Here is a 57,671-nt window from a genome sequence, read left to right as displayed (position 1 = left end):
GCGGTCTCGAGGCTCAGGTCCATCCCTTCCAGCCGGGCGCGGATCGGCAGATAGGCGAAGGGCGTGCAGAAGGCCGCGTGGGCGATGATCAGATAGCCCAGACCCTGATAGCCTGTCGCCACCTTGATCGAGGAGAAGAAGATCAGCAGTGCCACGGCGGTCACGATTTCGGGCACCATCAGCGGCTGGTTGATCATCAGGTAGACGAAGCTTTGCCCGCGCGTCTGACGCCTGCGTGTCGTGCCGAGGGCGGCCATGGTCGCGACCGTGGTCGCGATGATCGCGGCACAGGTGGCGATCTGCAGGGACCGGACGGTGGCCTGTTTCACCGCCTCGTTCTGCCAGGCCTCCGGGTACCAGCGCAGCGAGAAGCCTTCCCAGATCGCGGCGTTGTCGCCGGCGTTGAAGGAAAAGATCACGAGCATGGCGATGGGCAGATACAGCATCACGAAGATCGTGACCGCGATGGTGGCGAAGCCGGGCAGGCGGGCGATGTCAAACGTGCGGTCAGCCATGGGATTTGTCGCCGCCTCCCGTGGCAAAGCGGGTATAGACGATCAGGGCAGCACTCACGATGACCAGCAGCACCACCGACAACGCGGCCCCCAGCGGCCAGTTGCGGCCCTGTCCGAACTGCAGTTCGATGAAGTTGCCGATCATCATGTTGCGCCCGCCGCCCAGGATGCGCGGCGTGACGTAGGCGCCCAGGGCCGGGATGAACACGAGGATCGAGCCCGAGATGATGCCCGGCTTCACCACCGGCACGATGACATGCCGCAGCAACTGCCACCGGCTGGCATAAAGGTCGTAGCCCGCCTGCAGCAACCGCATGTCGAACCGGTCGATGGCCGCAAACAGCGGCAGCACCATCAGTGGCAGATAGACATAGGTCATGCCGACGAAAACCGCGAAATCGGTGTAAAGCATGACGATGGGCGTATCGATGATGCCGGCCCACAAAAGGAAGGTGTTCAGGAACCCCTCGTTGCGGATGATCTGGTTGATCGCGAAGGTGCGGATCAGCAGGTTCGTCCAGAACGGGATCGTGATCAGGAACAGCAACGCCGTGCGCAGCCCCGGACTGCGGGTCGCAATGAACCATGCGGTCGGAAACCCGGTGACAAAGGCGAAAAGCGTCGTCAGCAGCGCGAGCTTTGCCGATCGCCAGAAAATCGACAGATGCGCATCGGCAAAGGTCAGGGTGCCGTCGAAGATGTCGCGCTGCATGATGACGTTGAACCACGCCTTGAACGACAGCACCCATTCGACATTGCCGTATTGCCCCGGCTCCAGGAACGAATAGACCAGCATGATCAGCAGCGGACCCGTGGCCCCCACCGCCAGCAGGATCAGCGCTGGCGCCGACAGCCACCAGCCACGCCGGGCGGCCGCGTCCGCTTGTGGATCGGCGCTCATGCGGCCTCCGGCAGGATGATCAGGGCGCCGGGTTCGAATTTCAGCGTGACTTCGGACCCCGGATGCAGACCCACATCGCCAGAGGCGGGGCTTTGCAGGCGGACGGTGATCTCGGTGCCGTCCTTCAGGGCGACGCGACAATGGGTGTCCGTGCCGAAATAGACGGTCTGCGTGACCGTGGCGGGGATTCCATCGCCAAGGCTGGCACTGGTGATGCGGATCTGCTCGGGCCGGATCGCGGCGGTGACCTTGCCGGACGCGGGCGCGGCGTCGCAGGGTGCGACCTCCATCCGGGGGCCTGCATCCAGCGTAAAGGTGCGACCCTCGACCGTGCCGGTCAGGAAATTGGATTCTCCGATAAACGACGCAACGAACCGGTTGGCAGGGCGCGTGTATATCGTGCGCGGGTCGCCGACCTGCAACAGGTGGCCCGCCTGCATCACGCCGATCCGGTCGGACATGGTCAGCGCCTCTTCCTGATCGTGGGTGACGAAGACGAAGGTGATGCCGGTTTCGACCTGAAGCCGTTTCAGTTCGATCTGCATCTCCTTGCGCAACTGCAGGTCCAGCGCCGACAGCGGCTCGTCCAGCAGCAGCACCTTGGGGGCCGGGGCCAGTGCGCGGGCCAGCGCCACGCGCTGTTGCTGCCCGCCAGAGAGTTGCCCCGGCTTGCGGTCCGCCATCCGGTCGAGCCGCACCAGCGCCAGCATCCGGGTCACGGTCTCGGCGATCTCGGCCGTGGGGCGGCCCTGCATCTTGAGGCCAAAGCCGATGTTGTCGGCCACGCTCAGGTGCGGGAACAGGGCGTAGGACTGGAACACCGTGTTCACCGGGCGCAGGTTCGGCGGATCGAAGGTGATATCGCTGCCGTGCAGCAGGATCTGTCCCGTCGTCGGGCTTTCGAATCCCGCGATCAGTTTCAGCAAGGTCGTCTTGCCGCAGCCTGACGGACCCAGCAGCGTAAAGAATTCCGACTTGTGGATCTTCAACGAGACACCGTCCAGCGCCGTGACGGCCCCGACGCCCTGACCGTAAACCTTGCGGGCGTCACGAACCTCTACGGCAGTCTCTTCGGTCATGCGCATCCTCCGGCTTTGATCGCAACAGAGCCAAAGACCAGACCGATTGCAAGTCACGCGAGGGCGGAACCTGCTCTTTCGGGTGGCAAACGATGAAACCATGGGCGGGCACGTTCCAGATCGGCGCAAAGGGCCATCAGCATCTCGTCCGCACCGAAGCGCGCGGCGAGGTGGATGCCGATCGGCAGGCCGTCCGCCCAAAAGAGCGGGACCGACGCGGCGGGCTGGCCGCTGGCATTGAAAGCGGCGGCATAGGGCGAATAGGGAAAGACCCGGTCCATGCGGTAGCCGACGTAATCCATCGTGTCGTGGGACAGCCTGCCGATCGCTGCGGGCGGTTCGGCCAGCGTCGGTGTCAGCAGGATGTCGTAGTCCTGAAAGAAGGCGGCCATCTGCCGGCCGTAAAGGTGGATGGTGTCGATGCAGGCGATGTAATCCGCGCCGCTGATCGTGGCGGCATGGGCGATGGCGCCGCGCGTCACACCCTCGACATCGTCGTCGGCCAGCGGACGGCCCAGCTTGCGCAGTTTCGTCTGTACGGATTCGGCGGTGCCGCAGGCGACGATATCCGTCCAGGCCTGCATCATCGCGACCGTGTCCGCCTGCATGGGGCGCGCCGGTGTCACATGGTGTCCCATATCGGCCAGCAGGCGGGCCGCGTCATGCACCGCATCGCGACAGGTGGCGCTGATCGCCTCTCCGGTCAGGGTCGTGTCGCAGAGTGCGATGCGCAGCGGTCTGACCGGCTGCTGGATCGCCTGCACGAATGTCCCCGACAGCGGCGGGGCGACGTAGGGCGCGCCAAGGTCCGGCCCGGCGCAGATGTCGGTCAGAAGTGCTGTGTCGCGGACGCTGCGGGTCAGGAATCCTTCGATCGCCATGCCGGCCCAGCCTTCGCCCGCGTAAGGCCCGTCGGGCAGCCGCGCGCGGGTCGCCTTGAACCCGAAGAGGCCGCAGTTCGATGCAGGCACCCGCACCGATCCGCCGCCGTCGGACCCGTGTGCGGCTGGCACGATCCCTGCAGCCACTGCCGCCGCCGCCCCGCCGGATGACCCCCCCGGCGTGCGGTCCAGATCCCAGGGGTTGCGGGTCGGACCGCCGTAGACCACCGCCTCGGTCGCCGTCCCGATGCCCATTTCGGGCGCCGCGGTCCGGGCAAAGGGCACCAGACCCGCGCCCGCCAGCCGGTCGAACATGGCAGAGTTCCGCGCGTATGTCGTCCCCCTGAACAGGCGCGAGCCGACGTCGCAGGGGTAATCCACCGCCTCGCAGCCCAGATCCTTCAGCAGGAACGGCACGCCGCGCAATGGTCCGTCCGGCAGGCCCGCAGCGATGCGCGCGCGGGCCGCGTCTTCGGCCATGTTGACGACGGCATTGATCGCGCCGTTCACCGCCGCTGTGCGGGCGAGGGCGGTATCCAGCAGTTCTGTCGGCGTGACGTCGCCGCTGGCCACAAGGGCGGCAAGCCCGGTGGCATCGAAGGTGTCATAGGCGTCGATCATGCGATCTCCTGTCGGGTGGCTTGGGGCGTCAGGCCTGATACCGGCGCAGCAGGCGTTCAAGGGCCGCATCTGAAAACGGCTTTTCCAGCCGCTCGGTGATCAGGGCATGACCGCCCTCGGGCATGTCGGCATAGCCGGTGGCCAGAATGATCGGCATGTCAGGATGGGTCTGCCGGATATAGCGGGCCAGATCCACGCCGGTCATCTTGGGCATCGCCTGATCGGTCAGCACCAGATCGACGTCGGGGCGCTTTTCAAGGATCTCCAGCGCCGCGGCGCCGGAATGGGCGGACAGGACCTCGTGACCCAGATCTTCCAGTACGCCGACGGTCCCCATCGACACCAGAATGTCGTCATCGACCGCGATGATCACAAGCCTCGGTTTGCGCAGCGTGGCGTCGGCGGGGGCCAGCGGCAGGCTGTCCGGCAGCTTGACAGCCGCGCTGGCCGCCGCCGCCGGCAGATAAAGCGTCGCCGTCGTGCCGACGCCGACCCGGCTGTCGAGGGTGAAGGTGCCGCCGGACTGGATGGCCAGCCCGTGCACCATGGACAAGCCAAGGCCGGTGCCCTTGCCGACGCCCTTGGTGGTAAAGAAAGGCTCTGCCGCGCGGGCCAGTGTGGCGTCATCCATGCCGCAGCCGGTATCGGCCACCGCCACGCGCACGTAAGGGCCGGGTGCCAGATCGGGCCGGTCGCGCACCTCTGTGGCATCGACGGTAATCGTCAGGTGTCCTGCACCTTCCATCGCATCGCGCCCGTTGACGGCGAGGTTCAGCAGCGCCATCTCGAACTGGTTAAGGTCGATGTCGGCAGGGGGCAGATCGGGGGCAATCGAAATCGCGACCTCGATCTGCGGACCGATGGTGCGGCGGATCAGATCTGTCATGCCCGGAATGGCCGCGGCCATGTCGACGGCCACTGAATGCAGATCCTGCTTGCGCGCAAACGCCAGCATGCGCTGGGTCAAAGCCGCACCCCGTTCGATGGCATGGGTTGCGTTCCCGATCAGCGCCAGCGTCCGCTCGTCTGCCTCTCCCAGATGGCGGCGCAGCAGGTCGAGGCTGGCGCGCGTCGCCATCAGCAGGTTGTTGAAGTCATGGGCCACTCCCCCGGTCAGCTGGCCGATCATCTCGAGCTTCTGGCTTTGGCGCAGGGCGGCTTCGGTCGTGGCCAGCCGTTCGGCGCGGGCGATCCGTTCGGTCACGTCGCGGCCCACGGCATAGACCTGACCGTCCTGCGCCGAGGCGGTCCAGGCAAACCAGCGGTAGCTGCCGTCGCTGTGGCGCAACCGGAACTCGAACGGATCGGTCAGTGGCGCATCGAACACTGTGGTAAAGGTGGCTGCGGTGCGCGCCACGTCGTCGGGGTGGGTCAGCGTCAGGAAATCGCGTCCCAGCGTCTCGGCCACCGGCCAGCCTAGGATGCGGGTCCAGGCGCTGTTCAACCGATCAAGCGTCGCATCGGCATTCACGACGGCGATCAGGTCGATCGTCATGTCCCAGGCGACGTCGCGCTGCCGTGTCAGGTCGGTCACCGTCGCCTCGCGGGCGCGCACCTCGTCGTCGATATCGGTGCAGGTGCCATACCAGCGCTGAATCGCGCCGTCGGGGGCGCGCACCGGCTGCGCCCGACCCAGCACCCAGCGATAATCGCCCGAGTGATGCCGCAGGCGATACTCGATCTCGTAGCTCTCGCCGGTGGCGAGCGACTCCTCCCAGACCGCCCAGGCGTGCTCCTGATCGTCGGGATGGAACATGCCGTTCCACGCCTCGCCGTCCGTCGATCCTTCGGGCATGCCGGTGAATTCGTACCAGCGGCGGTTGTAATAGTCGTGAAAGCCGTCGGGCCGGGTCGACCAGATCATCTGGTCGACCGAATCGGCGATGGCGTGAAACTTCGCCTCGCTGTCGCGCAGTTGTGCCTCTCTCTGGCGCAGGGCAACGAGTTGCGTGCGGGCCTGGTGCTGTCGCTTGCGGGCGATCAGCGCCGCGCGCACGGCGCGGGTCAGATCGTCCGGGCAGGGCGGATGGGGCAGGCGTAGGGCGGTCGCCAGACGGCCGGTGTCCAATCCGGCATGGGCGGGTCCGGTGCCCCGGGCCAGCAGGATCACGGGGATGTCGGACCACGCGGGCTGCTGGTCGAGCGCTTTCAGAAGGGCGGCGCCGTGATCCTCAGCCAGCGCATCCTCCAGCACCAGCACCGCGTCTGTCCTGTCGTCCAGCGCCTGCGCCAGCGCCGCGACAGAGGCATGGCAAACGGTTGCAATACCCGGGTCCGCCAGCATGCGGCCAAGCACATCAGCGTCCTGCGGTAAAAGCGACAGTATCGCGACCGTCGGCCGGTCCGGTGAAGGATCAGAAGCGGTGAACGTCTTGATGTCGGTCAAGGGCTGTCTTTCAGGTGGCCGCAGGGCGGATTGTTGCATTCCATGGCCAACATAGCGCGGCGCGCGGCGGTCCGTAAGACGCAGAAATGATGACGGCGACGGGATGTTCACGCGGACCATCTGCGGTCGGAACGTCGTCGGAGGGGTTGGGGCGTCACGTCACCTTTTTTGCAGTCCCGAAGGAGGGCGCAGGAGGTTGCCGCGGGCCGTCGGGCCATTTGGCGTGGGGTCAGTGAAATGCCCTCCTGCCGCTTTGAAAGGGAACGGGTGGGGGCTGGCACGGCATCAACGGCTCTGGCGACAGGGCAGAACCACGGCTACGCTGATCCGGGACACCCTTCGGATCATGGTTGGATCCGTGCGTTGTCGCGGCATTTGAGGTGAGGATTGAGTGTATGGAACTGAAGGACGAGCGGGAGATTGCGGCGGCGCCGGAGGTGGTGTGGGCGGCTTTGCTGGATGCTGATGTGCTGCGGCGGTGCGTGCCGGGCTGCACGCAGATGGAGGGATCGCCGGAGGCGGGCTTTACCGCGACGGTGGTGCAGAAGGTGGGTCCTGTGAAGGCCACGTTTCTGGGCGAGGTGACGCTGTCGGCGATGACGCCGCCGCAGAGCCTGACGATCACGGGGGCGGGCAAGGGCGGGCCTGCGGGCTTTGCGTCGGGCGGGGCGGATGTGGTGCTGACGCCGAACGGGGCGGGCACGACGCTGGCCTACGTGGTGAACGCCAAGGTCGGCGGCAAGATGGCGCAGCTGGGCAGCCGGATCATCGACGGCTTCGCGCGCAAGATGGCGGACCAGTTCTTTGACGACTTCAAGGCGGTGGTCGAGGGCGTCGATGCGGCCGATGCGCCGGCACCGGATGCGCCTGAGGCGGAGAAGAAGGGCTGGGTCAAGCGGCTGATCGGCTCGAAGGACTGACGGGAATGCAAGGGAGGACGACGATGAAAGTTTCGATGAGAGTGAACGGGCGTGCGGTGTCTGGTGATGTTGAGGGCCGGACGTTGCTGGTGGATTTCCTGCGTCAGGATCTGCATCTGACGGGGACGCATGTGGGGTGCGACACGTCGCAGTGCGGGGCGTGCACGGTGCATGTGGACGGGTTGCAGGTGAAGGCCTGCAGCATGTTCGCGGTGGAGGCGGACGGGGCGGAGGTGGCCACGATCGAGGGGGTGGCTGCGGCTGACGGGACGCTGTCTGCGATCCAGCAGGCGTTCCAGGATCACCACGGGCTGCAGTGCGGGTTCTGCACGCCGGGGATGGTGATGGCGGCGGCAAGCCTGCTGAAGGAGAACCCCAGGCCCAGCGAGGCGGAGGTGCGGCACCACCTGGAGGGCAACATCTGCCGCTGCACGGGCTACCATAACATCGTGAAGGCGATCATGGCGGCGTCGGGGCAGGAGATGCCGGCGCTGGCGGCGGAGTGAGTTTGCGGGGGTGAGGGTGGCCGGGGGGCATCGTCCATTGTTCTTGAACCAATGGCGAACAATGACGATCCCCGGCTTCGCCTCCCCCCGAAGTATTTCAAACCAGAAGAAGCAGGGGGAGGGGCGCATGCGTCCGACCTGCAGGGAGAGGACCAGATCATGCCCAAGGACAGCGGAATCGGTGCCAGCAGCAAGCGGCGCGAGGATGTGCGGTTCCTGACCGGAACCGGCAATTATACGGACGACATCAACATCTATGGCCAGTTGCACGTGCATTTTTTGCGCGCGGATGTGGCCCATGCGGTGCTGAACGGTGTGGACACGGCTGCGGCCGCGGCGATGCCTGGGGTGCACCGGATCTTTACGGGTGCCGACTTCGAGGCGGTGGGCGGTCTGCCGTGCGGCTGGCTGATCACCGACCGGCATGGTGCGCCGATGCAGGAGCCGCGGCACCCGGTGCTGGCGCAGGGCAAGATCCGCCACGTGGGCGAGCCCATCTGTGCGGTGGTGGCCGACACGCTGGCGCAGGCGCGCGACGCGGCGGAGGCGATCGTGCTGGACTACGACACGCTGCCGGCGGTCATCGACATGAAGGAGGCGGTGAAGGCGGATGCGCCGAAGGTGCACGACGATCTGACCGGCAACCTGTGCTATGACTGGGGCTTCGTGGAAGACAACCGGCAGGCCGTCGACGACGCGATCAAGGGGGCCGCGCATGTCACCACGCTGGAGCTGGTGAACAACCGCCTCGTCGCCAACCCGATGGAGCCGCGGGTCGCCGTGGGCGAGTACAACCGCGCCGACGACATGCACACGCTGCACACGACGTCGCAGAACCCGCATGTGATCCGGCTGCTGATGGGTGCCTTCGTGCTGGGCATCCCGGAACACAAGCTGCGGGTCGTGGCCCCCGACGTGGGCGGCGGGTTTGGGACCAAGATCTTTCACTACGCGGAGGAGGCCTTCTGCACCTTCGCGGCCAAGGCGCTGAACCGGCCGGTCAAGTGGACGAGCACGCGGTCCGAGGCCTTCATGTCCGACGCGCACGGGCGCGATCACGTGACCAAGATCGAGCTGGCGCTGGACAAGGACAACAACTTTGTCGCGGTCCGGACCGAGACCTATGCCAACATGGGGGCGTATCTGTCGACCTTCGCGTCCTGCACGCCGACCTGGCTGCACGGCACGCTGATGGCGGGCAACTACAAGACGCCGCATATCTACGTGAACGTGAAGGCGGTGTTCACCAATACCGTGCCCGTCGATGCCTATCGCGGTGCCGGCCGCCCGGAAGCCACGTTCCAGCTGGAGCGGGTGATCGACATGGCGGCGCGCGAGCTGGGCGTCGATCCGATCGCGCTGCGACGTCAGAACTTCATCACCCAGTTCCCCTATGCGACGCCCGTGGCGGTGGAATACGACACCGGCGACTACCATGCGACGATGGACAAGCTGATCGACATCGCGGACTTTGCGGGGTTCGACGCGCGGCGCAAGGCGAGCGAGGCGAAGGGCAAGCTGCGCGGTCTGGGCGTGAACTGCTACATCGAGGCCTGCGGCATCGCCCCCAGCAACTCGGTGGGACAGCTTGGCGCGCGGGCGGGTCTTTATGACGCGGCCACGGTGCGGGTGAACGCGACGGGGAGCATCAGCGTCATGGTCGGCGCGCACAGCCACGGGCAGGGGCACGAGACGTCCTTCCCGCAGGTGATCTCGGAGATGATCGGCATCCCCGAGGACCAGATCGACATCGTGCACGGCGACACCTCCAAGATCCCCTTCGGGATGGGCACCTACGGGTCGCGGTCGCTGGCCGTCTGCGGGTCCGCGATGGTGCGGGCCGCCGAGAAGGTGATCAACAAGGCCAAGAAGATCGCGGCCCACCTGATGGAAGCCTCTGAGGGCGACATCGAGCTGAAGGACGGCCGGTTCAGCGTGGCGGGCACGGACAAATCCGTGGCCTGGGGCGACGTGACGCTGGCGGCCTATGTGCCGCACAACTATCCGCTGACGGATATCGAGCCGGGGCTGGAGGAGACGGCGTTCTACGACCCGGCGAACTTCACCTATCCCTCTGGCGCCTATGCCTGCGAGGTGGAGCTGGATCCGGAGACGGGGCATGTGAAGATCGAGCGCTTCTCGGCGGCGGATGACTTCGGCAACATCATCAACCCGATGATCGTGTCGGGGCAGGTGCACGGCGGGATCGCGCAAGGCATCGGTCAGGCGATGCTGGAAGGCTGCGTCTATGACAGCGACGGGCAGCTCTTGAGCGCGTCCTACATGGACTACGCGATGCCGCGGGCCGAGGACGTGCCGTTCTACACGGTGGACCATTCCTGCCAGACGCCCTGCACCCACAACCCGCTGGGCGTGAAGGGCTGCGGCGAGGCGGGGGCGATCGGCAGCCCGCCGAGCCTGGTCAATGCGGTGCTGGACGCGATCAACTCGGGGGGCGGCAAAACCGTGGCGCATATCAACATGCCGCTGACGCCGAGCCGCGTCTGGGCGGCGATGCAATAGGGTGAGGGGGTGTTCCGGGGCGCTGCCCCGGACCCCGAAGTATTTCTGACCAGAAGAAGGGGGGACCCTGCGCGTCTGGTCACAGGACAAGGATAAAACATCATGTATGCATTCGAATTGGAGCGGCCCACGACGCTTGCCGACGCGGTGGCGGCGATTGGTGCGGGCGGGCAGGCGCTGTCGGGCGGGCAGACGCTGATCCCGACGCTGAAGGCGCGGCTGGCGGACCCGGGGCGGCTGGTCAGCCTGCACAGCATTCCGGAGCTGAAGGGGGTCTGCACCGACGACGCGGGCCGCATCTGCATCGGCGGGGCCACGACCCATGCGCAGGTGGCGCGCGAGGCGGCGGCGGGCTATCCGGCGCTGGCCGCACTCGCGGCGCGGATCGGTGATCCGGCGGTGCGCAACCGGGGCACGATCGGCGGGAGCACGGCGAACAACGACCCCTCGGCCTGCTATCCGGCGGCGGCGCTGGGGTCCGGTGCGGTGATCGTGACCAACACGCGCGAGATCGCGGCGGACGATTATTTCGGGGCCTGTTCGCGACAGCGCTGGAGGAGGGCGAGATCGTGACGGAGGTGAAGTTCCCGGTGCCCGTGGCTGCGGCCTACGAAAAGTTCATCCAGCCCGCGTCGCGGTTCCCGCTGGTGGCGGTCTTCGTGGCGCGGTTTGGCGACGGCGTGCGGGTGGCGATCACCGGCGCGTCCGAAGGCGGCGTGTTCCGCTGGACGCAGGCCGAAGAGGCGCTGAGCGCCCGCTTCGACCCCGCAGCCCTGGACGGCATCGCGATGGACCCCGATCCCATGATCGCCGACCTGCACGGCGACAAACCCTACCGCGCACACCTCTGCAACGTCATGACCAAACGCGCGGTCATGGCCGCCACGTGAGGGTCCTGCCGCACTGACGAAAGCCCCCGTCGCAGGACTGCGGTGGGGGCCGTGGCATACTGACAGCAGGTTGCCGTGACAGGCGGTCGGGTTGGGTTGTGTGGTGCAGGGCGGGGCGCGCGGACTGTAGCGTGATCCGTAACAGGCGAAATGCTGTCGGCCGTGCGGTGGGGGTGTGCTGCCGGTCGTCGACTGTGAGAATGCCGAGGCCAGAAGTGGCAATGGCGCGTCCCTGTCAACGTCTTTTGCCAAAGATGGGTGGTCGATTCACGCATGCTCTGGGCCGCGCAAGGCGCGGTCGTCATCGATGTTGGTATGGAACTGATTGAAAGCGGGGTGAGGCCCGTGCGGCGGTGATGACGTAGGCTGCCAAGCCCCGGCAGACGCCATTGCAGGTCAGGGTCTGGCCAAGGACGAGGACGTTTCCTTCCCGGCCCTGATTGAGACGGTCATAATCGCCATGAGCGCGGGAGTCATGCCATCGCAGGATGTCCATGCGGTTCACAGCGGTTGCACGGCCGGATCGCAGCGGCGCGGGGTCACGCGCAGCGTCGCACGGCCCATATCCACAGGATCAGCGTCTTCGGCGCGGGGACGGGCAGGGCGTGGTTCTTGTTCAGCTGTGGCGGCTGATCGCGGCGGAAAAGTCCGTTCTTGCGGACCAGCATCGCGCGTCTTCAGTCGCGGGAGGCGCGATTTGGCGGCAGGCATGGCCCGGGGTCATCACGGAGCGACAAGCTGGCAGGGTATTGAAAGCATGTGTCGTCCCGGCTTGTCCTGATGTTCGTGATCCCGTCCTGTTTGCGAGAGACGTGGTGCAATTGGCACGGCGATCCCTACGGTCGTAAAAAGGCGCCGTAGCATCACGGACCTCATCCATTTCAGGCAAGGGCTCTATGGGTGCGAAACCTCCTTTTGCGGCAGGTGCATTAGCCGGTCTAGATGGTATGCGACCTTTTGCTGGCCGCCGCGGTGGCAGCGTCAGTCGCAAGACAGGCGAAACCTATAGCGGGTAGAACCGGCGATGGTCACGATCCAGATCACCGGGCCAAGCGCGATTGGGCGACAGAGACGCACGACCCGCAGCAGCCTGCCGGGCGGACCACGCCGCGTAATGCCACGATGAGAGGCTGCCCCTGATCCCACCTGCCTGCATGCTGCGGCGGACGGGGCGAATGCGATGAATGCGCGACACGGCGCTGGCCCGGACCGGGCATCCGCGTGAGCCGCGCACGGAGAATACGGCGGGTTGTCGTGTCGGTCTGGCTGTTGCGGGCCTCCTTGGCAAAAGCGCATTCTGGCAAGTCCTTGGCCGGGCGCGTATCAAAGCGGTCGGGGGTGACTTGGGTTGCGCTCAGGAGGATAGCTGTGCGGCGACCTGCATATTCATGGTCCGGCCGCGGATCGAAGACCCGCCGGAAGGCGGTGCGCGGGATGATTGCGGTGTATTGAGTTTCGGCTCCCGGCGATACGGAAAGGTCCGCATCACGCGGGTCCGAGAGGACGATCGGTGCATTGCAGGACATCTGTCGCCTGTCCATGACGATACGGTTCAGGTCCGGCATGACGCCGGCGCTGATCGGCGCATGCCGACAGCCGGTCGGTCAGACACAACAGAGGCCGTGGCATGGCGGGGCCAGAGCACCGACGTCGCGGGGACGCGGCGTTGACGGTGCCTGTGGCAGGCCTCAGGGTGGCGGCGGAGGGGACGGCATTGCATCCAAGGCTGACATCGACGGCGATCACGGTCGCGTCGCTTCTGGCGCTGATCGCGCTGTGGGGCGTGGCCGCCTGGGGGATCGACACGCCGCGCACCTTTCCCGCACCCGGCCGCGTGGCCGCGATCATGTGGGCCGAGGCGGCGGATGGCACGCTGCTGCATCATCTGGTGGCCACGCTGGTCCGGGTGGCGCTGGCTTTCGGAATCTCGATGGCCTTGGGCGTGGTGCTGGGGGTGATGCTGGGGACCATGCCGCGGCTGAACCGCTGGCTGGACCCCTGGGTCGTCGTGGCGCTGAACGTGCCCGCGCTTGTGGTGATCGTGATGTGCTACCTCTGGATCGGGCTGAACGAGACGGCGGCCATCGTCGCCGTCAGCTTCAACAAGACCGCGACGGTGATCGTGACCGTGCGCGAGGGCGCACGCGCACTGGACCGCCCGTTGAAGGAGATGGCGCAGGTCTTTGGCCTGTCGCGGCTGGACCGGCTGCGGCACGTCGTGATCCCGCAACTGGCGCCCTATCTGTCGGCGGCGGCGCGCAACGGCCTTGCGATCATCTGGAAGCTGGTGCTGGTGGTCGAATTCCTCGGGCGGCCCGACGGGATCGGGTTCCAGATCCACCTGTACTTTCAGCTGTTCGAGGTGCCCTTCGTGATGGCCTATGCGCTGTCGTTCATCATCGTGATGCTGGGGATCGAATACGGCATCATGCAGCGGATCGAAGACCGCGCGACCCGCTGGCGCCGCGCCGTGGCCGGGGACCGCACCGTCGCCTGAATGGGTTTGGGCCGCCCGTGACCGTCCCGTCCCGGGGTCGTGTCGCAGTTCAATGACTGACGACTACGACCGCGGCAAGTGCCAGACTGATGCCCAGTGCCTCTCGCAGACCGAACGCCTCTTTGAACACGAAGACCCCGAGGCCTGCCATCATCAGGATCGTCGCGGTGGAATAGAACACGCCGATTGCCGAAAGGGAGTGGCTTCTCATCAGGTGGAACCAACCGACCGCAGGCAAAGCGTAGAGAATGGCGCCAAGGACAAAGGAAGGGGTGGTCAGGCCGGACGGCTTTTGTGACGCCACCTTGATCAGGTAGTCGCCGATCAGCGTCACCAGAATGATAGTGGACAAGATCAGCGCCGTTTTCATCGCGCCTGCCGCAAGTCGGCTGGGTGATCCGAAGCGTCCGTGGCCCTGGCCGGAAACGACCAGACTTTGACGATGGAATCGCCGCAGGTGATTTCATCGCCGATGGCAATGTCGCTTGCGGCAAAACAGCCCGGGCCGTGAACCAGGCTGGGTGCGATGTCATGTGGGATGAGGGGCATCGTTGGCCTCTTGCAGAAATTCAGTCTTGGATCATGCGGCATGGCGAAAGCGGCGCTTGAACATAACGCGCGCCGTAAGGGCAAGGCTGTGGCCTTCGGGGATACCCGTCAAGTCTGTTGTGTCCGCTGCGCGCTGGTCGGATGGGCAGACGCGTCCTGTCGCAAGGACATCAAATCGCGTGGGCAAAGGCCGCGGCGTATTGGGACAGGGTCAGGCCGTACCGGCGCTGAAATGCGCGGCGCATGCGCTGGACATCACCGAACCCGCTGTGCCGCGCCACCAGCTTCAGCGGCACCGCGTCCTCCAGCAGGCCGCGCGCATGATCGACGCGCACCCGCTCCACGAACTGGGCGGGGGGTAACGACAGGTGCCGCCGGAACGCGCGCGACAGGGTGCGCGGGTTCATCCCCGCCTCGCGCGCCAGATCGTCGATGGTCCAGGGCCTGCGGGGATCGGCTGTCACGACCTCGATCAGGCGGCCAAGACCGCCCTCGGCGGTGAACTGACCTGCCAGATGCATGGCATACTGGCTTTGCCCGCCCGTGCGCCGTAACTGCACGACCAACTCTCGCGCGACCGTCAGGGCGGCCGTGCTGCCGCAGTCGCCGCGAATGATCGCAAGGGCCAGGTCGATGCCGGTCGTCACCCCGGCCGAGGTAAAGAGGCGGTCTGACGCGACATAGATGCGATCCAGATCCCAGCTGACGGCCGCAAACCGGGCAGCATCGCGCGCGCGTGACCAGTGGGTCGTGGCGATATGCCCGTCAAGCACGCCGGCCGCCGCGAGGATCAGCGCGCCAGAGCAGACCGACATCAGCCGACTGTCACCGCCCTGCGCCGCGCGGGCCTGCACGACGCGGCGCAGGGTCGGGTCCAGCATCATCGCGTCCACGCCCGCACCGCCCGGGATCAACAGGTCGCTGCTGTCATCCGCCGACAGGCAACCGTCAGGCATCAGGGTTAGTCCGCAAGACGCCCGGACCGGGGCACCGTCCACCGTCACATAGCGCAGAACATAAGCGCGCCGGTCGCCCCAACGCGCGTGATCGAAGGCCTGCGACGGTCCGCTGACATCGATGGCATTGACGCCGTCGTACAGCAGGACGTCGATGGTGCGCGGTCGCAGGACGGTGTCCATATCTGACGCCTGATTGACATTCGGGACATCAAGTCTGGCTGCTAGACCCTGATCTGTCAATCTCAACCGAAGGCAGATCCCATGACCACAACACCAGACCGCAGCGGCGGCACCTTTGCGGCCCTGCTGGCGGCGAACACGATTCTGAGCGCCGCCATGCCGATGCTGATCCTGCTGGGCGGTCTGGCGGGACTGATGCTGGCCCCGTCGCCCGCACTGGCCACGGTGCCGCCGTCGGTGCAGGCGCTGGCGGGGCTGATCGCGACCGGACCGCTGTCCGTGCTGATGGGACGGCGCGGGCGGCGCACCGGTTTCATGCTGGGCGGGGGACTGGCCATCGCCGGTGGTCTTGCGGGCACGGTCGCGCTGTTTGCCGGCAGCTTCATTCTGTTGTGTGCGGCCCATGCGCTGCTGGGTGCGGCACTGGCCAGCTACCTTTATTTCCGCTTTGCCGCGGCAGAGGCGGTGCCAGACCGCTGGCAGCCGATGGCCATTTCCCTCGTGCTGACGTCTGGCCTCGTGGCCGCTGTCGTGGGGCCGCAGATCTTCATCGCCGCCAAGGATGCCTTTGCACCCGTGCCGCTGGCCGGTGCCTATGCGGCCGTCGCGGTCGTCACGCTGCTGGGTCTGGTGCCGCTGGCCTTCGTCCGCATGCCGCCGCCCGCGCCGCGCGGCGACCGTCCGGGCGCCGGCATCGTGCAGATTCTTGCGATCCTCGGGCGCGGACCGGTCCTGACGGCGGTCATCGTGGGGGCCGTGTCCCAAGGTGTCATGGTGCTTTTGATGGCACCGACACCGCTGGCGATGACCGGCCTTGGTCATACGGCGGCGCTGGCAGGGGATGTCGTGCGCTGGCACGTGGTTGCCATGTTCGCACCCAGTTTCGCGACCGGCTTCGTCATCACGCGGTGCGGCACACGCCCCGTCATGGCTGCGGGACTGGTCCTGCTGATCGCAGCGGCCCTGACCGCCGCCAGTGGCGCCAGCCCGCATCATTTCCACGTCGCCCTGATCCTTCTGGGGATCGGATGGAACTTTGGCTACATCGGTGCGACGACCCTGTTGGCCAGTGCCGTGTCCGCGGAGGAACGGCCCGTCGTGCAGGGCGTCAACGACACCTTGATCGCGCTTGCCGCGACGGTCTGCGTGGCAGCGTCCGGTGCGGTCGTCACCACCTGGGGCTGGACGGCGCTGGCGATCGCGGCGCTGCCGGTCCTTGCGGTGGCCTTGGTCTGGATCGTGCTGTCCCGCGCCATGTCCGCATCCGTGGCGGGTGGTCAAGCATGAGACCGCGCTGCGGCATCAGCAGGTCCGGTAGCCCATCGCGATCAGATCTCGCCCCGAGATCTGCGTCACGGTCGTGATGCTGTAGCGGGCCTGCGTCATGAACCACTGCTGCAGTTGCGGGCTGTAATACTGCGCCATGATGCGGGACCACTTGTCGAACTGGTCGGCGGGCAGGGGGCGTCCGCTGCGGCTGGGACCGTGAAACCCGAAAGAGGTGCGCGGATCGACGCAGACGTTGCCCGCACCCAGATACATCGTGCAGGAGGAATAGCAGACGCTGCCGCGGATCTCGACCCGCTGGCCTGCGCGCTTCAGCCGCTCGATCAGCTGGGCGCGCTGGCCGACCAGACCACCGCGATCGTTGCCGATGACAAGGGTCTGCTGGGCGGTGGCCGGTGCGGCGACGACGGCGGTGGCAAGGCTGGCGGCAAGGACGAGGTGGCGCAGGGCGGTCTTGGCGAAAGGCATGGCGTATCTCCTGATCAAAGGTGAGATCAGAAGTGGCCGTGCCCCTTAAGTAGCGGCTAAAGCATGGATTTAGGACAGTTTTTCAAGAAATCCGACACACAGGCAAGGCATGGAAAACACGCGTGATCCGCAGGATCCACACGGAAAGCGTGAAGGATTGCACTGATTTTCCGACGACGGTGTTGCAGGATTGAAGGCTGCAACGGCGCCCGGCTGGCAGGATGCGTTAATCAGGGGCGCCGCGATTCGCGCGCAGCGCCCGTTGTTCACTCCGCCGTCCGGGCCCGCCTGCGCCGGCGCCCGTCCGCATCCACACTCCCGCCACCGCCAAGGTTGAAGCTGACCTGCGGCAGCGTCACGACGCTGGACAGATGCGGGAAGGGATCGGTCGCGTGGGGGATCGCGTTGGCGTTGACGAAATGCTCCTGGAACTTCGGGGCAATGGCGGTTTCGACCTTGGTGATCTGGCGGACCGTGACGGCGATGGCGCGCCGGGCCGCGACCGAGCACAGTGCGATCCGCGCGCCGGTGCCGGCGGCGTTTCCGGCAGAGGTCACCTTGTCGAGCGGCGCATCGGGGATCATCCCCAGCACCATCGCGTGTTTCGGGCTGATATGCGCGCCAAAGGCCCCGGCCAGCGTGATCCGGTCCACGTGGTCCACCCCCATCTCGTCCATCAGCAGCCGTGCACCGGCATAAAGCGCGGATTTCGCAAGTTGGATCGCACGGATGTCGCCCTGCGTGACCGAAATCAGCGGCCCGCCCGTCGCGGTGCCGTCGTACAGGACATAGGCATGGGTGCGGCCCGTCTCGACGCAGCGGGGCGTGCCGGTCTGGTCAGCGGACCCGATCAGGCCCTTCGGGTCAACGATCCCGGCCATCCGCATCTCGGCCACCGCTTCGATGATGCCGGACCCGCAGATGCCGGTGATCTGTGGCGTCCCGAAATCGTCATCGGTGGACCACAGGTCGCTGCCGATGATCTTGAAGCGCGGCTCTTTGGTCACCGGGTCGATCTCGACCCGCTCGATCGCACCGGGGGCAGCGCGCTGGCCGGAGCTGATTTGTGCGCCCTCGAACGCGGGGCCAGTGGGCGACGAACACGCCAGAACCCGCGTCTTGTCACCCAGCAGGATTTCCGCATTGGTGCCGACATCGACGATCAGCACGAGGTCTTCGGATTTCCCCGGTTCCTCTGACAGGGCCACGGCAGCGGCATCGGCCCCCACATGGCCCGCGATGCAGGGCAGGATAAAGACCTGTGCGGCCGCGTTCATCGCCGTCAGGTCCATGTCGCGCGCGGCCAGCGCCATCGCGTCGGAAGTCGCCAGCGCAAAGGGCGCCTGACCCAATTCGACCGGGTCGATCCCCAGCAACAGGTGGTGCATCACCGGGTTGCAGACGAAGACGGCCTCGAGGATCTGGTCGGCCTCGATCTTGGCCTCGGTCGCGATCTCGACCGTCAGCGCGTTGATCGCCTCGCGCACGGCGGCGGTCATCTCGACCTCGCCGCCGGGGTTCATCATGGCGTAGCTGACGCGGGACATCAGATCCTCGCCAAAGCGGATCTGCGGGTTCATCACACCGGCAGAGGCCAGCACCGTGCCGTTGCGCAGATCGCACAGGTGCGCCGCGATGGTGGTCGAGCCGAGGTCGATGGCAAGGCCATAGATCCGCCCCTCGTGGAAGCCCGGCCAGATGTCCAGCAGCTGATACTGGTCATCCAGCGACCCGCGGTGCAGGGCGACCGTGACCTCCCAGTTTCCTTTCCGCAGCGCCTTCTGCAGCTTGCGCAACACGGGCAGGGGGGCGTGCAGGTTGTCGATCTGCCATTGCTCTTTCAGCGCCAGCGCCAACCGTTCCAGATCGCCGGAGGGTTCGTGCATGTCCGGCTCTGTCACCGTGACGAAATGCAGCTTCGTCGCCGGGTCCATGATGATGTCGCGGGCGCTGGCGGCCTTGCGCACGACCTGCCGGTGGACCTGGCTTTCGGGCGGCACGTCGACGACGATGTCGCCCTGCACGGTCGCCTGACAGCCCAGACGCCGTCCCTTGGGCAGGCCGCGGATGTCGTCATAGCGCTGCTCGACAGCGTTCCACGGGCTGAGCGCGTCTTCGCGGACCGTAACGCCGTGTTTCGGGAATTCGCCAAACGACGGCGACACCTGACACTTGGAACAGATGCCGCGCCCGCCGCAGACCGAATCCAGATCGACCCCCAACTGCCGTGCGGCGGTCAGGATCGGCGTGCCAACGGCAAAGTGGCCGCGCTTGCCGGAGGGGGTGAAGATCACGAGGGGGTCGGTCATGGGCAGGGGCTTTCGATCAATTCAGCCGCAACCTAGCGATTTTGGCGCGCGGGGAAAGGGCGGTTGCGGCAGGACGCGCGCCGCCCGCGTCACTTGAGGATGTCGGCACCCATGAACCAGACCGCCAGCGGGACGGGGGCTGTCGCCACGCAGACCGTCAGCAGCGTCCAGCCGGGGGCGAACAGGCGGCTGATGCCCGCCAGCATCAGGATGCCGCCACCGCCGCCAAGGGCCACGTTTCCGGGCACATTCAGCAGGACGGCCAGCATCGCATAGCGATAGCGCGTGGCCAGCGGCGCCAGCCAGCGCGGCAGACGGTCCGACAGACTGGCGAGGCGGTTTTCCGGCGGCTCTGTCTTGATGCGATACACCATGTCGCAGGCGCGGATCATGTGCAGGTCGCGGAACATGCCGTGCAGCCAGTCCAGCGACACCCGCCGCCCGATGACATAAGCCAAGAGCAGCCCCAGCACGGTCGCGATCCAGACGAAGGGAGCCATGATCGGCCCCTCCATCACCATCAGGGCAATCGCGATCTCGATCGCGGGGACGAAGGGGATGGCGATGATCGCCGCATAAGCTGCGATGGCGACGATCACGATGGTCGTCATCATGCGAGACCGTGCCGCTTCCTCCAGATCCGCGATATGGCCCTGCAGCCAGTCGAACAGGGCAAGGCCGCCCCAGACCATGCCGCCGATGACGGCCAGCCGCAGGATCAGGCGCGGCAGCGACCGGTGCCACGGCGGCGGCGTGATGGCGTCGGTGGGTTTCATACCGTCTTCTGCGGTGTTCCATGCCATGACGCAAGCGCCGCGGCGGCGGCCCGACCGAACAGGTCGGCAATGATACGCGCACCGGTGCCATGCGCAGGTGCGGCGTTTCGGCCTTTTGCCCACCGCCGTTCCATGCAATAGCGCAGTGCCAAGTGACCACATCAGGAGAAGACCGTGATGGAGATTCGCGAGGCATTGACCTTTGACGACGTCCTGCTCGTTCCCGCAGCAAGCGCCGTCCTGCCCTCGACCGCAGACACCCGCACCCATGTGACGAAATCCATCGCCATGAACATCCCGCTGCTGTCCAGCGCGATGGACACGGTGACCGAAGGCCGCATGGCCATCGCCATGGCACAGGCGGGCGGCATGGGGATTGTGCACAAGAACCTCGACATCGCGGCACAGGCCAAGGAGATCCGGCACGTCAAGCGCTTCATCTCCGGCACGGTCTATAACCCGGTCACCCTGACGCCGGACCAGACGCTGGCCGATGCCCGCGCCCTGATGGAACGCTACCGCGTCACCGGCTTTCCCGTCGTCAACGAAAAGGGTCTGGTCGTCGGCATCGTCACCAACCGCGACATGCGCTTTGCCACGGACGAGAACACGCCGGTCAGCGTGATGATGACCTCCGACAACCTCGCCATGCTGCACGAGCCCGCCGATCTGGACGAGGCGCGCAGCCTGATGCAGGCCCGCCGGATCGAAAAGCTGCTGATCACCGACGGCAAGGGCAAGCTGACCGGCCTGCTGACGCTCAAGGACAGCGAGCAGGCGGTGCTGAACCCGATGGCCTGCAAGGACCATCTGGGCCGCCTGCGGGTTGGTGCCGCGACAGGGGTCGGCGACGCCGGGTTCGAGCGGTCTCAGGCCCTGATCGAGGCGGGCGTCGACATGATCGTGATCGACACGGCCCACGGCCATTCCGAAGGCGTCGCGCGCGCGGTCGAACGGGTCAAGGCCCTGTCGAACGAAGTGCAGGTCGTCGCGGGCAACGTGGCGACCGGAGAGGCGACGAAGGCTTTGATCGGATCGGGTGCCGATGCGGTCAAGGTCGGCATCGGCCCCGGTTCCATCTGCACGACGCGGATGGTCGCCGGTGTCGGCGTGCCGCAGCTGACGGCCGTCATGGACTGCGCGCAGGCCGCGGGCGACGTGCCGGTGATCGCCGACGGCGGCATCAAGTTCTCGGGCGATTTCGCCAAGGCGATTGCGGCGGGGGCATCCTGCGCCATGGTCGGCAGCATGATCGCCGGCACCGACGAATCGCCCGGCGAGGTCATCCTGTATCAGGGCCGGTCGTTCAAATCCTACCGCGGCATGGGCAGCCTCGGCGCCATGGCGCGCGGGTCGGCCGACCGCTATTTCCAGAAGGACGCGGCCAGCGACAAACTGGTGCCGGAAGGGATTGAGGGGCAGGTGCCCTACAAAGGATCCGCCAGTGCCGTCGTGCACCAACTCGTCGGCGGTTTGCGGGCGGCGATGGGCTATACCGGCTGCGCCACCGTGCCGGAGATGCGCAAGAACTGCACCTTCGTGAAGATCACCGGCGCCGGCCTGCGCGAAAGCCATGTCCACGATGTCCAGATCACGCGGGAAAGTCCGAACTATCGGATTGGATAATCATTGATTTTATTGGTTTTTCATTCCTTTTTCTGGTGTTGCTTGCCTTGGAGCGATAGGTGAACGGGACGCGAACATACCAGCCTCGGAAATTGCATCAGTTGCTCGACTGATGCAGATTTGGATAGTGTTCTCCGGAACTGATGCAGCGAGATCAGTTCCGGCGGCCGGTATTCTCAACTTGGCGTCGCGCAGTCGGAAAAGAGCGAGTGATCGCAATATTGGTCGCGACTTGGGATCGCGACGAGGAACTTGAAATCCCTGTTCAACGGCCCCACCCTAAGAAATCGTAGCTCGGCGCTATTAACTCGGCACGCCCCAAATCAACATTCCCGATCCAAGGAAGTGGATGCCCGCAAATTCGATCCGCAGGTTCGGCCAGAGGAGGTTCGCGGCGCGCGCGTAATCATTGAGTTGGGCGAGGTGAGGGCGGGCGGCCTCCAGAGGACTTTGCGGGCCATGGGATTTGAAGTCGATCAATGCCGCTCTCGTTCCATCCGCGCTGCATGCCAAAAGGTCCGTAGTGCCGCGGATTCGTGGACCGTCTGGGAGAATCGCATCAAAGGGCAGTTCGGGATGGAGGGCTGTCAGACCGCACTCGGCCAGCCGGTCGCGGAGTGCGGCGGTCTGTTTTTCAGCGCGGCGAGGGTGCTCTCTTCCAGACCGGTCGCAGGACCAAGGCGGTCAGCGCGCTCAGGGTGTCGGAGCAGCACCCGCATGGCAAGATGGAGCGCGGTGCCGCGTTCGCCCGCGTCGCGGAATGCGTCTTTGGGCAACGGTGTTCCGAGGGAGCAGCTTTTGAGCAACCAGAGCGCGGCCACCCCATGGCTATCCGAAGGGCGTAGAAAGAGCGGTTCGCCTCGTGGTCCAGGATACTCTCGCCGTCCGGGACAGATCCGGGGTTCGGGTGCGGAGGCTGTGATCGGACTTGAAAAGATATTGGGGAAGACTTCTCCGTGAATAGTGATCTGGGCCGGATGGACAGACTTATCGACGGTGATGGCGTCATCGCCGAGCATTAGCCCGCCTTCTTCTACCAGCAGGCTCCAGACTGTGTCCGCATCAGCCTTGCAGAAGTCAGGCCATTCGACGATCAGCAGGTCCCGCGCACGGGTGAGCGCGACGTAGACGAGGCATCGTTCGGTCAACCCGGTGGCCAAAACGGCGAGACCCGCGCGGTTACCGTTGGCGCGCGCTGTCATGAGCGCCGCCAAAGCTTCACGTTGGATCTCGTGCGGTTCAGGGTGGCCCAACGGCGTGTCGTCCTCGACGATCGCCTGCGCCATCTGCGGGAGCGGCTGGCGGCGGCGCCGTGCGGCGTATGTGTCGATCCAGGCCGGCGTGATCGGCTTCACCTGCGGCATCAGCAACAGCTCTTCGAAGGCGCGTCCGACGGGTTCCCAGTCACTTTCACGCGCGACGCTCAGGTTCCATTCGATGCCGTGAGACAAGGCGGTCCGGGTCAGGTTCGAACTGCCAACGATCGCTGTGCCGGTATCGTTGGCGGCGCGAAAGAGCCACGCCTTGGGGTGAAAACTTCCGCCTGCCGTCTCGAACACATGGCAGGCGGCATCCCCTGGCAGATCCGACAGGCGGCGCAGGGCAGCCGGCTCGCTGACGTCGAGGTAGTCACCGACGACGAGCCGGAGCCGCCCTCCACGAGCCAGCAGATCCCTTAGATAGGGCTCCAGCATGACGAGCCCGCTTTCCATCACGAAGGCGACGGCGAGATCGATTGATTGTGAATGATCGATATGATTCACGAACTGACGAAAAAAAGCTGGTCCGTTGCCGGTATGGATGGTGGCCGGTTGTTCGGCTTCTCCTATGGAAAGCGTCAGATGGCCAAACGGTGCTTCAACTTCGATGCGTGTTCCGACAGTCAGATGCGCGCCCAGTGCACCGAGCATGGCCATCTGCTCTGAAAAGTCGAGATCGGTCCAGCTTGCGACATGACGCGGTGCCGCTACGAAATTGGCAGAAGCATGACGTCCCTCGCAAATTTCACAGGGATGAGAGGTTTTGTTCATGTCGCCTAAAAAACTACAATTAGGCCGACGCTATTGTTTGTCCGGACGATTGACCAGGCTGGTTAAACGCAAATTTTCTTTGGCAGAAGGAATTGAAAGGTGGAACCGAAACCCAAGACGCCGGCGCGGGTCTGATAATTTGCAAAATCCGCGCTAGCGGGATTTTTGGAATCGGTCGGTCACTACCCCTGTCGGCCCCGCGATGGCTCTCATGCTTACGATAGTAGCACATCGCGATGTCATCGCGGGTGGGGGATCAGAAACCAACCTGATCGGCGCCTTTCAGTTCCAGTATCTCGCGCGCTTCATCGGGGGTGGCAATTTCGAGTCCCAGTCCTTCGATGATCTGGCGCACTTTCGTGACCTGTGCGGCGTTGCTTTTGGCCAGTTGGCCGGGTCCAAGCCAGAGTGAATCTTCCAGTCCGACCCGCACGTTGCCGCCCATCGCGGCGGCCATCGCGGCGATGGGAAGCTGGTTCTTGCCCGCGCCCAGTACCGACCACCGGTATTGGTCACCGAATAGCCTGTCCGCCGTGCGTTTCATGTGCATGACGTCTTCGGGGTGCGCACCGATGCCGCCCATCAGGCCAAAGACCGTCTGGATGAACAGCGGGGCCTTCACCAACCCGGCGTCGAGGAAATACTTCAAATTGTAAAGATGCGCGGTATCGTAACATTCGAATTCGAACCGGGTGCCAAGCGGGCCAAGCGTGGTCAGGATGTGTTCGATCTGGCCAAAGCTGTTATTGAAGATGATATTCTTGTTACTGATATAATCGCGTTCCCACTGGTGTTTCAGATCGGGAAACCGCTTGAGCATCGGGAACAGGCCAAAGTTCATCGACCCCATGTTGAGCGATGCGACCTCTGGTCGGTGTGCTGCGGCGGGGCGGACGCGTTCTTCGATGGTCATGGTCGGTGCGCCGCCGGTGGTAATGTTGACCACGCAGTCCGAGGCTTGCTTAATGACGCCCAGAAACGGCGCAAACGCTTCTGGCGATTGGTCGGGCCTTCCGTCTTCCGGGTCGCGGGCGTGCAGGTGGACGACCGCCGCCCCGGCCTGTGCCGCCCCGATGGCGGCGTCGGCGATTTCTGACGCGCTGACCGGCAGGTATTCCGACATTGAGGGTGTATGGATCGCGCCGGTGACGGCGCAGGTGATGATGACTTTGCGGGGGTGGGCCATGACGGTATCCTTGGGTTAAATGTGGTCGGCAGACAGGTGGCGGCGCAGCGCGGCAAGGCGCTTGTCGCGACTGTCCTGGCGGGCGCGGATGGCGTCGGGGCTGCGGTCTTGCGGCCACGTCGCGGCGATTTTTTCTGCGATATCGACCGAAAACACCTGCGGTCCGGCGGGTTCTTCGGCCAGTCGCGCATAAAAGCCACCGTAGCGGCTGGCATAATCGACGATACCGCCAGGGGCATTCAGGTCGATGGTTTCTATCGGGCCCATCAGGGCCCAGCGAAGCCCCAGCCCGTCCTTGATGGTGGCGTCCAGTCCTGCGACGCTGACGACACCTTCGTCGAGCAATCGCAGCGCCTCGGCCAGCAACGCGCCTTGCAGCCGGTTCAACACGAAGCCGTCGCGTTCGCGGGCCATGCGGACGGGCACCTGTCCGATGGCGGCATAGATCGCCTCGGCCCGGTCCATGGTTGTCGTCGTGGTCCAGGGGGCTGGGCAAAGTTCGACCACCGGCACAAGGTGCGGCGGGTTCACCGGGTGGCCGACCAGACAACGTCCCCGGTGCGCCAGAGCTTCGGTAAAGCGCGATGCAACGATGGCAGAGGTCGACGAGGCGATGATCGCGTCCGGCGGCGTGGCCGCGTCAAGTTCGGCGAACAGTGCTTGCTTGACCTCGACCTTTTCGGGTCCGTTTTCCTGCACGAAGCCGACGTTTGACACCGCCGCCTTCAGCGTCGGGCAGGTGCGGATACGGGCCAAGGTGCCGTCGCGGTCTTCCAGCAGCCGTTCGTCCACCAGAGTATCGCAAAGCGTGGTCATATCGTCCTTGAAGCGTGCCAGCACGCCAGGGTCAGCATCCCAGACCTGCACCGCATGGCCGGCGCGGGCAAAAAGCACGCTCCATGAGCGGCCAATGAGGCCTGCGCCGATGATGGCAACGGTTTCCGTCATGATGGTCCTTTCAAAGCCAAAGCACCTTGCGGCGCAGATCAATGTCATCGGCCAGCGCGGCAGAGGGTCCTTCGTGGATGATGCTGCCCCGTTCCAGCGCGACGGTGCGGTCAGAGAGGGTCAGCGCAAGGTCAAGATTGTGATCCACGATGATGATGGATACCTCCTGCCGCAAGTTGTCGAAGGTCTCAAAAAGCTGCTCGACAATCGCGGGCGAAAGACCCTCGAAGGGTTCGTCCAGCAGTAACACGCGGGTATCACCGGACAGCGCCCGCGCCACGGCGGCCATCTGCTGTTCGCCACCTGACAGGTAATCGGCGGGGGTGTCGATGCGTTCTTTCAGGCGTGGGAAGTAGGTAAAGATGCGCTCTTCGTCCCAATGTGACCCCGCGCCGGTCTGGCGTTTAATACGTCCAAGTTCGAGGTTGTCCTTGACTGACATGCCCGCGAACAGCCCACGGCCTTGCGGCACATAAGATATCCCAGCCTGCGCCATCGCGGCAGATGGCAGACCGTGCAGCGCGGTGCCGTCGAGCCAGATTTCGCCACTGCTGACAGGGGCGATACCGATCAGGGATTTCAGCAGCGTCGATTTACCCGCGCCATTTCGGCCCAGTAGGGCCACAATCTCACCCTGTCGAAGATCAAAGCTGACATCGTGAATGATGTGGCTTTTGCCATAGCTGACGTTCACCTTGTCCAACGAAAGCAGCACCTTGTCCTGCACGGCCGTGTTGCGCGCCCGGCTTGCCACGACAGAGGTGCCTGACCCGATATAGACCTCTTGCACGCGCGGGTCGTTGCGCGCGGCGTCGACGGTGCCGTCCAGCAGCACCTCTCCTTCGTTCATCACCGTAATATGGTCGGCCAGTTCAAAGACGCGGTCGATGTCGTGTTCGACCAAAAGCACCGGAATATCCGCCGACAGCGATTTGATCAGCAGACCGACCCGTTCGCGCTCGGCCACGGACAGACCGGCCAGCGGTTCGTCCGCCAGCAAAATCCGTGGATTGTTGCCAAGGGCAAGGCCAAGGTCCAACAGGCGTTGGCCGCCGTAAGACAGTGACCCGGCAGCAACGTCTTCCATCCCGGACAGACCGGCGTAGTCCATGATTTGCGCGGTGCGGTCGTTCACCTCAGTCAAATTGCGGGCTCTGATCATCGGGTTCATGCGCTTTGGGTCACCTGCCTGCACCGCAAGACGGATATTTTCCAGCACGGTCAGCGACGGGAACAGGTTGGTAATCTGAAAGCTTCGACCGATCCCGGCTTCCGAGATTTCCTCTGGCGTGCGCCCCGATAGCGGTATTCCGGCAAGGGTCACGGCACCGGCGTCAGGTTTGTAAAGGCCCGACAGCAGGTTGAACGCGGTGGTCTTGCCCGCGCCGTTTGGACCGATCAGCGCATGCAGGGTGCGGTCGCGCACAGATATGTCAACGGCGTCCACCGCTTTAAGACCGCCAAAGTGCTTCGAGATGCCCTGTGCCACAAGCAGTGGACCATCGGAATGATCGGTGGGTTTCAGGAAGGCAGGCAGCGGGTGCACACCGGCCTTGCGTCCGGACATCGCCGCACCGGTCTCGGCGGGGCGGTTGAAGTGGCGTTTGATCTGTCCGGGGATGCCGATCAGCCCGTCGCGCGCGTAAAGCACGAACAGCATGAACACGAGGCCAAACCACAGCAGCCAGTTGTCGGTGTAGATCGACAGGTATTCGCGGAACAGAATGTAGAACAGCGCGCCGACGGCAGGCCCCAGATAGCTGCGCATCCCGCCGATCACGACCATGGCCAGCAGTTCGCCAGAAAACACCACCGACATCGGCTCTGCCGAGGTCATTCGGTTTTTGTAAAGCAGCAGCACCCCCGCCAATGCCGTGATCGTGGCCGACAGCACGAAGGCGGCAAGCTTGTAGCGGTCGACCTTGTAGCCAAGGAAACGCGCCCGCTGTTCGTTCTCTCGGATCGCCAGCAGGACGGTGCCCATCGGCGAATTGTTGAACCGCCATAGTAGCACCAGCATGGCAAACGCGATGACGGCAACCAACCAGTAATAAGGTTCTGACATCTCGAAGTTAAAGCCAAAGAACGCCGGCCGTTCGATACCGCCAAGGCCGTTTTCGCCGCCGGTAACCTCGGTCCAGCGAAAGGCGACAGAGAATCCAAGTGCCGAAAGCGCAAGCGTCATCAGCGAGAAATAAACCCCGCGGCGGCGCAGGATGAGTGCGCCAAACACCGCAGACAGTGCGCCGGTGACAAGCACCGCTACCAGCAGCGGAATGATGAAAGCGCCGCCCATCGCCAAAGAAGTCAGCCCGGCGATGTATGCCCCCAGTCCGAACCATGCGCCGTGTCCAAAGCTGACCAGTCCGGTGCGCCCGGCCAGGATATTCAGGCCCATGCAGGCAAGGCCATAGACCACGACCTCGGTCGCAGAGGTATAGGTTAGGCCAGCGGCCAGGATCACGAAAGGCAACACGACGAGGGCGACGGCTGCAATCAAGAGTGGGTGTATGCGGATCATAGGATTACTCGAACCGTAGGATGCGTTCGCCCAGCAGGCCGCGCGGGCGCAGCAGCAAGACAACGAACATCAGCAAATAAATGGCGGAGGTGGACCACGCCGACAGGCCCACGGCCACCAGCACACCTTTGGTCAGACCGACAAGGATTGCGGCAAGGATGACGCCCCAGAACGATCCCAGCCCTCCGATCACGACCACAACGAAGGCCAGGGTGATGATCTCGGCCCCCATGGCTGGATGGACGGTGTAGATCGGTGATAGCAACACGCCGGCGAGGCCCGCCAAGCCAATGGCGATTCCGGCGACGATCGACAGATAGGGCCGCAGCGAAATGCCAAGCGAGCCGACGATCTCGGGGTTTTGGACACCCGCGCGGACGATCCGGCCGAAGGACGTGCGGTTGAGCAGGACCCAAAGTGCGGCCACCACGGCGACGGCGACGGCAATCAGAAACAGACGGTAGCGTGAATAGATGAAGTCGCCCATGAACACCTGCCCTCGCAGAATGTCGGGCATGTTGTAGTTTTGCGGCGAGGCACCGAAGATCCAACGCAATCCCTGTTCGATCACCATTGCAAGGCCAAAGGTCAGCAGAAGCGAATACAGCGGGTCGATGCGATAGAACCGGGTGAACAGATTGCGCTCTGTCACCATGCCCAGCCCGGCCACCATGACAGGCACTATGATCAGCGCGCCAAAATAGCCGACATAGGGTGTGATCAGGATCGCAAGATAGGCACCGATGGCAAAGAAGGCCCCATGCGCAAGGTTGATGATGCCTCCCAGCGAAAAGATCAGCGACAGCCCCAGCGCGATCAGCAAGTAATATGTCCCGTCCAGTAGACCGTTGAGAACCTGCGCGATGAATAACCCCAGCATGGTGGCGCCTCTCCCTCCCGATATTTTGTAAATGTGCGGCGGGGGGCGTTTCGCCCGCCCGCCAAGCTGTTGGCTAAAATGTGCAAGTGCCGCCGGTGACGCTTTGTGCCAGCGCCTCTAACGGTTCATCTGCGCCGGGCAACGGATCAGAGGTGGTGAAGATGTCGTATTCGTTTTTCACCTCACTCGCAGGAAGTGCGGTGATGTGAGCTGCTGCCGGTTTTGTGGACACGAAGATAAGATCGTGACCATTGAACTGGAGAGTGGATATGACGAGACGGAAGTTTAGCCGCGAGTTCAAGATCGAGGCGGTAAGGCTGGTGACCGAGCGAGGCGTTGCGGTCGCTCAGGCGTGCCGGGACCTGGATCTTGCGGAGAGCGTGCTGCGTCGCTGGATGCGGGAATTGATGGGAGCGCCTGTTGCGGCGTTTCCCGGCAATGGCTTGCAACGCGCAGAATTGGCCGAGATTGCGACCCTGAAGAAAGAGGTCGCCAAGCTCAAGGCGGAGCGTGACATCCTAAAAAAAGGCGGCAGCTTACTTCGCGCGGGAAGCGACATGACGTTCGCTTACGTGGCAAAGCATCGGCACATTTGGCCGGTCAGCTGGATGTGCGCGGTGCTGGGCGTCTCCCGATCCGGCTTTCATGCCTGGCTCAGAAGGCCGATAAGCGAACGCGCGGCTCAGGATGCAAAGCTCGTCCAGTCGATCGACAAGAGCTTCAAGGCCAGCGATCGCACCTATGGCGCCCGCCGGGTCTGGCGTGACGTTCTGGAAGAAGGTCTCGCATGTGGACTGCACCGGATCGAACGCTTGATGCGGCTAAATGCAATGAGAGCGCGGCCCAAACGCCGCGGGAACCCGAAGGATGACGGCGAGCGGTCGGTCATCGCCGACAACATCCTTGACCGCGACTTCACAGCAGACCGGCCGAACCAGAAGTGGCTTGCCGACTTCACCTACATCTGGACCGCAGAGGGCTGGCTCTACGTGGCGGTCGTGCTGGACCTGTTCTCCAGGGTTCGCCATTGTGCTTGAACCAATGGCGCATCAATGGCTCACCGTCGGCTGGTCCATGAAGGCGGAACGGGATGCTTCACTGGTCATGGATGCGCTGATCCCTCTCATGGTTTGCCAGTCATTCCACCGGAATGACCTGCAAACCACTGCCGGGCAGCGGATGGCCGTCTGGCGGCGCGGAAAGGCTGACGCGCTGCTCCATCACTCAGACCAAGGATCGCAATATACCAGTGAGCAGTTTCAGCGCCTGCTGCTGGACAACGGCATCATTTGCCGGGTGAGCCGTGCGGGCAATGTGTGGGACAACTCAGCAATGGAGAGCTTCTTCTCGTCGCTGAAGATCGAACGGACAGCCCGCAAGGTCTACCGCACCCGTGACGCGGCACGCGCCGACGTGTTCGACTACATCGAGCGCTTTTACAATCCGAGGCGACGGCATTCGAAGCTGGGCTATCTCAGCCCTATGGCGTTCGAGGACCGAGCTATGCAAACCTAACCCGGTGTCCACGAAACCGGCAGCAGCTCATACTTGGCCTTCAGCTTGTAGAACGTGGCAGGACCCAAGCCATGCTTCCGGCACAGATCAGCCGTCGGCAAACCAGCCTCCTGCTCTTTGATCATCCCGATTATCTGCGCTTCGGTGAAACAGCTTTTCCTCATCTCGTCTGCTCCTTCAGGTTGGGCAGAAACTACATCAGATCGAGGGAACTTCCGGGCAGCAGGTCAACAATTATCGCTTCGTGGCCGGTCTGCTTCGCGACGGCGTGGTAAACTGGAATGGGTCCGCCGAAGAACTCTGGAATGCGGCGGAAGCGAGCGAGACACGTACCAACTCGCGTGTCGCTCGGGAACTGCGGCCTGCGCTGCCCGCCGAGCTGCCGCTCGACGATCAGCTGAGCCTGGTTCGAGGGTTCTGTCTCTTTCTGAAAGATCGCTAATCAAGGACTTACCCTGCCTTCCTGATGCCGGCGCCTGTCTTGGGCGCTGGTTTTGTTTCGATCACCTTCGCGGCCTCTGATGCGGCAAGGCACCACCGCCGTAGGCTCGCGGCAGCGGTGCGTCGTAAAACGTCTAGGCGGCGTCTGGCCGTGCGACAGCGCCATGGCCCCCGCCGTCGTTCTTTGGTCAGACACGCAACACCCGGGCCCGCCTGCGGAGCCTTTCGGACACAGGTCCGCCGCAGCAGAGTGCCTGTTTTATGCGCTCATCGGTGCAGGACGGCCGCGTCCGGCTGCCAAGGCCACAAACGGCGCCACATTCATCCTTTACGTCAGCCGGCACCCCTAAGTGTGGGACGGGCCGGGATATTCTTTTGCCACGCCCGGGGGTGACTGTGGACAACTCAGGGGGTGAATCAGGCCGCCGTTTCAGGCCAGATGCGTCAACAGAAAATTGCGAAGTTTTCGTGAATAAATCCGTTGACCCTGTAGTCGAAGATACGTCAGATTGTGCAGGTCAAGCAGATGGACACCAGATGTGGTGTCACGCAGCGCCAACCGCTATCGCATTCGTCCCCGATCGGGGCACAAAGAAAGACCACGCCGCAACGCCGGCGCGCAACAGGGGACAGACATGAAGATTGACCGCACGTTTACGCGCAAGGGCGCCGATGCCTACGCCGACATCGCCTTTCGCAGCGCCACATCCGAGATTCGCAATCCGGACGGCACGGTCGTCTTCAAGCTTGAAAACTGCGACATTCCCGCAGACTGGAGCCAGGTCGCATCCGATGTGATCGCCCAGAAATATTTCCGCAAGGCGGGCGTCCCCTCGGCCGTGAAGCGGATCAAGGAAAAGGGCGTGCCATCCTTCCTGTGGCGGTCCGAACCTGCCGAGGGCGCGACCTTTGGCGGCGAAACCAGCGCGCGGCAGGTCTTCGACCGTCTGGCTGGGGCTTGGGCTTATTGGGGCTGGAAGGGCGGATACTTCACCAAGGAATCCGATGCGCAGGCCTATTTCGACGAGATGCGCTACATGCTTGCGACCCAGCGCGCCGCCCCCAACAGCCCGCAGTGGTTCAACACCGGCCTGCACTGGGCCTACGGCATCGACGGCCCGGCGCAGGGCCACTATTACGTCGACTACAAGTCGGGCGAACTGACGAAATCCACCAGTAGCTACGAGCATCCGCAGCCGCACGCATGCTTCATCCAGTCCGTCGCCGACGATCTGGTGAACGACGGCGGCATCATGGACCTGTGGGTCCGCGAGGCGCGCCTGTTCAAATACGGCTCTGGCACGGGCACCAACTTTTCATCGCTCCGCGGAGAGGGCGAGAAGCTGTCGGGCGGCGGCAAGTCGTCGGGCTTGATGGGTTTCCTGAAGATCGGCGATCGTGCCGCAGGGGCCATCAAGTCCGGCGGCACTACCCGGCGCGCGGCCAAGATGGTCATCGTCGACGCCGATCATCCGGATATCGAACAGTTCATCAACTGGAAGGTCATCGAGGAACAGAAGGTCGCCAGCATCGTGGCCGGGTCCAAGATGCACGAACGCTACCTCAACGCGATCTTTGCCGCGATCAAAGCATGGGACGGCACCGCAGAGGATGCCTATGACCCCAAGGCCAACGCGTCGCTGGCCACGGCGATCAAAGAGGCCAAGCGCTCCGCGATCCCTGAGACCTACATCAAGCGCGTGCTGGACTATGCCAAGCAAGGCCACACGGGCATCGAATTTCCGACCTACGACACCGACTGGGACTCCGAGGCCTATTCAAGCGTGTCCGGCCAGAACTCCAACAACTCCATCCGTGTCACGGATGCGTTCCTGAAAGCAGTAGAGGCAGACGGCGACTGGAAACTGATCAACCGCAAGAACGGTGAAGTCGCCAAGATCATCAAAGCCCGCGATCTGTGGGATCAGGTCGGCCACGCCGCCTGGGCCTGCGCCGATCCGGGTATTCAGTATCACGACACGGTCAACGCCTGGCACACCTGCCCCGAAGACGGCGCGATCCGGGGCTCGAACCCGTGTTCCGAATACATGTTCCTCGACGACACGGCCTGCAACCTCGCATCCCTGAACCTGCTGACCTTCTATCAGGACGGCCAGTTCCAGGCAGAGGATTACATCCACGCCTGCCGCCTCTGGACCGTCACGCTGGAAATCAGCGTCATGATGGCACAGTTCCCCTCCAAGGAAATCGCGCAGCGGTCCTATGACTTCCGCACGCTGGGTCTGGGCTATGCCAACATCGGCGGGCTGCTGATGAACATGGGGCTGGGCTACGATTCTGACGCGGGCCGCAGCATGGGTGCCGCCCTGACCGCGATCCTGTCCGGCGTGGCCTATGCCACCAGCGCCGAAATGGCCGGAGAGTTGGGTGCCTTCCCGGGCTATGCCCGCAACGCCGACCACATGCTGCGCGTCATCCGCAACCACCGCACCGCGGCCCGTGGCAAGGCGGACGGCTACCGCGACCTGGATATCAAGCCGGTCCCGCTCGACCATGCCAACTGCCCGGATCAGCGCCTGATCGCCCTCGCGACCGACGCCTGGGACGAGGCGCTGCGCCTTGGCACGGCGCATGGATATCGCAACGCGCAGGTCAGCGTGATCGCCCCCACCGGCACCATCGGTCTGGTCATGGACTGCGACACCACGGGGATCGAGCCTGACTTCGCGCTGGTAAAGTTCAAGAAGCTCGCCGGCGGCGGCTATTTCAAGATCATCAACCAGTCGGTGCCGGCGGCCCTGGAAAAACTGGGCTACGGCTCTGCCCAGATCGAGGAAATCATCGCCTATGCCGTCGGTCACGGCAGCATGGGGCAGGCGCCCGCGATCAACCACACCTCGCTGATCGGTCACGGCTTTGGCCAGACCGAGATCGCCAAGATCGAAGCCTCGCTGAAGGCCGCCTTCGATATCCGCTTCGTCTTCAACCAGTGGACGCTGGGCGAGGATTTCTGCCGCAAGGCGCTGGGTATCCCGGCCGAGAAGCTGGCCGATCCGACCTTCGACCTGCTGCGCCACCTCGGTTACAGCAAGGCTGACATCGACGCCGCCAACGCCCATGTCTGCGGGACGATGACGCTGGAAGGCGCGCCGCACCTGTCGCCCGACCACTACAGGGTCTTCGACTGCGCCAACCCCTGCGGCAAGATCGGCAAGCGCTATCTGTCCGTGAACAGCCACATCACGATGATGGCGGCGGCGCAGTCCTTCATCTCGGGCGCGATTTCCAAGACGATCAACATGCCCAACGACGCCACGATCGAGGATTGCCAGCAGGCCTATGCCCTGTCGTGGTCGCTGGGGATCAAGGCTAACGCGCTGTACCGCGACGGGTCCAAGCTGTCGCAGCCGCTGGCCTCCGCACTGGTCGAGGATGACGACGACGCGGCAGAGATCCTGTCCACTGGATCGAACCACGAAAAGGCCGCCGTGCTGGCCGAAAAGATCGTGGAGCGCATCATCATCAAGGAGATCGCCAAGTCCCAGCGCGACAAGCTGCCGGAACGGCGCAAGGGCTACACCCAGAAGGCCATCGTCGGCGGCCACAAGGTCTATCTTCGGACCGGCGAATATCAGGACGGCAAACTGGGCGAGATCTTCATCGACATGCACAAGGAAGGTGCGGGTTTCCGCGCCATGATGAACAACTTCGCCATCGCGGTCTCTGTCGGCCTGCAATACGGCGTCCCGCTGGAGGAGTTCGTCGACGCCTTCACCTTTACCAAATTCGAACCGGCGGGCGGCGTGCAGGGCAACGACAGCATCAAGAACGCGACCTCGATCCTCGACTACATCTTCCGGGAACTGGCCGTGTCGTATCTGGACCGGACCGATCTGGCCCATGTCAAACCCGAAGGCCATGCCTTCGATGACATTGGCCGCGGGGTCGAGGAGGGGGTGACGAACGTCGCAACCCCGTCAGAGGCGGCGGCGTCCCGCTCGCTCGAGGTGCTCAAGCAGATCAGCTCCACAGGATATTTGCGCAAGCGGATGCCGCAGGACCTGATCGTGCTGCAGGGCGGCATGGGCGCGATGGCCGACACGATGGAGGCGCTCAAGGCGATCGTCCCGCAGGTCGCCGTGGGCCAGACCGGTCAGGCGACGTCCCTGTCCTCGGGCACGATGGCTGCATCGGGCAGCCTGACCGCCCGCGACCGGGCCAAGATGCAGGGCTATGAAGGCGACCCGTGCGGCGAATGCCAGAACTACACGCTGGTCCGCAACGGCACCTGCATGAAGTGCAACACCTGCGGCGGGACCAGCGGCTGCAGCTAAAGCGGCGCAAACTACTGGTGCGGCTGGCATCGTTCTTCATCTGGACGGGCAAAGTCGGCCAAATTTGGTCCGTTAGGAGCTACGGTGGTCGAAAATGCGATATCCGAGGCGCGTCACGCGTCTCGGATAAAATGCAACCACTTCCGATACGTCGATCTTCGGATGTTGTCCGGATCACGACGTCGGGGGCGATGCGGCTGGCCACGCTCCTTCCATCGAGATCGAAGGTCTGGACGGAAAGCACGTTCAGGCTGGCGCGGACAGGGTCGCGCATCACATCGGCTATGTAGGTGCAGGTGTCCGGCTTATCGGTCTTGCCCCTTCCCAACAGGTCGATGGCGATGACACGGCGGTCGGGAGACATTGCGGTCAGCGTGTCGGACCAGTCTGCGTTGGTGCCGTTGGGGCTGTGCCGGAGAACGAGCGGAACGCCTCCCTGGCCGATCCTCCGGTAGCGGGGCCGGACACCGTTGGCCGTGATGGAGGGTTCGTCAGTTGCAGAGATCGCAGCGCTTTCTTTCGGACTTGATTTGCATGATTTCGAAGAGCAATTGCTGCAAATTTAAGAGGGAGACTGATCAACCCCCGGCGTGGCCGCGTGCCAACGGGCCTGTCATGCGCATCCTTCTGCGACATCAACGATGCAGCCTGTGAAAAAATGAACACCCTTTCATGCGGCCATCAGTATTATGTTACCGCGCCGCCGGTCAGGGCGTATTCCGTTGAAAAACTCTTGTTGATTTGGGGCCTGGTCGCTGATTCACTTTCGGTAGTGAGGCGGAGGATCTGCGATGCTGGGACCAAGGCAAGAGGCGCAAGGCGCATTGTTTTACGAGTTCTCGATAGAAGGTCATGTCCCGCAAGATCACCTGCTGCGATCCATTGATCGCTTCGTGGATCTGTCCGGCATCCGTCAGTATCTGGCTCCGTTCTACAGCAATACCGGCCGCCCCTCCATCGACCCCGAGTTGCTGATCCGCATGCTGCTGGTTGGGTATTGCCTGGGCATCCGGTCAGAGCGGCGGCTCTGCGAAGAGGTGCATCTGAACCTCGCCTATCGATGGTTCTGCCGCCTTGATCTGGCTGATCGTGTGCCAGACCACTCCAGCTTTTCGAAGAACCGCCATGGCCGGTTCCGGGACAGCGACCTGTTGCGCCACGTGTTCGAGACGGTCGTGGCGCGGTGCATCGCTGAAGGTCTGGTCAGCGGCCAGCGCTTCGCCGCAGACGCAAGCCTGATCGAGGCTGACGCCAACAAGCAGAACGCGACGGCGAAGGAAGACTGGCATCCTGAAGCCATAAATCCAGCCGATGCGCCGCGGGCCGTCAGAGAGTATCTCCAAGTTCTGGATGACGCCGCCTTTGGCGCAGCCACAACAGTTGAGCCCAAGTTCACGTCTCATTCAGACCCGTCCAGTCAGTGGACTGCAGCTCGCAAGGGCCCTGCGTTCTTTGCTTATTCGACGAACTACCTGATCGATACGGACCACGCCGTGATCGTTGACGTGGAAGCGACCCGGTCGATCCGGCAGGCTGAGGTCGGGTCTGTTCGCACCATGCTGGATCGTGTGAGAGACACGTTCAACCTGCATCCCGAGCGCATCATTGCGGACACGGCCTATGGCTCCGGACCGATGCTCGGCTGGCTGGTGGACCGCAAGATCGCACCGCATATTCCAGTGATTGACAAGGCGAGCCGCACAGACGGCACTCGGTCTCGCGCCGACTTTGATTGGGACGCCGAGAACAACCAATACATCTGCCCGGAAGGCGAAACCCTCAAACAATTCCGTCGCAATTACTCCGACCCGAAACGTGGCCCAACCGGCAAGGGCGTCGCCAAGTATCAGGCCCTGAAGCTGACCTGCCAATCCTGCCCTTCGAAGCCGAAATGCTGCCCGAATGCCGACGCCCGCAAGATCACCCGCGAAGAGCATGAAGATGCCCGTCAGGTTGCCCGCGACATCGCCAAGACGGAGCAATACGCCGTCTCAATGCGGCTCCGAAAGAAGGTCGAGATGCTCTTCGCCCACCTCAAACGCATTCTGGGGCTGGGGCGGCTCCGATTACGCGGTCCGAACGGCGCAAATGACGAATTCTTGCTCGCCGCCACCGCTCAGAATCTCCGGAAATTAGCCAAGATCCTTCCTGCACCGCAGCATGTGCGCCCGGCCTGATAAGAAAGGCGCTTGCACCCTCATCGGCACCTGACTTTCTGCACGAGCGAACCGTTGTTTTTCAACAGAATCGGCGGAAAGCGGACCTTCGCTGCGGTTGCGCCAACGGTCGCTTTCGGAAGCGTTCCAAAAACTGTGGTTTTGGGCATGACCATGAGCATCCCCTAAAGCCAAATGACGACAAAATTTGACCTCGATTGGCAAGTATCTTTGTGCGGGAGATGTCCGAATGACCTGGTGGCTCGCCCTTCTTTTGGGGAGATCTTTATGAAGACGCCGTATAATACGGATGAGCAAGCACTCAAGGCCTCTAATCGACTGGTGATTTTCATGGTTGGTTTCAGCATTCTCATGGTGAGTGTAATGATCCTTCCCTCGTTGTTCATTCGCCAAACCGAAATTGTAACCATCACGCGTGTCGATGCAGCGCGAGAATGCAGGAGCCGGCGGTCCCTTAAAATATGGCCCAAGTACAGATCGACAGTACCCAAACAATCAATTGGATACTGCGGCCTCATCATGTCGGGCCATGGCAGCTTTAAACTGCCAGAGACAACATGGCTTAACCTCTGGGGTACATCTCGCGAGGACCTTCACGACAAATTGGTTGTTGGGTGCACTTATAAAGTAGTCGTAACGGGACCCGGCTTGGAACTGCGGAAAGGCCAGCCTATGTCGAATAGCAATCGAATGCTGGAAAGTGCGATACCGTCGGGTGAGTGCGTATCTTCTGTTGGGAATATATGACTCTTCCGAAGCGTCGCCTTGTCCACACATTGGATCTGAGCGCCACTCCAAAAACCCTCGTTTATGGCACATGCGCAAACCACCTCAGATGACGCTACCAAAAGCCCCGTTCCAAACCTGTGCGGTTGTTGAACGTGTCTGGCGATGTAGCGGTAACAGTCATGCGCTGCACAGCAAAGATCTGGCAAAAAATGGGCTCTGTCCGGCCGTGCGCTGCGCCATGGCTGACAGACTCCTTTCGACGGTTGTGCGGCTGATGCAGCCCACGAGTGCAACAACCTTGAGCGCAGCGCGTGCAATGCGGGCTCAGTCGCTGGCCCGCAGGGGCGGGTCCTTGACACTTTGACCGCGTCAATTCCAGATGCCGCTTAAATCCATCAGAATCGGAATAAATGAATGCGCACTGAATTCGATACCGAGCTGGAAGACCGGCTTGTTCGCTATGCCGTGATCGACAGCCAGAGCGACGGACACAGTCCGACGGTGCCCAGCACGCAGATCCAGTTGAATATGTCGCGTCTGCTGATGAAAGAGCTGACGGCCATGGGTGCGCAGGATGTGACCCTGAGCCAGGACAGCGTCGTGCTGGCCACACTCCCTGCGACGAAAGGGGTCAACGCTCCGGTGATGGGCTGGCTCGCGCATGTCGACACGGCCCCCCAGTTCAACGCCAGCGGTGTGAAGCCCGTGGTGCATCGCGGCTACAACGGCGGCGACATCAGCTTTGCCGATGCGCCCGATCTGCGCCTCTCGCCAGAGGAATATCCATTCCTTGCGGAAAAGGTCGGCGAGGACATCATCACCGCGAGCGGCACCACCTTGCTGGGAGCCGACGACAAGGCCGGTGTCGCCGTGGTCATGACCGCCGCACGGCACCTGCTGGACAACCCCGATATCGCGCACGGAACCATCCGGTTGGCCTTTGTCCCCGACGAGGAAATCGGACGCGGTGTGACGCCGCACCTGCCGGCCGATTTGGCAGCGGACTTTGCCTATACGTTCGACGGGTCCACGCCGGGTGAGGTGCAGTACGAAAGCTTTTCCGCCGACGCTGGCGTGGTGCGGATCACAGGCGTATCGATCCATCCCGGATGGGCCAAGGACCAGCTGGTCAACGCGCTTCATCTGGCTGCCAAGGTGCTGACGACGCTACCCCACGTCACCATGACGCCTGAGACGACCGAAGGCCGGGAGGGGTTCATCCACGCCGTGTCGATGACCGGCAGTGCCGCAGAGGTCGAGATGCATTTCATCCTGCGGGACTTCGAAATGGAAGGGCTGGAGGCCAAGGGCGCGTTGCTGCGTCAGGTCTGCGACACCGTCGCGGCCACAGAGCCGCGTGCGGAAATCACCTGCGACATCACCCACCAATACCGCAACATGCGCTATTGGCTGGAAAAGGATATGACACCTGTGGAACTGGCGATTGCCGCTGTGCGTCAGACAGGGATGGAGCCGGTGAGCGGCGCAATCCGAGGCGGTACCGACGGGTCACGCCTGACCGAGTTCGGCACGCCGTGTCCCAACATTTTCTGCGGCATGCAAAACGTGCATGGACCGCTGGAATGGGTGTCGGTGCAGGACATGGCAAAGGCGACGCGGGTCGCGTTGAACCTTGCCGCCAGTGTGGCAAGCCTTGACCTGCCGCAGTGATCGCCAGCGTCATTTGCATAAGTGGCCAAATCAATTTTGGCGTCATCAGACCTGTCTTGGAGGTGACGGTCGCCACTTAGGCTGAATTGCAGAGATTTGCGGCAACTCGCACCGGAGTCCGGTATCGGGACAAACCTGGCGTGGCCGTCCAGACTTGGGCTCTCAAGCCTTATCGCCAGCATGTGTCAGGGAAAGTTACGTCGTGGTGCATCACGCTTCAGGACCTCTTGCGACACGATCTGAGCGGTGCAAGCCAGAGGGCCCGCATCGCAAGTCACGCCAGCGGCAAGCGGCACAGGCAACCGGGTGCGTTCGCGGCCAGCGGGGCGCCGGTGGCCCGCGCCAAGTGCCAAGCCAGGACCTGATTGCTGCTCAGGACGAGGAGGCCCAGTTCCGCTTCCAGCGGGGCGATGATGTCGAGGGTGCGCAGGTTGGTGCAGGATAGAAAGATCGCCTCGGCCCCGGGTGCCACGGCTCTTGCCGCCTTCATGATCGACGCCGGGTCGATCCGGGCGACACGTGCCTCGACCTGTTCTCCAAAGGATACTGCGTCGGTCACTGTGACCCCCTTCGCCCCAAAGGCATCGCGCACGGGTGCGGCCACCGACGCCACATAGGGCGTCACAAGGCCGATGCGCGTCAGGCCAAACGCCCGCAGGGCGGCCAGCGCTGCCGTCAGCGGGTCGGTGACCACGGGGGCGGCCACGCCCTGTCGCACCAGCGCTGCGACAGAGTCCGCCCCGATCAAGGTGGTGCCGGAGGTGCAGCCGTATCCCACCGCATCGAAGGCTGCTGCGCGGGGCAGCAGACGGGCCGCTGCCGGCAGGTCCGCCTTCATCGCGGCAATCGTGTCCGTCGTCAGCGTATCGCCCGACGGGATGCGACTGATGTGGATCGCCGTGGCGGGGTCGGTGAACAGGCGGCGCATGTCCTGTTCCAGCGTCTCGTCTGCCTGCAAGACGATCAGGCCCAACGTGGCGGTCGTACCGATGGGGCCGGTCAGGTCATAGGGGATGCGCCTCATGCCCCGATCACCGGCAGATCGGCGGGCGCGCGGCGCGACAGAAGTTCGGGGCCGTCGTCGCGCAGCACGATATTTTCCTCATGCACCATGATGCGGCCCGGTGCGATCTCGACTCCCGGTTCCAGCGTCAGCACCATGCCGGTGCGCAGCGTGGTCATGTCCAGCGGCGTCAGCGACGGCCACTCTGTCAAGGTCAACCCCAGCCCATGCCCCAACCGCCCGCGTCCCGTAACGGCTCCGGCGCGGGTGATCGCGTCGGCGATGATCCGGTGCGCATCGCAGGCCATCATACCGGGACGCAGCGCCGACAGGGCGGCGTCCGTCGCCGCATGCAAGACATCGTGGGCGCGGCGCACGGCGTCCGTTGGCGGGCCGATGGCATAGTTGCGGTCGAAGTCGCAGAAATACCCGTCGCGTACCGCCCCCGTGTCCAGCATCAGCACATCGCCCTGCGCCAGCGGTCTGTCGTCGGCAGGCGAGATCACGTCGCCATATCCGCCCGGGCCTGCACCGCCCGCGACATAACTGACCCAATCGGCCCCCGCCGTCAGCAATGCGATCTGGAAATCACAGAACACCTGGGACAGCGGCGTGCCGATCTGTGCGAACTCCGGCACCCGGTCATAGGCGGCGGCCAGGGCACAGGTTTGACCTATCTTCTCGATCTCAAGCTCCGACTTGATCTCTCTCACGCGGCAGACGGCGGCGGTGCCATCGACGAAGACGCGGGGTGCGACGCGGTCCTGTAGTCGCAAAAAGTCGGCCAGCGGCATGCGCAGATGCGTCTCCACCCCCATTGGCACGCCGATCCGGCCGCGCGACGGCACGAGGTCTTCCAGCGTATCTGCCAGCAGGCTGACGCCGTCGTCCAGCGGATCGGGGGCCTGCCATGTGCGGATATCGCGGGTCCAGCAGCGGCCCATCAGGTCCGCGCCGATCGTGGGGATCACCGCAACCGGATCACCGGAGGCGGGGACGATCACGAACCACGGGCGCGCCGGGCTTTCCCAGAACCGTGTGAGAAAGCCGGTCGTGTAAAAGACATCGGCCGGCGTGGTCAGAAGCAGCGCGTCCAGACTGCTTGTCGCCATTTCCGCCTGCAAGGCGCCTGTGCGGCGGCGGAACTCCGCCGCCGGAAAGATCATGGACCGGTCAGGCATCCTCGGGCCCTTCGCTGAGGATACACAGCACGTGACTGTCAGCATCGGTATCAGCCAGACCGGCCAGTAGTGCGGCCACGCCTGCCGCACCCGACGGCGTCGATGGCCAGCCGGCATTTGCGACCGCGTCAGCCCCGGCCTGACCCTCGACCTCGGTCAGCGTGACAAAGCTGTCGGCGTCGCGCGCCAGATCGGCCAGTGCCAGCATGGACGGCACCTTGCAATCCAGCCGCCCCATCGCAGACACTGGGCCGGTCGTCTCCACCACATGCCCCGCCCGCATGCTTGCGATCAAGGCCGGTGCCGCGTCCGGTTCGACGACGATCATCTGCGGCGCGTCGCCCCAGGCCAGACGCAGTTCAGCGGCCACGGCAGCGGCCAATCCGCCGACCCCGGCCTGCAGCAGGACATGGGTGGGGCGGTCGGGCATCTGCTCGGCGATCTCCGCTCCGATCTGACGGTAGCCTTCCATGACCCGGAACGGCAGGTCGACATAGCCGGGCCATGATCCGTCCGACAGCAGCGTCCAGCCCTGTGCTGTCGCCGCGTCACCGGCAGCGACCATGCTCGCCTCGTAATCGGCGCCGGCCCGTACCACCTGCGCGCCCATGTCCCGCAGGCGTCTGGTGAAGCCTGCGGGCACCGTGTCGGCCAGGTAAATGACTGCGGTCGCCCCGAACAGCCGCGCGCCCGCCGCAACCGACAGGCCGTGATTACCCGCGCTCGCGGTGACATAGGTCCGCCCTGACAGGGCCGTCGGCCAATCACCCCCGGCCTGCGCCGCCTCGCGCGCAATCGCATAGGCGGCCCCCAGTGCCTTGAAACTGCCAAGCCCCATGCGCCCGCGTTCGTCCTTGATCGTCACCCGCGCGACCCCCGCCCGTGCGGCAAGGGTCGGTGCGTCATGCAGCGGCGTGCGCTGATGACGGGGGCAGTGGACCAGCAGCGCGGCCACCGCACCGGCGTCGGCACCGGGCGTCGGCTGCAGATCGCGCAGGCCCGTCCCGCGATGGGGGTTGTCAAATCGTGCGTGCATCGGGCGGCCCTCTTCATCAGACATCATGATCATCGCGAAGGGTAGGGGAGGTTTGGCGGCAATGCATGCAGCAAGTGACCGACGGGTTTCTTAAAGATTTCGAATTTTGCAGAAACTACTATTTTGAGCGGTTTGCTCGACGAGGGCGGTCCGCGTCACATCTTGACCGTTCCGCATGCACCCCAAACGCGCAGATCTGCTGGACAGGATCGACGCCGCCGGTGGCAAGCAGGGGATGCCTGCGCGGGAGTATTTCCCCCGAAGAGGAGCCGTTCCGAATGGTTTTGTCGAAGATCCCTTTGGCGTTGTCTTCGCGTTCTACAGCCATAGCTATGAGTTAAGCTATTCGAAGGGGGCCACGCCCGTTGGGTCACCGATCCCCATCGCCCAGAAGACGCGTCCATGAAAGCCGCCATTATCCGACACTACGACACGTCTATCGAAATCGCTGACATCGACCCGCCCGCGCTGAAGGCTGATCCCGCCCTGATCGCCGTCCACGCGGCCAGCGTGGATCCCATCGACGATATCCTGCAATCGGGGCGATGAAGGACAGCATGCCTCTCTCGTTCCCGCATGTGATAGGCCATGATGTCTCGGGTCAGGTCACGCATGTTGGCAGCATCGTAACCGGTTTCAGCGTGGGCGACGCGGTCTTTGCGCGTGCCAATCAGCAGGACGCCGGGGCCATCGCGCAGGTCGCGCGTCTGAAGGCGGACGAGGTGGCGCGCAAACCCGCAAACATCAGCCACATGGACGCCGCCTCCGGTCCGCTGACGGGCCTGATGGCGTGACAGGCCCTGATCTCGAAGGCCGGATTGACGGCGGGCGACAAGGTCCTGATCCACGCCGGATCGGGAGGAGTCGGCACGCTGGTAATCCAGATCGCCAATCACGTCGGTGCCCACGTCGCCACGACGTGCAGCCCGCGCAACGCAGATCTGGTCCGCGACCTTGGCGCGGATGTCGTGATCGACGACCACACCCAGGCTTTTGAGGAGGAGCTGTCGGACTACGACATCGTCTTCGACATGCTGGGCGGCGACACGCTGAACCGGTCGTTCAAGGTGCTCAAAAAGGGCGGGACACTTGTCTCGATCAAGGGTCAGGACACAGACGATTTGGCCGCACGGCACGGCGCCCGGTTCGAATGGTTCTTCATGGAACCGAACGGTGCGCTGTTGGCCGATCTGGCAAAGCTGATGGAGGACGGGATCGTGCGCGTGGTCATCGATCGCGTCTCTCCCATGAGCGAGACGACCGGAGCTTATGCCGCCCTCAACGACGGCCACGCCGTGGGCAAGATCGCGGCGGCCAGCGACCCCGGGTAGGGCAGGCGATCACATGCAGTTTGCGCTGCACCGGGTCGGGGGCCCGGACGTCGTCCGCGGCCCCCCTTCTGGGTCAAGCGGATTGCATGTTCAGCGCGTGCCCGTCGTGCGTGCCGGTCGTGGCGGCCTCGGCCAGCACGGCGGCCACGTCGGCGCGGCTGGCCTGCGCGGATGGATCGACCTGATCGCCAAGGATGACATCCTGACTGCGACCATCGTCCGTCAACGATACGGGGCGGAGGATGGCATAATTCAGACCGGACGCCTTGAGGTGTGCGTCAGCGTCATGCTTGGCCTTCAGATAATGCGCCAGATCGCCCGAGGGGTCGGATTGATCCGCACCGATGGAGCTGAGCATCACGAAGCGGTCGACGCCGGCCTCTTTCGCCAGATCGATCAGCCGCATTGCGCCGTTGCGATCCACCTTGTCGGTCATCTCTGGCCCGGTCGATCCACCGGAGCCGGCGGCAAAGATCACGACGTCAGTACCATCGCAAACACCCGGTGGCAGGTCTGTCAGATCGCCGTGCCGCAGGTGGGTGCCTTCGGGCAAGGTCGATGTGTCAGAGCTTTCGCGGACAAGGGCAGTGACCTTGTGACCTTGATCCAGCAGGTCCTGAGTCAAAAGCTGGCCAGTCTTGCCAGTCGCACCGGCGATGAGGATGTTCATGGGCATGGATATGTCCTTTCGTTGAATTTACGCGGGCGGCGCCATCGGTCCAGCGGACCGCGTGGCCACGATGTAGCCGGGCTGGTCCTGCAAGGCGTCCCAGTAGGCCGCGACCTTTGGATGATCGGTCAACAGGCCCAAGCGCGCCAGCAACGCGATGATGTAGGAAATCTGGATGTCCGCCAGCATCGCGGTGGCGCCGAACAGCAATGGCCCGTCACCAATCGCCTGCGCGATATAGGCAAGGTGGGTGTCGAGTGCGGCTTTCGCATCGTCGGGCACCGGCTTGCCACGGAACGCGGGCATGATCGCCCGCAAGGCGACCTCTGCGAAAGAGGCCTCGACGTAGTCAAAAAGCGCCTCGTGCCGCCAATACTCGGCCGTGCCGCGGGGCGGCGTGTGGGTGTCGTCGCCGAACTTGGCGGCCAGATAGCGCAGGATCGTGGCGGATTCGGCGATCGTCTCGCCGTCGTCGTCGATCACCGGGGACTTGCCCAAGGGGTGAACCTTGGCCAGCGCCTCCGGCGCGCGAAAGGCGTCGGTGCGATCATAGTCGATCCGGTTGCAGGGCTGGCCCAGATCGGCCAGCAGCCACAACACGCGGGTGGCGCGGGAATATTGCAGCGCGTGAAGCGTAATCATGGCAGGAAGATCGCTTTCACGTTGACGAATTCCTTCATGCCAAAGCCGCCGTGTTCGCGCCCGTAGCCTGAATCCTTGACCCCGCCGAACGGCATGTTCGGATCGGCGGCCCCGAAGGAATTGATGCGGATCATGCCGGTGTCGAAATGATCGCGGGCAAGCTTCAGCGCGCGGTCTTCGTCTTTGGAAAAGATGCCGCCGCCCAGACCGTAACGGCTGTCGTTGGCGATCTGCATTGCGTCTGCGTCGTCCTTGGCACGGATGACGGCGGCGACGGGGCCGAAGATTTCGTCGTCATAGGCGGGCATGCCGGGCGCCACGTCCACCAGCACCGTGGCGGGGTAATAGGCCCCGGTGCGATCCGGGGCCGTGCCGCCGCAGAGTGCGCGCGCACCCTTGGCCACGCTGTCGTCGACCTGACCTTTGACGGTGTCGAACTGATCTTCGCTCGACAACGGGCCAAGCTGGCTGTCGTCATCCGTGGGATCGCCCATCCGGATGGCTTTCATCTGGTCGACATAGGCAGTGACGAAGGCGTCATAGACCTTGTCCGCCACGATGAAGCGCTTGGCCGCGACGCAGGTCTCTCCGTTATTATAAAGCCGCCCTATGACCGAGTATTTGACTGCAGTTGCGATGTCGGCATCCTCCAGCACGAGGTAGGCATCGTTCGACCCCAGTTCCAGCACCGTCTTTTTCAGCGCCTTGGCGGCGACGGCCCCGACGTGACGACCGGCCCCGTCGCTGCCGGTCAGCGTCACGCCGCGCACGAGGCGGTGGGCGATCAGCTTGTCGCTGGTGTCGTGGTCGATCAGGATAACCTGAAACAGATCCTCTGGCAGACCCGCCTCGATGCAGAGCTCGCGCAGGCGCAGGCCGGTGCCGGTGCAGATGCTGGCGTGTTTCAGCACGCAGGCATTCCCGGTCATCAGGTTCGCGGCCAGCACGCGGACCGGCTGATACAGTGGAAAATTCCACGGCTGGATCGAATAGATCACGCCGAGTGGCTGATAGCTGACGACACCGCGCGACCCGTTGGGGCCGTGGGTGCGTTCCTCGTCCGCCAGCGCGTCGGGGCCGGTCTTGGCCGTATAGTCGAAGATCGCGGCGCAGATTTCGACCTCGCGTTTGCCGTCCTTCAGCAGTTTGCCGGTCTCCTGCGTCATCAGGGCGGCCAGATCGTCCGCGTTGTCACGCAGCTTTTGCGCGATCTTGGTCAGGTAGGGCGCGCGATCCGCATGGGGCATGGTGCGCCATTTCTCGAATGCGACGTGCGCGGCCTCCAGCTTTGCGGTGGCCTCCTGCTCTGACATCAGCGGGTAGGTCTTGATCGTCTCGCCGGTCGCGGGATTTGTTGTGGTGATCGTGGACATGACGGCTCCTTGCGATATTCGCAAATTCAACCGTCAGACATCTGGATGAGTTCCGACCTCCGCCGCGTCAGGTGAACGTGGGGGCAGGCCCGACGCGACACGCACGACGGCAACAAAGCTGTGTGTTCTTGCGTTCTAACGACATGAATGACCCTTGCTGCGATATCGCTGACATGTCCCATGAAATTGCGATCGGTCACAAAGTAGGTCGGAAAGCGGCGATCAGTCGGTGGCTGGTGGGCGAAGGGTGCCGACGCCCGCATCTGTGAACACTTCAGGGTCGCAGATGCAGGCATTGAGCGATTGAAATAAACCTTTTGGGTTGGACTGCACTGTCGCGTTTGGAAACCGATGCGGCGTTGCAGCGAAAGCAAGACAGGATGTCTGACATAAAGATAAAATCAGAGTTCAAATTCGCGCGGCAAAGATGGGTAATCCATGATCAACGTTCTTTCTGGGGTCTGGGCCCTCCTGCTCGGTATCGTGTTGATCATGCTGGGCAACGGCATGCACTTTACCCTGATCGGCCTGCGGGGCGGAATCGAAGGATTTTCGTCGACCGCGCTGGCCGTCGTGACCTCCGGCTACTTTGTCGGATTTCTGTCCGGGGCTCGCCTGACCCCGCTGATGATCCAACGGGTCGGCCATGTGCGCGTGTTCGCAGCACTGGGCAGCTTCATGTCGGCGGCATTGATTGCGCTTCCACTTCTGACGGAGCCGTGGGCCTGGACCCTGCTGCGGGTCCTCGTCGGGTTTTGCATGTCGGGCATCTATGTTGCCGCCGAAAGCTGGCTGAATGCCGCGGCCACCAATGAGACACGTGGGAAAGTCCTGTCGGCTTACATGATCGCGCAGACCCTCGGCATTATTGGCGCGCAGGGACTGCTGACGCTGGGGGACGCAGGAACGTCCGTGCTGTTCATCTGTGCCTCTATCCTTGTGTCGGTCTCATTCGCGCCCATTCTGCTGTCAGCCGCCGCAGTCCCGGTGGTCGATGTTGCCAAACCTATGCCACTGCGCGACTTGTTCAACGGCTCGCCACTGGGCACCGTTGGCATATTCCTGCTTGGAAGTGTCTATGCGACCCAATCGGGGATGGGGGCGGTTTTCGGCACCAAGATCGGCCTTTCGGCCAGACAGATTTCTTTGTTCATCGCCATGTTGTTTGCCGGCGCATTGGTGATGCAATATCCGATCGGTTGGATGTCGGACCGGATGGACCGGCGCAAACTGATCTTCGGTCTTTCCGTCCTTGGTGCTGCCGCCTGTCTGCTGGGGTGGGTGACGGACGGCGGGATCTGGGCGCTGATGTTCGCTGCATTTTTTGCCGGTGGTGTCACGACGCCCCTCTATGCCCTCCTGTTGGCTTATACGAACGACTCGCTGTCCGCCTCGGACATGCCGGCTGCGTCTGGTGGCCTTGTCTTTACCTTTGGGCTGGGCGCGATCGCGGGTCCGCTCGTGACGGGTTGGGCCATGCAAAATCTGGAACCAGGGGCGTTTTGGCTGGTGATTGGTGTAACGTTTGTCGCCATCGCGCTTTATGCGCTTTATCGCATGACACAACGGGCCATCGCGCCGGTCGATGAAACGGACAGTTATCTGAACGTTCTTCCAACAGCCTCTCCGGTCGCGATCGAGGCGGCGGGCGAATGGGCCATCGAAAATGCCGAGGCAGAGCGTGAAGCAAAAGCGGAGGTCGCATGATTGGATGTTTTACGTTCATGTGAATATGCGCTGCGGGCCGCCTAAATATCCGCTGAGCAGACGGGGACGCGCGAGGGCGAAAGACAATGACCGCTCCGAATTCGAGATCGCATGTCTTGTCACGCGCCGGAACGTCCTTTGCCGATAAATCCGGCCTTTGGTGGACCGGGGGCAGTTCAGCCATTGCCGCTGGCGAAGAGGAACGGGTCGCAAAATGGTCTACCACAGCTGGTTTTGCGCGTTAGCTTGGTTGAAGCGAGCGGTGCTTGAAAGCCAAGGTCATGATACAATGTGGATAGCCGGCGAATGAAACGGATTGGCCTTGATGCAACCGACATTCGCATCCTCTGCGCGGTCCAGCAGCATGGGCAGCTGAGCAAGGCCAAGCTGGCCGAGATCGCCAACATTTCGGCGACGCCCTGCTGGGCCCGGCTGGATCGGCTCAAGGCGGCTGGTCTGATCCGGGGCTATCACGGTGACATCGCGATCGACCGGGTCTGCGACGTGACGCAGGTCATGGTCACCGTATCGCTGACCCATCACCGCAAAGCCGATTTCGACAGGTTCGAAGCCTTTGTCCTGAACCGGGACGAGATCACGGAATGCATCGCCACAGGGGGTGGGATGGATTACGTGCTGAAGGCTGTCAGCTCCAATCTCACGTCGTTTCAGGTGCTGATGCAAGCGATGCTGGATGCTGAACTTGGTGTGGACAGATACATGACCTACATCGCGACTCGCATCGTCAAGGCAAGCCACCCCAACCTTGCCAAACTGGCGTCCAAGGGTGTCAGTTGACCTCAGAAGACTGGTCGGTCTCAACTCTGCCTAAAAAAGAGCCCGGCCAGTCTGAAACGGCCGCTTTTTCAGACCGAATATATGCATCGTTGCGACCTAAATTCCCTCAGGTTTAATCGATCCCGGCCCATCCGACCGGTGACGCATGAGGGGGAACAAAATGCACGCAGACGACTTCGGCTTTGGCACGCAGATCCGGAAATCACCCTATTTCGACGCCACCGTGCGCTGGGGTGCAAAGGGTTTTTCCGTCTACAACCACATGTATATCCCGCGCGATTTCGGCGATCCGGAACAGAACTTCTGGACCCTCGTCAACGATGCGATCCTGTGCGACGTGGCGGTGGAACGTCAGGTCGAAATCACCGGCCCCGATGCGGCACGCTTTGTGCAGATGCTGACGCCCCGCGATCTGTCGAAGATGGCCGTCGGCCAGTGCAAATATGTGCTGATCACCAATGCCGAAGGCTGCATCCTCAACGATCCGATCCTGCTGCGTCTGGCCGAAAACCACTTCTGGATTTCGCTAGCCGACAGCGACATCCTGCTGTGGGCACAGGGCGTGGCCGTGCATGCCGGTCTGGACGTCACGATCGGCGAGCCGGACGTATCACCGCTGCAACTTCAGGGTCCGAAGTCTGGCGAGATCATGCAGGCCCTGTTCGGCGACAACATCCTTGACCTGAAATATTACTGGCACCGCGAACTGGAACTGGACGGCATCCCGCTGCTGGTGTCGCGCACCGGCTGGTCCAGCGAGTTGGGCTACGAAATCTATCTGCGCGACAGTGCCTATGGCGACGCGCTGTGGGAACGGATCATGGCGGCGGGCATGGCCTTTGGGCTGAAGCCGGGCCACACCTCCTCCATCCGCCGGATCGAGGGCGGGATGCTGTCCTATCATGCGGACGCGGACATCAAGACGAACCCTTACGAGCTGGGCCTCGACCGCCTCGTGAACCTTGAGATGGAGGCCGATTTCATCGGCAAGGCCGCGCTGCGCCGTATCCGCGATCAGGGTGTGACCCGCGTTCAGGTCGGTGTGATCATCGACGGTGCGCCGATGAAAGGTCCGAACACCACGTTCTGGCCGCTCACGCAGGACGGCACGCAGATCGGCAAGGTCACATCTGCGGTCTATTCGCCACGGCTGGACCGGAACATCGCCTTGGCCATGGTTGCCGTCGCACATGCGCAGATCGGGATCGAGGTCGAAGTCATGACTCCGTCCGGGCCGGCCCGCGCGACCGTGGTGGAGCGTCCGTTCTACGACCCCAAGAAGAAACTCGCCGCCGCGTAAGCGTCCCGGCCCATCAAGAGACCTGACACATGTCCGACCTTTCGATCCAGTTGCATTGGCAGCGTGCGGAACCCGCGCTGCTGACGGGCAAATACTCCAATGCACATACCGTGCAATTCAACAGCGATTGCGACATCCAGGTCGACGCCGCCCCCGGTTGGGGCGGCGATCCGGCCCATACCAACCCGGAACAGGCGCTGGCCGCGGCGCTGTCCAGTTGCCACATGATGACCTTTCTGGCGCTGGCGGCCAAGGCGGGCTGGCCGGTGGCCAGCTACAGCGATCACGCAGTTGCACATCTGGGCAAGAATGCGCAGGGCCAGATGTCTGTGACCCGCATCGACCTGCACCCGGTCGTGCGGTTCGACACCGGATTTTCGCCGTCGGAGGCCGAGCTGGACAAGATGCAGCACCGCGCGCATCGCTACTGCTTTATCGCGAATACGCTGGCGGACAGCGTCGACATCAACATCCTGCAACCCGTACGATCGGACCTGATGTCATGCTGACGGCCGACATCCTGACGCACGATCTGGACGTGGATGGCATCCTGCGTCTGACCCTGAACGACCCCGCGCGGCGCAACGCGCTGTCCGAGGCGATGCTGGCCGAACTGGCCGGTGCCTTTGCACGGGCTGGTGCCGATCCTGCGGTCCGGGTCATCATCCTTGCCGCGAACGGCCCCGCATTCTGTTCGGGTCACGACCTCAAGGAAATGACCGCAGGCCGCAGCGGTCCGGACGGGGGGCGTGCCTATTTCGCACAGGTCCTGACGCAATGCTCCGCCGTCATGCAGGGCATCGTCACCTGCCCGAAGCCCGTCATCGCCGAGGTCACGGGCGTGGCCACCGCCGCAGGTTGCCAGCTTGTCGCCAGCTGCGACCTTGCCATTGCGGCCGACACGGCAACATTCAGCACCCCCGGCGTGCACATCGGGCTGTTCTGTTCCACCCCAATGGTCGCCCTGTCGCGAAATGTGGCCGCCAAACACGCGATGGAGATGCTGCTGACCGGCGACATGATCCCGGCCGACCGCGCGGCAGAAATGGGACTGATCAACAGGACTGCCGCAATCGACGATCTGCGGGACGCCACGATGGATCTGGCGCGCAAGATCGCGTCGAAATCCAGCATGACACTGGCGACAGGCAAACGCGCCTTCTATGCGCAGCGCGAGATGACCTTGGCCGAGGCCTATGACTACGCCACGCAGGTCATGGTCGACAACATGCTGGCCCGCGACGCCGCCGAAGGCATCGGTGCCTTCATCGCGAAACGTGCCCCCGCCTGGCAGGACGCCTGAAGTGCAAGACATGAACCCCTACAACACCGGTCTGGATCGCAATCCCGCGAACCATCAGCCGCTGACACCGCTGACCTTTCTGGACCGCGCGGCCAGCGTGTTTCCGGACCATACGGCCATCGTGCATGGTGCGCTGCGGCGCAGCTACGCCGAATTCTACCGACGGTCGCGCCAGTTGGCGTCGGCGCTGACACAGGCGGGGATCGAGCGCGGAGATACGGTCTCGGCCATGCTGGCCAACACGCCCGCGATGCTGGAATGCCACTACGGCGTGCCGATGTGCGGGGCTGTGCTGCATTCGATCAACACGCGGCTGGATGCGGCAATCATCGCGTTCCAGCTTGATCATGCTGGCGCGAGGCTGGTGATCGTTGACCGCGAATTCATGCCGCTGATGCAGGACGCGCTGGCGCTGGCAACGGTCAAACCGGTTCTGATCCAATACGACGATCCGGAATTCACGGACCCGACAGCCGTCGTCGCTGCCGCCGACTACGAAACTTTTCTGTCCGCTGGCGACCCTGATTTCGCATGGCTGATGCCGCTGGATGAATGGGACGCGATTGCGATCAACTACACCTCTGGCACGACGGGCGATCCAAAGGGCGTGGTGTCGCATCATCGCGGCGCCTCCCTGCTGGCGCAGGGGAACGCGCTGACGGCGTCCATGCCGAAGCATGCGGTCTACCTGTGGACCCTGCCGATGTTCCATTGCAACGGCTGGTGTTTTCCCTGGACGATGTCCGCCATCATCGGCACCCATGTCTGCCTGCGGCAGGTCAGGGCGGAACCTATTTGGACCGCGCTGGCCGATGAAGGCGTGACCCACCTCTGCGGCGCACCGATCGTCATGTCGCTGATGATCTCGGCCCCCGCGGCGGCCAAACGCGACCTGCGTCACAACGTGCAGTTTTTCACCGCAGCGGCCCCGCCCCCCGAAAAGCTGCTGGCGGACATGAAGACAGCAGGTTTCGATGTCGTCCACCTGTACGGGCTGACCGAAACCTATGGTCCCGCCGTCGTGAATGACTGGCACGACAGCTGGTCCGATCTGCCACTTGCCGAACAGGCGCGGCTGAAATCCCGGCAAGGCGTGCGCTATCTGCCGCTGGAACAGCTCGACGTGCTGGACCCAAAGACGATGCTGCCGGTGCCGCGCGACGGCCAGACCATGGGCGAGGTCATGTTTCGCGGCAACGTGGTGATGAAGGGGTATTTCCGCAATCCGCAAGCCACGCAAGAGGCTTTCGCCGGGGGCTGGTTCCATTCCGGCGACCTCGGCGTGATGCACCGGGACGGCTATATCCAGCTCAAGGATCGGTCCAAGGACATCATCATCTCTGGCGGCGAAAACATATCCTCGATCGAGGTCGAGGAGGTCTTGTATCGTCACCCCGACGTGGCCGTCGTGGCCGTCGTCGCCATGCCGCACGACCGCTGGGGCGAAACGCCCTGTGCCTTCGTCGAACGGACTGCAGACGCCCACGTTGACGCGGACCAGCTGCGGGATTGGTGCCGCACCCACCTGGCGGGATACAAGGTGCCGGGACGGATCGTGTTCATGCCGATCCCGCGCACCACGACAGGAAAGATCCAGAAATTCGTCCTGCGCGAACAAGCGCGTGCGCTGGCGGCAGAGGGTTCGCCGGCAGCGTCTGGCCCCGTCAGCAAGAAAAAGCACCCCGCTTTGTGAATCAGGGCTAAGATCGCAGCGAGGAGATCGCGCAGAACCACGGACGTCATTTTCAAGGGAGGAACGACCAATGAACCTGAGACCAGATCCGACGTTTCACGCGACCCCGAAACTTGCCATGGAAGCCCCGCCCGAAACGCTGGCCTTCACACTGATGCTCAGCCCGGACGGGTCGCAGCCTGACGGGCTTGCGGTGGTCGATGTCGACCCTGCGTCCGACACCTATGGCCAGATCGTCCATCAGGTGATCATGCCTCACACCGGAGACGAGTTTCACCATTTCGGCTGGAACGCCTGTTCGTCGTCCCTGTCGCCGCTGTCCGGTCACGCTTTTCTGGAACGCCGCTACCTGATCATTCCCGGCATCCGGTCGTCGCGCATCTACATCATCGACGTAAAAGAGCCGCTGAAGGCGAAAATCCACAAGATCATCGAACCCGAGGAGGTCTTTTCCAAGACCGGTTATTCGCGCCCCCACACGATCCACTGCGGACCGGAAGGCATCTACGTCTCGACGCTTGGTGGCGGTGGCGTGGATGGCACCGACGGGCCTCCGGGCATCTTCATCATGGATTGCGAAACCTTCGAGATCCTCGGCCGCTACGAGATGGACCGGGGAAAGCAGGACAAGCACTATGACTTCTGGTGGAACCTGCCGCGCGACTACATGATCAGTTCCGAATGGGGCCTGCCGCCGCAATACGAGAACGGCATCGTGGCAGAGGACCTTCTGGCCAACAAATACGGCCATTCGATCCATTTCTGGAACCTGCGCGCGCGCAAGAATGTCCAGACCATCGATCTGGGCGAAAATTACCAGATGGCGCTGGAAATCCGCCCGGCGCACGACCCGTCAAAGGATTACGGCTTCTGCGGCGTCGTGGTGGACACCACGAACTTGCAAGGCGCGATCTTTACATGGTGGCAACAGGACGACGGCACCTTTGCGGCCAAGAAGACCATCACCATCGACCCGCGGCCCGAAAAGGCGGACAATCTGCCGCCGCTGCTCAAAGGGTTCGAGGCCGTGCCGCCGCTGGTCACCGACATCGACCTCAGCCTTGATGATAAATATCTTTACGTGGCCTGCTGGGGCTTGGGCGAGATGCATCAATACGACGTCACCGACCCGATGAACCCCAAACTGACCGGCAAGGTCGAACTGGGCGGCATCGCGCGGGGCACGAAGCATCCCAACGGAAAAACCTTTGCCTACGCCCCGCAGATGGTCGAGATCAGCCGCGACGGCAAGCGGGTCTACTGGACCAACTCGCTTTATTCCACGTGGGACGATCAGTTCTATCCGGACGACGAAGGCGGGCAGATGGTGATGGCCAACGTAGGCGAAAACGGTGGCCTGACGCTGGACAAGGATTTCTTTGTCGACTTCCCGAAAGGATATCGCAGCCACCAGATTCGGCTGGAAGGCGGCGACTGCTCGACCGACAGTTTCTGCTATCCGTCTGTGTAAGGCGTGATGGATGTGACGACGGCAACGGCCCTGTGGTGGGCCGTTGCGGCCTCTGGCGTCTACCACGGGATCAATCCGGGCATGGGATGGCCGCTCGCCGTCTCGGCCGCCCTGATGGACCGGTCGCCACGCAGCCTGTTCAAGGCCGTCGGCGCGCTGGCCGCAGGGCATCTGTTGGCCATGGGGGCGATCCTGTTTCCGTTCACGGCCCTGCTGTTCGTGGCGCAGTGGCAGCGCGAAATCCAGATCACCGCCGCCTGTCTGGTGATCGGGCTTGGCGTCTGGCTGTTCTTCAATCGCCGGCATCCGCGCTTTCTGGCCCGCGTGCCGCCGTCCCGGCTGGCGCTGTGGTCGTTTCTTGCGGCCATGGCGCATGGTGCGGGCCTGATGCTGGTGCCGATCTATCTGGGCATCTGCCAGACTGTCGACACCGATGCGGGTCACGCCGCAGCCCAAACCCTGATGACCAGTAATGCCGGCATCGCGGTGGGCGTGGCGCTGGTCCACACACTGGCGATGACGCTTTCCGGCGGGTTGATCGCCTTTGGGGTCTACCGCTGGTTCGGGCTCCGATTCCTTTCCAGAAGCTGGTTCAATCTGGATCTGGTCTGGGCCCTGAGCCTCGTTTTTGTCGGTCTCATATCGCTTTATATGGCGCTGTGACGCGATGTTTTCCAATGTGGACCTATCGCGCTTTCTGGCCGCCCCAGGTGCGCGTTCAAGGCACCTTACATTCGAAAGCGACGGGACGTTTCCAGCCGAGTGCTGCGCGCCGACAGCGCTGATCGTAGAACCCACCGATCTTTTCAAAGACCGCCATCGGCCACTCGTGTAACCGAACGGGACTACTGTTACGCGCTATAATCCGCGAACGATTGACGCATGAAGGGCATGTCTGAATGTCGTCCCAGAAGCACACTGAGGAGTAGGCGCGCTTTGACGGGCTGAAGGCTTCCGGCAAATATCACGCCTGATTGTTCCAAGGTGCGCCCGCCGGAATCGCCGCCGTAGACCGGGAGAGTGCGTCCTTCACCGCATCGCGATGCGACAACAACAGGAATGCCCGCATCTATCAGACGTTTCGCGCTGTCTGCAAAGCCCTGGGGGGCATTGCCTCTGCCGAAGGCTGCCAGCACGACACCGCTTGCCCCCATGGTCAGACAGAAGTTCAGAAGGGCTGGCGAGGCCCCGAGGCCCAGAAGCAGGATTTCCACCCCGTCGTCCAGCCGATCCGTCGTCAGCACGGACCGCATCAACCGGTGCCGGTAGATATGGACGTCGCCTGCGTCGACTTCGCCCAATTTGCCAAGACCGGCGGACCGGAATGCATCGACGCGCGACGTATGCGTTTTTGCGACATCGCGTGCGGCGTGAATATCACCTTCGAACAGGATGACAGCCCCTTGACCAACCAGTGCGGGGTGTGCCGCGCAGCGGATGGCGTCCGCGATGTTGCGGGGTCCGTCGGTATCCGGCACGCCTGCGTGGCGCTGCGCACCGGTAAAGACCACCGGCTTGGACGAGGTCACGAGCAGATCGGCCAGATAGGCCGATTCTTCCATCGTGTCGGTGCCATGCGTGACGACGACACCGGCGACATCCGGATCGGCCAGCACCGCGTCGATGCGCTGACACAGCCGGTGGATCGTCGCCAGATCAAGGGCGTAGCTGCCCTTGGCCTCGAAATCCTCCACGCGCAGGGTGATGCCGTCGGGCCGTTCATGCAGGCTGTCCAGCAAAGCCTGCCCGGCAATCCCGGCATTGACCGGCCCGCCCTCTGTCGCGGCCCGGGATGCGATGGTGCCGCCGGTGGCGATGATGGTGACGTTTGGCATTTAAGGGCCTTTCGGGTGTCAGCCGGTGCGGCGGCGTGCGCCACGCTGTTCGGCCAGTGCGA

48 protein-coding genes and 3 pseudogenes (2 of these 51 running past the window's edge) are annotated in these 57,671 nt (G+C 63.5%); 23 read left to right on the top strand and 28 right to left on the bottom strand.

The annotated features are described in order from the left end of the window. The 5 genes in view from GLR48_RS17885 to GLR48_RS17865 are tightly spaced (at most 53 nt apart) and all read right to left on the bottom strand, a layout consistent with a single transcriptional unit that may run on beyond the window. On the bottom strand, positions 1 to 515 hold the 5' portion of the coding sequence (locus tag GLR48_RS17885) for an ABC transporter permease (RefSeq protein ID WP_237063428.1). Its footprint begins 289 nt before the window's first position; only the first 515 of its 804 coding nucleotides appear in the window; it begins with the start codon at positions 513 to 515; its stop codon lies off the left edge, out of view. Continuing rightward, positions 508 to 1,416 (bottom strand): ABC transporter permease, encoded by a 909-nt coding sequence (locus GLR48_RS17880; RefSeq protein WP_237063426.1) that lies wholly within the window; start codon positions 1,414 to 1,416, stop codon positions 508 to 510. The genes GLR48_RS17885 and GLR48_RS17880 overlap by 8 nt, the downstream gene beginning before the upstream one ends. Next, the gene (locus tag GLR48_RS17875) at positions 1,413 to 2,495 is read right to left on the bottom strand and encodes an ABC transporter ATP-binding protein (RefSeq protein WP_237063424.1); all 1,083 of its coding nucleotides are present in this window, start codon (positions 2,493 to 2,495) and stop codon (positions 1,413 to 1,415) included. Before GLR48_RS17875 ends, GLR48_RS17880 begins: the two co-directional genes overlap by 4 nt. Positions 2,496 to 2,548: 53 nt before the next feature. After that, on the bottom strand, positions 2,549 to 3,997 hold the full coding sequence (locus tag GLR48_RS17870) for an amidase (protein ID WP_237063422.1): 1,449 nt from the start codon (positions 3,995 to 3,997) through the stop codon (positions 2,549 to 2,551). Between the two features lie 28 nt (positions 3,998 to 4,025). Beyond that, entirely contained in the window at positions 4,026 to 6,383 is a 2,358-nt protein-coding gene (locus tag GLR48_RS17865) for a PAS domain-containing protein (RefSeq protein WP_237063420.1), read from the bottom strand. A 395-nt stretch (positions 6,384 to 6,778) separates the two neighbouring features. Here GLR48_RS17865 and GLR48_RS17860 point away from each other — a divergent pair, with 395 nt between their 5' ends. The 4 genes and pseudogenes from GLR48_RS17860 (at position 6,779) to GLR48_RS17845 (ending at position 11,222) form a co-directional block, all read left to right on the top strand. Beyond that, positions 6,779 to 7,303 (top strand): CoxG family protein, encoded by a 525-nt coding sequence (locus GLR48_RS17860; protein WP_237062303.1) that lies wholly within the window; start codon positions 6,779 to 6,781, stop codon positions 7,301 to 7,303. A 23-nt stretch (positions 7,304 to 7,326) separates the two neighbouring features. Further along, positions 7,327 to 7,809 (top strand): (2Fe-2S)-binding protein, encoded by a 483-nt coding sequence (locus GLR48_RS17855; RefSeq protein WP_237061900.1) that lies wholly within the window; start codon positions 7,327 to 7,329, stop codon positions 7,807 to 7,809. Between the two features lie 159 nt (positions 7,810 to 7,968). Further along, a complete protein-coding gene (locus GLR48_RS17850; protein WP_237063418.1) occupies positions 7,969 to 10,332 on the top strand; it encodes a xanthine dehydrogenase family protein molybdopterin-binding subunit in 2,364 nt (787 codons plus the stop codon). A gap of 102 nt (positions 10,333 to 10,434) precedes the next feature. Next, positions 10,435 to 11,222 (top strand): annotated as a pseudogene (locus tag GLR48_RS17845) (FAD binding domain-containing protein). 539 nt (positions 11,223 to 11,761) lie between these two features. Here GLR48_RS17845 and GLR48_RS25720 read toward each other — a convergent pair. Together GLR48_RS25720 and GLR48_RS17840 are read right to left on the bottom strand one after the other, a co-directional pair. Continuing rightward, entirely contained in the window at positions 11,762 to 11,890 is a 129-nt protein-coding gene (locus GLR48_RS25720; RefSeq protein WP_272911428.1) for a hypothetical protein, read from the bottom strand. Between the two features lie 372 nt (positions 11,891 to 12,262). Then, complete coding sequence (locus GLR48_RS17840) at positions 12,263 to 12,787, bottom strand: hypothetical protein (RefSeq protein WP_237063416.1); 525 nt, start codon at positions 12,785 to 12,787, stop codon at positions 12,263 to 12,265. Positions 12,788 to 12,849: 62 nt separating this feature from the next. On the opposite strand from GLR48_RS17840, the gene GLR48_RS17835 reads away from it, so the two are divergent. Beyond that, the gene (locus tag GLR48_RS17835) at positions 12,850 to 13,719 is read left to right on the top strand and encodes an ABC transporter permease (protein ID WP_237063414.1); all 870 of its coding nucleotides are present in this window, start codon (positions 12,850 to 12,852) and stop codon (positions 13,717 to 13,719) included. 49 nt (positions 13,720 to 13,768) lie between these two features. Here GLR48_RS17835 and GLR48_RS17830 read toward each other — a convergent pair whose 3' ends face one another. Further along, a complete protein-coding gene (locus GLR48_RS17830) occupies positions 13,769 to 14,089 on the bottom strand; it encodes a hypothetical protein (protein ID WP_237063412.1) in 321 nt (106 codons plus the stop codon). Between the two features lie 349 nt (positions 14,090 to 14,438). Continuing rightward, a complete protein-coding gene (locus tag GLR48_RS17825) occupies positions 14,439 to 15,407 on the bottom strand; it encodes a GlxA family transcriptional regulator (RefSeq protein WP_237063410.1) in 969 nt (322 codons plus the stop codon). Between the two features lie 81 nt (positions 15,408 to 15,488). Between GLR48_RS17825 and GLR48_RS17820 the strand changes: the two genes are divergently transcribed. Next, the gene (locus tag GLR48_RS17820) at positions 15,489 to 16,694 is read left to right on the top strand and encodes an MFS transporter (protein WP_237063408.1); all 1,206 of its coding nucleotides are present in this window, start codon (positions 15,489 to 15,491) and stop codon (positions 16,692 to 16,694) included. 15 nt (positions 16,695 to 16,709) lie between these two features. On the opposite strand, the gene GLR48_RS17815 is transcribed toward GLR48_RS17820, so the two are convergent. From GLR48_RS17815 to GLR48_RS17805, 3 genes are all read right to left on the bottom strand, one after another. Then, positions 16,710 to 17,162, bottom strand: coding sequence for a hypothetical protein (locus GLR48_RS17815; RefSeq protein WP_237063405.1), 453 nt, complete (start codon positions 17,160 to 17,162; stop codon positions 16,710 to 16,712). Between the two features lie 266 nt (positions 17,163 to 17,428). Next, complete coding sequence (locus GLR48_RS17810; protein WP_237063403.1) at positions 17,429 to 19,471, bottom strand: ASKHA domain-containing protein; 2,043 nt, start codon at positions 19,469 to 19,471, stop codon at positions 17,429 to 17,431. Positions 19,472 to 19,560: 89 nt separating this feature from the next. Then, positions 19,561 to 20,247: a hypothetical protein gene (locus GLR48_RS17805; protein WP_237063401.1), complete on the bottom strand. Its 687-nt coding sequence runs from the start codon at positions 20,245 to 20,247 to the stop codon at positions 19,561 to 19,563. A 177-nt stretch (positions 20,248 to 20,424) separates the two neighbouring features. On the opposite strand from GLR48_RS17805, the gene guaB reads away from it, so the two are divergent. After that, positions 20,425 to 21,873 (top strand): IMP dehydrogenase, encoded by a 1,449-nt coding sequence (gene guaB / locus GLR48_RS17800; RefSeq protein ID WP_237064588.1) that lies wholly within the window; start codon positions 20,425 to 20,427, stop codon positions 21,871 to 21,873. A 303-nt stretch (positions 21,874 to 22,176) separates the two neighbouring features. Here the strand turns inward: guaB and GLR48_RS17795 are convergent, their stop codons facing one another. The 6 genes from GLR48_RS17795 to GLR48_RS17770 form a co-directional block, all read right to left on the bottom strand. Further along, positions 22,177 to 22,464: a hypothetical protein gene (locus tag GLR48_RS17795; RefSeq protein WP_442915847.1), complete on the bottom strand. Its 288-nt coding sequence runs from the start codon at positions 22,462 to 22,464 to the stop codon at positions 22,177 to 22,179. Continuing rightward, positions 22,461 to 23,903, bottom strand: coding sequence for a phospholipase D-like domain-containing protein (locus tag GLR48_RS17790; RefSeq protein ID WP_237063397.1), 1,443 nt, complete (start codon positions 23,901 to 23,903; stop codon positions 22,461 to 22,463). The genes GLR48_RS17795 and GLR48_RS17790 overlap by 4 nt, the downstream gene beginning before the upstream one ends. Positions 23,904 to 24,159: 256 nt before the next feature. Then, on the bottom strand, positions 24,160 to 25,089 hold the full coding sequence (locus GLR48_RS17785) for a 3-keto-5-aminohexanoate cleavage protein (RefSeq protein ID WP_237063395.1): 930 nt from the start codon (positions 25,087 to 25,089) through the stop codon (positions 24,160 to 24,162). Between the two features lie 15 nt (positions 25,090 to 25,104). Beyond that, a complete protein-coding gene (locus GLR48_RS17780; protein ID WP_237063393.1) occupies positions 25,105 to 26,037 on the bottom strand; it encodes a 3-hydroxyacyl-CoA dehydrogenase in 933 nt (310 codons plus the stop codon). A 10-nt stretch (positions 26,038 to 26,047) separates the two neighbouring features. Beyond that, on the bottom strand, positions 26,048 to 28,558 hold the full coding sequence (locus GLR48_RS17775; RefSeq protein ID WP_237063391.1) for a branched-chain amino acid ABC transporter ATP-binding protein/permease: 2,511 nt from the start codon (positions 28,556 to 28,558) through the stop codon (positions 26,048 to 26,050). A gap of 4 nt (positions 28,559 to 28,562) precedes the next feature. After that, positions 28,563 to 29,438, bottom strand: a complete 876-nt coding sequence (locus GLR48_RS17770) for a branched-chain amino acid ABC transporter permease (protein WP_237063389.1) — start codon at positions 29,436 to 29,438, stop codon at positions 28,563 to 28,565. Between the two features lie 269 nt (positions 29,439 to 29,707). On the opposite strand from GLR48_RS17770, the pseudogene GLR48_RS17765 reads away from it, so the two are divergent. Next, positions 29,708 to 30,953: pseudogene (locus tag GLR48_RS17765) on the top strand (IS3 family transposase). An 11-nt stretch (positions 30,954 to 30,964) separates the two neighbouring features. On the opposite strand, the pseudogene GLR48_RS17760 reads toward GLR48_RS17765, so the two are convergent. After that, positions 30,965 to 31,117 (bottom strand): annotated as a pseudogene (locus GLR48_RS17760) (transposase); the annotation flags it as partial. An 80-nt stretch (positions 31,118 to 31,197) separates the two neighbouring features. Between GLR48_RS17760 and GLR48_RS17755 the strand changes: the two are divergent. Both GLR48_RS17755 and GLR48_RS17750 read left to right on the top strand, forming a co-directional pair. Next, entirely contained in the window at positions 31,198 to 31,395 is a 198-nt protein-coding gene (locus GLR48_RS17755) for a MobA/MobL family protein (RefSeq protein WP_336886646.1), read from the top strand. Positions 31,396 to 32,029: 634 nt separating this feature from the next. Continuing rightward, the gene (locus tag GLR48_RS17750; protein ID WP_237063387.1) at positions 32,030 to 35,689 is read left to right on the top strand and encodes a vitamin B12-dependent ribonucleotide reductase; all 3,660 of its coding nucleotides are present in this window, start codon (positions 32,030 to 32,032) and stop codon (positions 35,687 to 35,689) included. A gap of 79 nt (positions 35,690 to 35,768) precedes the next feature. On the opposite strand, the gene GLR48_RS17745 is transcribed toward GLR48_RS17750, so the two are convergent. Next, positions 35,769 to 36,053 (bottom strand): alpha/beta fold hydrolase, encoded by a 285-nt coding sequence (locus GLR48_RS17745; protein ID WP_237063385.1) that lies wholly within the window; start codon positions 36,051 to 36,053, stop codon positions 35,769 to 35,771. A 427-nt stretch (positions 36,054 to 36,480) separates the two neighbouring features. On the opposite strand from GLR48_RS17745, the gene GLR48_RS17740 reads away from it, so the two are divergent. Then, the gene (locus GLR48_RS17740; protein ID WP_237063383.1) at positions 36,481 to 37,866 is read left to right on the top strand and encodes an IS1182 family transposase; all 1,386 of its coding nucleotides are present in this window, start codon (positions 36,481 to 36,483) and stop codon (positions 37,864 to 37,866) included. A 1,143-nt stretch (positions 37,867 to 39,009) separates the two neighbouring features. Continuing rightward, positions 39,010 to 40,266, top strand: a complete 1,257-nt coding sequence (gene pepT / locus GLR48_RS17735; RefSeq protein WP_237063381.1) for a peptidase T — start codon at positions 39,010 to 39,012, stop codon at positions 40,264 to 40,266. A 274-nt stretch (positions 40,267 to 40,540) separates the two neighbouring features. On the opposite strand, the gene GLR48_RS17730 is transcribed toward pepT, so the two are convergent. The 3 genes from GLR48_RS17730 to GLR48_RS17720 are packed head-to-tail and all read right to left on the bottom strand — an operon-like array spanning position 40,541 to position 43,486. Continuing rightward, positions 40,541 to 41,290, bottom strand: a complete 750-nt coding sequence (locus GLR48_RS17730) for a maleate cis-trans isomerase family protein (protein WP_237063379.1) — start codon at positions 41,288 to 41,290, stop codon at positions 40,541 to 40,543. Next, positions 41,287 to 42,450, bottom strand: coding sequence for a M24 family metallopeptidase (locus GLR48_RS17725; protein WP_237063377.1), 1,164 nt, complete (start codon positions 42,448 to 42,450; stop codon positions 41,287 to 41,289). The genes GLR48_RS17730 and GLR48_RS17725 overlap by 4 nt, the downstream gene beginning before the upstream one ends. Further along, entirely contained in the window at positions 42,443 to 43,486 is a 1,044-nt protein-coding gene (locus tag GLR48_RS17720; protein WP_237063375.1) for a pyridoxal-phosphate dependent enzyme, read from the bottom strand. Before GLR48_RS17720 ends, GLR48_RS17725 begins: the two co-directional genes overlap by 8 nt. Positions 43,487 to 43,888: 402 nt before the next feature. Between GLR48_RS17720 and GLR48_RS17710 the strand changes: the two genes are divergently transcribed. From GLR48_RS17710 to GLR48_RS17700, 3 genes are read left to right on the top strand one after another with little or no spacing between them, the layout of a single operon-like run. Next, a complete protein-coding gene (locus GLR48_RS17710; RefSeq protein ID WP_237063373.1) occupies positions 43,889 to 44,035 on the top strand; it encodes a hypothetical protein in 147 nt (48 codons plus the stop codon). Positions 44,036 to 44,043: 8 nt separating this feature from the next. After that, positions 44,044 to 44,280 (top strand): alcohol dehydrogenase catalytic domain-containing protein, encoded by a 237-nt coding sequence (locus GLR48_RS17705; protein ID WP_237063371.1) that lies wholly within the window; start codon positions 44,044 to 44,046, stop codon positions 44,278 to 44,280. 24 nt (positions 44,281 to 44,304) lie between these two features. After that, positions 44,305 to 44,817: an NADP-dependent oxidoreductase gene (locus GLR48_RS17700; protein ID WP_237063369.1), complete on the top strand. Its 513-nt coding sequence runs from the start codon at positions 44,305 to 44,307 to the stop codon at positions 44,815 to 44,817. 73 nt (positions 44,818 to 44,890) lie between these two features. On the opposite strand, the gene GLR48_RS17695 is transcribed toward GLR48_RS17700, so the two are convergent. From GLR48_RS17695 to GLR48_RS17685, 3 genes are read right to left on the bottom strand one after another with little or no spacing between them, the layout of a single operon-like run. Next, positions 44,891 to 45,487: an SDR family oxidoreductase gene (locus tag GLR48_RS17695; protein WP_237064586.1), complete on the bottom strand. Its 597-nt coding sequence runs from the start codon at positions 45,485 to 45,487 to the stop codon at positions 44,891 to 44,893. A gap of 27 nt (positions 45,488 to 45,514) precedes the next feature. After that, complete coding sequence (locus tag GLR48_RS17690) at positions 45,515 to 46,129, bottom strand: glutathione S-transferase family protein (protein ID WP_237063367.1); 615 nt, start codon at positions 46,127 to 46,129, stop codon at positions 45,515 to 45,517. Beyond that, positions 46,126 to 47,502 (bottom strand): NAD-dependent succinate-semialdehyde dehydrogenase, encoded by a 1,377-nt coding sequence (locus GLR48_RS17685; protein WP_237063366.1) that lies wholly within the window; start codon positions 47,500 to 47,502, stop codon positions 46,126 to 46,128. Before GLR48_RS17685 ends, GLR48_RS17690 begins: the two co-directional genes overlap by 4 nt. Positions 47,503 to 47,940: 438 nt before the next feature. Between GLR48_RS17685 and GLR48_RS17680 the strand changes: the two genes are divergently transcribed. From GLR48_RS17680 to GLR48_RS17645, 8 genes are all read left to right on the top strand, one after another. Then, positions 47,941 to 49,209 carry an MFS transporter gene (locus tag GLR48_RS17680; RefSeq protein WP_237063364.1) on the top strand — a complete coding sequence of 423 codons (1,269 nt, stop codon included), beginning with the start codon at positions 47,941 to 47,943 and terminating at the stop codon, positions 49,207 to 49,209. Between the two features lie 306 nt (positions 49,210 to 49,515). Beyond that, positions 49,516 to 50,007: an Lrp/AsnC family transcriptional regulator gene (locus GLR48_RS17675; RefSeq protein WP_237063362.1), complete on the top strand. Its 492-nt coding sequence runs from the start codon at positions 49,516 to 49,518 to the stop codon at positions 50,005 to 50,007. Positions 50,008 to 50,167: 160 nt separating this feature from the next. After that, positions 50,168 to 51,307, top strand: a complete 1,140-nt coding sequence (locus GLR48_RS17670) for a glycine cleavage T C-terminal barrel domain-containing protein (RefSeq protein ID WP_237063360.1) — start codon at positions 50,168 to 50,170, stop codon at positions 51,305 to 51,307. 29 nt (positions 51,308 to 51,336) lie between these two features. After that, positions 51,337 to 51,816, top strand: a complete 480-nt coding sequence (locus tag GLR48_RS17665) for an OsmC family protein (protein ID WP_237063359.1) — start codon at positions 51,337 to 51,339, stop codon at positions 51,814 to 51,816. Then, positions 51,810 to 52,610: an enoyl-CoA hydratase gene (locus GLR48_RS17660; protein ID WP_237063357.1), complete on the top strand. Its 801-nt coding sequence runs from the start codon at positions 51,810 to 51,812 to the stop codon at positions 52,608 to 52,610. The genes GLR48_RS17665 and GLR48_RS17660 overlap by 7 nt, the downstream gene beginning before the upstream one ends. A 10-nt stretch (positions 52,611 to 52,620) precedes the next feature. Continuing rightward, positions 52,621 to 54,303, top strand: coding sequence for an acyl-CoA synthetase (locus tag GLR48_RS17655; RefSeq protein WP_237064585.1), 1,683 nt, complete (start codon positions 52,621 to 52,623; stop codon positions 54,301 to 54,303). Between the two features lie 70 nt (positions 54,304 to 54,373). Beyond that, positions 54,374 to 55,774 carry a selenium-binding family protein gene (locus GLR48_RS17650; protein WP_237063355.1) on the top strand — a complete coding sequence of 467 codons (1,401 nt, stop codon included), beginning with the start codon at positions 54,374 to 54,376 and terminating at the stop codon, positions 55,772 to 55,774. A gap of 6 nt (positions 55,775 to 55,780) precedes the next feature. Further along, positions 55,781 to 56,437 carry a hypothetical protein gene (locus GLR48_RS17645; protein ID WP_237063353.1) on the top strand — a complete coding sequence of 219 codons (657 nt, stop codon included), beginning with the start codon at positions 55,781 to 55,783 and terminating at the stop codon, positions 56,435 to 56,437. Positions 56,438 to 56,625: 188 nt separating this feature from the next. On the opposite strand, the gene GLR48_RS17640 is transcribed toward GLR48_RS17645, so the two are convergent. Both GLR48_RS17640 and GLR48_RS17635 read right to left on the bottom strand, forming a co-directional pair. Continuing rightward, a complete protein-coding gene (locus tag GLR48_RS17640) occupies positions 56,626 to 57,609 on the bottom strand; it encodes an asparaginase (protein ID WP_237063351.1) in 984 nt (327 codons plus the stop codon). A gap of 18 nt (positions 57,610 to 57,627) precedes the next feature. Continuing rightward, positions 57,628 to 57,671 carry the final stretch of an ABC transporter substrate-binding protein gene (locus tag GLR48_RS17635; RefSeq protein WP_237063349.1) on the bottom strand. 1,153 nt of this gene lie beyond the right edge of the window, so only the last 44 of its 1,197 coding nucleotides appear in the window; its start codon lies off the right edge, out of view; it ends in the stop codon at positions 57,628 to 57,630.

The organism is Loktanella sp. M215 (genome assembly GCF_021735925.1).
Classification (GTDB): Bacteria; Pseudomonadota; Alphaproteobacteria; order Rhodobacterales; family Rhodobacteraceae; genus Loktanella.
This window is presented reverse-complemented; position numbering and strand designations above follow the sequence as displayed.

Bases quoted from the DNA above. Each gene is read 5' to 3' on its own strand.
- GLR48_RS17880 (WP_237063426.1), bottom strand. From the start codon at position 1,416: ATGAGCGCCGATCCACAAGCGGACGCGGCCGCCCGGCGTGGCTGGTGG.
- GLR48_RS17875 (WP_237063424.1), bottom strand. From the start codon at position 2,495: ATGACCGAAGAGACTGCCGTAGAGGTTCGTGACGCCCGCAAGGTTTAC.
- GLR48_RS17870 (WP_237063422.1), bottom strand. From the start codon at position 3,997: ATGATCGACGCCTATGACACCTTCGATGCCACCGGGCTTGCCGCCCTT.
- GLR48_RS17860 (WP_237062303.1), top strand. From the start codon at position 6,779: ATGGAACTGAAGGACGAGCGGGAGATTGCGGCGGCGCCGGAGGTGGTG.
- GLR48_RS17855 (WP_237061900.1), top strand. From the start codon at position 7,327: ATGAAAGTTTCGATGAGAGTGAACGGGCGTGCGGTGTCTGGTGATGTT.
- GLR48_RS17850 (WP_237063418.1), top strand. From the start codon at position 7,969: ATGCCCAAGGACAGCGGAATCGGTGCCAGCAGCAAGCGGCGCGAGGAT.
- GLR48_RS25720 (WP_272911428.1), bottom strand. From the start codon at position 11,890: ATGCTGGTCCGCAAGAACGGACTTTTCCGCCGCGATCAGCCGCCACAG.
- GLR48_RS17840 (WP_237063416.1), bottom strand. From the start codon at position 12,787: ATGCCGGACCTGAACCGTATCGTCATGGACAGGCGACAGATGTCCTGC.
- GLR48_RS17835 (WP_237063414.1), top strand. From the start codon at position 12,850: ATGGCGGGGCCAGAGCACCGACGTCGCGGGGACGCGGCGTTGACGGTG.
- GLR48_RS17830 (WP_237063412.1), bottom strand. From the start codon at position 14,089: ATGAAAACGGCGCTGATCTTGTCCACTATCATTCTGGTGACGCTGATC.
- GLR48_RS17825 (WP_237063410.1), bottom strand. From the start codon at position 15,407: ATGGACACCGTCCTGCGACCGCGCACCATCGACGTCCTGCTGTACGAC.
- GLR48_RS17820 (WP_237063408.1), top strand. From the start codon at position 15,489: ATGACCACAACACCAGACCGCAGCGGCGGCACCTTTGCGGCCCTGCTG.
- GLR48_RS17815 (WP_237063405.1), bottom strand. From the start codon at position 17,162: ATGCCTTTCGCCAAGACCGCCCTGCGCCACCTCGTCCTTGCCGCCAGC.
- GLR48_RS17810 (WP_237063403.1), bottom strand. From the start codon at position 19,471: ATGACCGACCCCCTCGTGATCTTCACCCCCTCCGGCAAGCGCGGCCAC.
- GLR48_RS17805 (WP_237063401.1), bottom strand. From the start codon at position 20,247: ATGAAACCCACCGACGCCATCACGCCGCCGCCGTGGCACCGGTCGCTG.
- guaB (WP_237064588.1), top strand. From the start codon at position 20,425: ATGGAGATTCGCGAGGCATTGACCTTTGACGACGTCCTGCTCGTTCCC.
- GLR48_RS17790 (WP_237063397.1), bottom strand. From the start codon at position 23,903: ATGAACAAAACCTCTCATCCCTGTGAAATTTGCGAGGGACGTCATGCT.
- GLR48_RS17785 (WP_237063395.1), bottom strand. From the start codon at position 25,089: ATGGCCCACCCCCGCAAAGTCATCATCACCTGCGCCGTCACCGGCGCG.
- GLR48_RS17780 (WP_237063393.1), bottom strand. From the start codon at position 26,037: ATGACGGAAACCGTTGCCATCATCGGCGCAGGCCTCATTGGCCGCTCA.
- GLR48_RS17775 (WP_237063391.1), bottom strand. From the start codon at position 28,558: ATGATCCGCATACACCCACTCTTGATTGCAGCCGTCGCCCTCGTCGTG.
- GLR48_RS17770 (WP_237063389.1), bottom strand. From the start codon at position 29,438: ATGCTGGGGTTATTCATCGCGCAGGTTCTCAACGGTCTACTGGACGGG.
- GLR48_RS17750 (WP_237063387.1), top strand. From the start codon at position 32,030: ATGAAGATTGACCGCACGTTTACGCGCAAGGGCGCCGATGCCTACGCC.
- GLR48_RS17745 (WP_237063385.1), bottom strand. From the start codon at position 36,053: ATGTCTCCCGACCGCCGTGTCATCGCCATCGACCTGTTGGGAAGGGGC.
- GLR48_RS17740 (WP_237063383.1), top strand. From the start codon at position 36,481: ATGCTGGGACCAAGGCAAGAGGCGCAAGGCGCATTGTTTTACGAGTTC.
- pepT (WP_237063381.1), top strand. From the start codon at position 39,010: ATGCGCACTGAATTCGATACCGAGCTGGAAGACCGGCTTGTTCGCTAT.
- GLR48_RS17730 (WP_237063379.1), bottom strand. From the start codon at position 41,290: ATGAGGCGCATCCCCTATGACCTGACCGGCCCCATCGGTACGACCGCC.
- GLR48_RS17725 (WP_237063377.1), bottom strand. From the start codon at position 42,450: ATGCCTGACCGGTCCATGATCTTTCCGGCGGCGGAGTTCCGCCGCCGC.
- GLR48_RS17720 (WP_237063375.1), bottom strand. From the start codon at position 43,486: ATGCACGCACGATTTGACAACCCCCATCGCGGGACGGGCCTGCGCGAT.
- GLR48_RS17710 (WP_237063373.1), top strand. From the start codon at position 43,889: ATGAAAGCCGCCATTATCCGACACTACGACACGTCTATCGAAATCGCT.
- GLR48_RS17705 (WP_237063371.1), top strand. From the start codon at position 44,044: ATGCCTCTCTCGTTCCCGCATGTGATAGGCCATGATGTCTCGGGTCAG.
- GLR48_RS17695 (WP_237064586.1), bottom strand. From the start codon at position 45,487: ATGAACATCCTCATCGCCGGTGCGACTGGCAAGACTGGCCAGCTTTTG.
- GLR48_RS17690 (WP_237063367.1), bottom strand. From the start codon at position 46,129: ATGATTACGCTTCACGCGCTGCAATATTCCCGCGCCACCCGCGTGTTG.
- GLR48_RS17685 (WP_237063366.1), bottom strand. From the start codon at position 47,502: ATGTCCACGATCACCACAACAAATCCCGCGACCGGCGAGACGATCAAG.
- GLR48_RS17680 (WP_237063364.1), top strand. From the start codon at position 47,941: ATGATCAACGTTCTTTCTGGGGTCTGGGCCCTCCTGCTCGGTATCGTG.
- GLR48_RS17675 (WP_237063362.1), top strand. From the start codon at position 49,516: ATGAAACGGATTGGCCTTGATGCAACCGACATTCGCATCCTCTGCGCG.
- GLR48_RS17670 (WP_237063360.1), top strand. From the start codon at position 50,168: ATGCACGCAGACGACTTCGGCTTTGGCACGCAGATCCGGAAATCACCC.
- GLR48_RS17665 (WP_237063359.1), top strand. From the start codon at position 51,337: ATGTCCGACCTTTCGATCCAGTTGCATTGGCAGCGTGCGGAACCCGCG.
- GLR48_RS17660 (WP_237063357.1), top strand. From the start codon at position 51,810: ATGCTGACGGCCGACATCCTGACGCACGATCTGGACGTGGATGGCATC.
- GLR48_RS17655 (WP_237064585.1), top strand. From the start codon at position 52,621: ATGAACCCCTACAACACCGGTCTGGATCGCAATCCCGCGAACCATCAG.
- GLR48_RS17650 (WP_237063355.1), top strand. From the start codon at position 54,374: ATGAACCTGAGACCAGATCCGACGTTTCACGCGACCCCGAAACTTGCC.
- GLR48_RS17645 (WP_237063353.1), top strand. From the start codon at position 55,781: ATGGATGTGACGACGGCAACGGCCCTGTGGTGGGCCGTTGCGGCCTCT.
- GLR48_RS17640 (WP_237063351.1), bottom strand. From the start codon at position 57,609: ATGCCAAACGTCACCATCATCGCCACCGGCGGCACCATCGCATCCCGG.